The organism is Rhodopseudomonas sp. BR0M22, from assembly GCF_010907035.1.
Classification (GTDB): domain Bacteria; phylum Pseudomonadota; class Alphaproteobacteria; order Rhizobiales; family Xanthobacteraceae; genus Rhodopseudomonas.
The window spans coordinates 1-57,671 of sequence record NZ_QUMK01000014.1; the positions used below are offsets into that span (position 1 = coordinate 1).

Annotated in this window: 48 protein-coding genes, 1 tRNA gene and 1 riboswitch; of the genes, 27 read left to right on the forward strand and 22 right to left on the reverse strand. The window is 66.0% G+C overall.

The features are described from left to right. Both DY468_RS06320 and typA read right to left on the reverse strand, forming a co-directional pair. Positions 1-1,181, reverse strand: a 1,181-nt coding sequence (locus DY468_RS06320) for a flavin monoamine oxidase family protein (RefSeq protein WP_164603453.1), incomplete at its 3' end; no start/stop codon positions are given. A gap of 229 nt (positions 1,182-1,410) precedes the next feature. Beyond that, the gene (typA, locus tag DY468_RS06325; RefSeq protein ID WP_164603455.1) at positions 1,411-3,234 is read right to left on the reverse strand and encodes a translational GTPase TypA; all 1,824 of its coding nucleotides are present in this window, start codon (positions 3,232-3,234) and stop codon (positions 1,411-1,413) included. Positions 3,235-3,661: 427 nt separating this feature from the next. Continuing rightward, positions 3,662-3,858: riboswitch (cobalamin riboswitch) on the forward strand. A 109-nt stretch (positions 3,859-3,967) separates the two neighbouring features. Here typA and DY468_RS06330 point away from each other — a divergent pair. Further along, positions 3,968-6,244: a TonB-dependent receptor gene (locus DY468_RS06330; RefSeq protein ID WP_164603457.1), complete on the forward strand. Its 2,277-nt coding sequence runs from the start codon at positions 3,968-3,970 to the stop codon at positions 6,242-6,244. A gap of 4 nt (positions 6,245-6,248) precedes the next feature. Next, complete coding sequence (locus DY468_RS06335) at positions 6,249-7,694, forward strand: PepSY-associated transmembrane domain-containing protein (RefSeq protein WP_164603458.1); 1,446 nt, start codon at positions 6,249-6,251, stop codon at positions 7,692-7,694. Positions 7,695-7,703: 9 nt separating this feature from the next. On the opposite strand, the gene DY468_RS06340 is transcribed toward DY468_RS06335, so the two are convergent. Next, entirely contained in the window at positions 7,704-9,083 is a 1,380-nt protein-coding gene (locus DY468_RS06340) for a TAXI family TRAP transporter solute-binding subunit (protein ID WP_349644254.1), read from the reverse strand. Between the two features lie 151 nt (positions 9,084-9,234). Here DY468_RS06340 and DY468_RS06345 point away from each other — a divergent pair, with 151 nt between their 5' ends. After that, positions 9,235-9,576: a 4a-hydroxytetrahydrobiopterin dehydratase gene (locus DY468_RS06345; protein WP_283808755.1), complete on the forward strand. Its 342-nt coding sequence runs from the start codon at positions 9,235-9,237 to the stop codon at positions 9,574-9,576. An 82-nt stretch (positions 9,577-9,658) separates the two neighbouring features. Further along, positions 9,659-10,033, forward strand: coding sequence for a YkvA family protein (locus DY468_RS06350; RefSeq protein ID WP_164603464.1), 375 nt, complete (start codon positions 9,659-9,661; stop codon positions 10,031-10,033). 19 nt (positions 10,034-10,052) lie between these two features. Here the strand turns inward: DY468_RS06350 and DY468_RS06355 are convergent, their stop codons facing one another. Continuing rightward, entirely contained in the window at positions 10,053-10,673 is a 621-nt protein-coding gene (locus DY468_RS06355; protein ID WP_164603467.1) for a TetR/AcrR family transcriptional regulator, read from the reverse strand. 143 nt (positions 10,674-10,816) lie between these two features. Here DY468_RS06355 and DY468_RS06360 point away from each other — a divergent pair, with 143 nt between their 5' ends. Next, positions 10,817-12,952: a phytoene desaturase family protein gene (locus DY468_RS06360; protein ID WP_164603469.1), complete on the forward strand. Its 2,136-nt coding sequence runs from the start codon at positions 10,817-10,819 to the stop codon at positions 12,950-12,952. 269 nt (positions 12,953-13,221) lie between these two features. On the opposite strand, the gene DY468_RS06365 is transcribed toward DY468_RS06360, so the two are convergent. Continuing rightward, positions 13,222-14,196: an NADPH:quinone oxidoreductase family protein gene (locus tag DY468_RS06365; RefSeq protein ID WP_164603471.1), complete on the reverse strand. Its 975-nt coding sequence runs from the start codon at positions 14,194-14,196 to the stop codon at positions 13,222-13,224. Between the two features lie 231 nt (positions 14,197-14,427). Here DY468_RS06365 and DY468_RS06370 point away from each other — a divergent pair, with 231 nt between their 5' ends. From DY468_RS06370 to argG, 7 genes are all read left to right on the forward strand, one after another. Continuing rightward, on the forward strand, positions 14,428-15,264 hold the full coding sequence (locus tag DY468_RS06370) for an SDR family oxidoreductase (protein WP_164603473.1): 837 nt from the start codon (positions 14,428-14,430) through the stop codon (positions 15,262-15,264). A gap of 152 nt (positions 15,265-15,416) precedes the next feature. Next, complete coding sequence (locus tag DY468_RS06375) at positions 15,417-15,992, forward strand: invasion associated locus B family protein (RefSeq protein ID WP_164603475.1); 576 nt, start codon at positions 15,417-15,419, stop codon at positions 15,990-15,992. A 185-nt stretch (positions 15,993-16,177) separates the two neighbouring features. After that, complete coding sequence (gene rlmN, locus DY468_RS06380; RefSeq protein ID WP_164603477.1) at positions 16,178-17,377, forward strand: dual-specificity RNA methyltransferase RlmN; 1,200 nt, start codon at positions 16,178-16,180, stop codon at positions 17,375-17,377. Positions 17,378-17,380: 3 nt separating this feature from the next. Next, positions 17,381-17,974 (forward strand): HD domain-containing protein, encoded by a 594-nt coding sequence (locus DY468_RS06385; RefSeq protein ID WP_164603479.1) that lies wholly within the window; start codon positions 17,381-17,383, stop codon positions 17,972-17,974. Continuing rightward, on the forward strand, positions 17,974-18,474 hold the full coding sequence (locus DY468_RS06390) for a hypothetical protein (RefSeq protein ID WP_164603481.1): 501 nt from the start codon (positions 17,974-17,976) through the stop codon (positions 18,472-18,474). The genes DY468_RS06385 and DY468_RS06390 overlap by 1 nt, the downstream gene beginning before the upstream one ends. Further along, positions 18,471-19,250, forward strand: a complete 780-nt coding sequence (locus DY468_RS06395; RefSeq protein WP_164603483.1) for a phosphatase PAP2 family protein — start codon at positions 18,471-18,473, stop codon at positions 19,248-19,250. Before DY468_RS06390 ends, DY468_RS06395 begins: the two co-directional genes overlap by 4 nt. Positions 19,251-19,350: 100 nt before the next feature. After that, positions 19,351-20,688: an argininosuccinate synthase gene (gene argG / locus DY468_RS06400; protein ID WP_164603485.1), complete on the forward strand. Its 1,338-nt coding sequence runs from the start codon at positions 19,351-19,353 to the stop codon at positions 20,686-20,688. Positions 20,689-20,846: 158 nt separating this feature from the next. Here argG and DY468_RS06405 read toward each other — a convergent pair whose 3' ends face one another. Next, on the reverse strand, positions 20,847-23,084 hold the full coding sequence (locus tag DY468_RS06405; RefSeq protein WP_164603487.1) for a putative bifunctional diguanylate cyclase/phosphodiesterase: 2,238 nt from the start codon (positions 23,082-23,084) through the stop codon (positions 20,847-20,849). Between the two features lie 370 nt (positions 23,085-23,454). Here DY468_RS06405 and mepA point away from each other — a divergent pair, with 370 nt between their 5' ends. Next, complete coding sequence (gene mepA, locus DY468_RS06410; RefSeq protein ID WP_164603489.1) at positions 23,455-24,417, forward strand: penicillin-insensitive murein endopeptidase; 963 nt, start codon at positions 23,455-23,457, stop codon at positions 24,415-24,417. 26 nt (positions 24,418-24,443) lie between these two features. Here the strand turns inward: mepA and DY468_RS06415 are convergent, their stop codons facing one another. Then, on the reverse strand, positions 24,444-26,237 hold the full coding sequence (locus DY468_RS06415) for a potassium/proton antiporter (RefSeq protein ID WP_164603491.1): 1,794 nt from the start codon (positions 26,235-26,237) through the stop codon (positions 24,444-24,446). A gap of 194 nt (positions 26,238-26,431) precedes the next feature. Between DY468_RS06415 and map the strand changes: the two genes are divergently transcribed. Further along, positions 26,432-27,256 (forward strand): type I methionyl aminopeptidase, encoded by an 825-nt coding sequence (gene map / locus DY468_RS06420; RefSeq protein WP_164603493.1) that lies wholly within the window; start codon positions 26,432-26,434, stop codon positions 27,254-27,256. Between the two features lie 323 nt (positions 27,257-27,579). Here map and ku read toward each other — a convergent pair whose 3' ends face one another. Further along, entirely contained in the window at positions 27,580-28,578 is a 999-nt protein-coding gene (gene ku / locus DY468_RS06425) for a non-homologous end joining protein Ku (RefSeq protein ID WP_164603495.1), read from the reverse strand. A 108-nt stretch (positions 28,579-28,686) separates the two neighbouring features. Between ku and DY468_RS06430 the strand changes: the two genes are divergently transcribed. After that, on the forward strand, positions 28,687-28,929 hold the full coding sequence (locus DY468_RS06430) for a hypothetical protein (protein WP_114360167.1): 243 nt from the start codon (positions 28,687-28,689) through the stop codon (positions 28,927-28,929). A 105-nt stretch (positions 28,930-29,034) separates the two neighbouring features. Then, a complete protein-coding gene (gene radC / locus DY468_RS06435) occupies positions 29,035-29,754 on the forward strand; it encodes a RadC family protein (RefSeq protein WP_164603564.1) in 720 nt (239 codons plus the stop codon). Positions 29,755-29,836: 82 nt separating this feature from the next. Here radC and DY468_RS06440 read toward each other — a convergent pair whose 3' ends face one another. The 5 genes from DY468_RS06440 to DY468_RS06460 all read right to left on the reverse strand — a co-directional run bounded on the left by DY468_RS06440 (position 29,837) and on the right by DY468_RS06460 (position 37,137). Beyond that, positions 29,837-30,637, reverse strand: a complete 801-nt coding sequence (locus tag DY468_RS06440; RefSeq protein WP_164603496.1) for a crotonase/enoyl-CoA hydratase family protein — start codon at positions 30,635-30,637, stop codon at positions 29,837-29,839. A 145-nt stretch (positions 30,638-30,782) separates the two neighbouring features. Further along, a complete protein-coding gene (glgA, locus tag DY468_RS06445; RefSeq protein ID WP_164603497.1) occupies positions 30,783-32,234 on the reverse strand; it encodes a glycogen synthase GlgA in 1,452 nt (483 codons plus the stop codon). A gap of 2 nt (positions 32,235-32,236) precedes the next feature. Beyond that, positions 32,237-33,499, reverse strand: coding sequence for a glucose-1-phosphate adenylyltransferase (gene glgC / locus DY468_RS06450; protein WP_164603498.1), 1,263 nt, complete (start codon positions 33,497-33,499; stop codon positions 32,237-32,239). Positions 33,500-33,766: 267 nt separating this feature from the next. Continuing rightward, positions 33,767-36,079, reverse strand: coding sequence for an FdhF/YdeP family oxidoreductase (locus tag DY468_RS06455; protein ID WP_164603499.1), 2,313 nt, complete (start codon positions 36,077-36,079; stop codon positions 33,767-33,769). A 119-nt stretch (positions 36,080-36,198) separates the two neighbouring features. Then, positions 36,199-37,137: a 1-phosphofructokinase gene (locus tag DY468_RS06460; RefSeq protein WP_164603500.1), complete on the reverse strand. Its 939-nt coding sequence runs from the start codon at positions 37,135-37,137 to the stop codon at positions 36,199-36,201. 224 nt (positions 37,138-37,361) lie between these two features. On the opposite strand from DY468_RS06460, the gene DY468_RS06465 reads away from it, so the two are divergent. Beyond that, complete coding sequence (locus DY468_RS06465; protein ID WP_164603501.1) at positions 37,362-38,642, forward strand: alpha-glucosidase/alpha-galactosidase; 1,281 nt, start codon at positions 37,362-37,364, stop codon at positions 38,640-38,642. Between the two features lie 204 nt (positions 38,643-38,846). On the opposite strand, the gene DY468_RS06470 is transcribed toward DY468_RS06465, so the two are convergent. Further along, positions 38,847-39,671 carry a universal stress protein gene (locus DY468_RS06470; RefSeq protein ID WP_164603503.1) on the reverse strand — a complete coding sequence of 275 codons (825 nt, stop codon included), beginning with the start codon at positions 39,669-39,671 and terminating at the stop codon, positions 38,847-38,849. Positions 39,672-40,250: 579 nt separating this feature from the next. On the opposite strand from DY468_RS06470, the gene DY468_RS06475 reads away from it, so the two are divergent. The 3 genes from DY468_RS06475 (at position 40,251) to trxC (ending at position 42,104) form a co-directional block, all read left to right on the forward strand. Beyond that, on the forward strand, positions 40,251-40,472 hold the full coding sequence (locus DY468_RS06475) for a ChaB family protein (protein ID WP_164603504.1): 222 nt from the start codon (positions 40,251-40,253) through the stop codon (positions 40,470-40,472). A gap of 74 nt (positions 40,473-40,546) precedes the next feature. Continuing rightward, on the forward strand, positions 40,547-41,530 hold the full coding sequence (locus tag DY468_RS06480) for a zinc-dependent alcohol dehydrogenase family protein (protein WP_164603505.1): 984 nt from the start codon (positions 40,547-40,549) through the stop codon (positions 41,528-41,530). Positions 41,531-41,666: 136 nt separating this feature from the next. Continuing rightward, entirely contained in the window at positions 41,667-42,104 is a 438-nt protein-coding gene (trxC, locus tag DY468_RS06485; protein WP_164603506.1) for a thioredoxin TrxC, read from the forward strand. On the opposite strand, the gene DY468_RS06490 is transcribed toward trxC, so the two are convergent. Beyond that, positions 42,105-42,590: an Lrp/AsnC family transcriptional regulator gene (locus DY468_RS06490; RefSeq protein WP_164603507.1), complete on the reverse strand. Its 486-nt coding sequence runs from the start codon at positions 42,588-42,590 to the stop codon at positions 42,105-42,107. 108 nt (positions 42,591-42,698) lie between these two features. Here DY468_RS06490 and megL point away from each other — a divergent pair, with 108 nt between their 5' ends. Together megL and DY468_RS06500 are read left to right on the forward strand one after the other, a co-directional pair. Continuing rightward, the gene (gene megL, locus DY468_RS06495) at positions 42,699-43,904 is read left to right on the forward strand and encodes a methionine gamma-lyase (RefSeq protein ID WP_164603508.1); all 1,206 of its coding nucleotides are present in this window, start codon (positions 42,699-42,701) and stop codon (positions 43,902-43,904) included. 295 nt (positions 43,905-44,199) lie between these two features. Continuing rightward, positions 44,200-46,674 (forward strand): sensor domain-containing protein, encoded by a 2,475-nt coding sequence (locus tag DY468_RS06500; protein WP_246700906.1) that lies wholly within the window; start codon positions 44,200-44,202, stop codon positions 46,672-46,674. Positions 46,675-46,681: 7 nt separating this feature from the next. On the opposite strand, the gene DY468_RS06505 is transcribed toward DY468_RS06500, so the two are convergent. Further along, positions 46,682-46,756 (reverse strand) — tRNA-Glu (locus DY468_RS06505). Between the two features lie 282 nt (positions 46,757-47,038). Beyond that, a complete protein-coding gene (locus tag DY468_RS06510) occupies positions 47,039-47,374 on the reverse strand; it encodes a hypothetical protein (RefSeq protein WP_205512073.1) in 336 nt (111 codons plus the stop codon). 41 nt (positions 47,375-47,415) lie between these two features. Here DY468_RS06510 and DY468_RS06515 point away from each other — a divergent pair, with 41 nt between their 5' ends. Together DY468_RS06515 and rpoH are read left to right on the forward strand one after the other, a co-directional pair. After that, positions 47,416-48,420 carry an RluA family pseudouridine synthase gene (locus tag DY468_RS06515; protein WP_349644255.1) on the forward strand — a complete coding sequence of 335 codons (1,005 nt, stop codon included), beginning with the start codon at positions 47,416-47,418 and terminating at the stop codon, positions 48,418-48,420. 220 nt (positions 48,421-48,640) lie between these two features. Beyond that, positions 48,641-49,540, forward strand: a complete 900-nt coding sequence (gene rpoH / locus DY468_RS06520) for an RNA polymerase sigma factor RpoH (RefSeq protein WP_164603512.1) — start codon at positions 48,641-48,643, stop codon at positions 49,538-49,540. A gap of 102 nt (positions 49,541-49,642) precedes the next feature. On the opposite strand, the gene DY468_RS06525 is transcribed toward rpoH, so the two are convergent. Beyond that, on the reverse strand, positions 49,643-50,005 hold the full coding sequence (locus DY468_RS06525; protein WP_164603514.1) for a hypothetical protein: 363 nt from the start codon (positions 50,003-50,005) through the stop codon (positions 49,643-49,645). Between the two features lie 129 nt (positions 50,006-50,134). Next, entirely contained in the window at positions 50,135-51,028 is an 894-nt protein-coding gene (locus DY468_RS06530; RefSeq protein ID WP_164603516.1) for an MBL fold metallo-hydrolase, read from the reverse strand. Positions 51,029-51,121: 93 nt separating this feature from the next. On the opposite strand from DY468_RS06530, the gene DY468_RS06535 reads away from it, so the two are divergent. Next, positions 51,122-51,925 (forward strand): sulfite exporter TauE/SafE family protein, encoded by an 804-nt coding sequence (locus tag DY468_RS06535; RefSeq protein WP_164603518.1) that lies wholly within the window; start codon positions 51,122-51,124, stop codon positions 51,923-51,925. 65 nt (positions 51,926-51,990) lie between these two features. On the opposite strand, the gene bla is transcribed toward DY468_RS06535, so the two are convergent. Further along, a complete protein-coding gene (gene bla, locus DY468_RS06540) occupies positions 51,991-52,845 on the reverse strand; it encodes a class A beta-lactamase (protein WP_502706214.1) in 855 nt (284 codons plus the stop codon). Positions 52,846-53,154: 309 nt separating this feature from the next. Here bla and DY468_RS06545 point away from each other — a divergent pair, with 309 nt between their 5' ends. Next, the gene (locus tag DY468_RS06545; protein WP_164603522.1) at positions 53,155-54,030 is read left to right on the forward strand and encodes a hypothetical protein; all 876 of its coding nucleotides are present in this window, start codon (positions 53,155-53,157) and stop codon (positions 54,028-54,030) included. Positions 54,031-54,111: 81 nt separating this feature from the next. Here DY468_RS06545 and DY468_RS06550 read toward each other — a convergent pair whose 3' ends face one another. Continuing rightward, entirely contained in the window at positions 54,112-55,725 is a 1,614-nt protein-coding gene (locus tag DY468_RS06550; RefSeq protein WP_164603524.1) for a phosphoenolpyruvate carboxykinase, read from the reverse strand. Between the two features lie 191 nt (positions 55,726-55,916). After that, positions 55,917-56,651 carry a HugZ family pyridoxamine 5'-phosphate oxidase gene (locus tag DY468_RS06555; protein ID WP_164603526.1) on the reverse strand — a complete coding sequence of 245 codons (735 nt, stop codon included), beginning with the start codon at positions 56,649-56,651 and terminating at the stop codon, positions 55,917-55,919. 233 nt (positions 56,652-56,884) lie between these two features. Here DY468_RS06555 and DY468_RS06560 point away from each other — a divergent pair, with 233 nt between their 5' ends. Next, a complete protein-coding gene (locus tag DY468_RS06560; RefSeq protein WP_110787067.1) occupies positions 56,885-57,586 on the forward strand; it encodes a response regulator transcription factor in 702 nt (233 codons plus the stop codon). Positions 57,587-57,671 lie beyond the last annotated feature (85 nt).

The window sequence follows — 57,671 nt, forward strand, 5'->3', positions numbered from 1 at the left end:
GAGAAGAACTGCGGCGAGGTCGCCTCCCCGGCAAAGAACAGCCGACCATTGACCGGCGCGGCCAGCGCCGCGCGGGCGCCGGCATGGCCGGGCAGCGCATGCGAATAGGCTCCGCGCGCGAACGGATCGTGGGCCCAGCGCGATTCCGCCAGCGGCGACAGCTTGCGGCGGATGTCGTTGCCGAGCAGATCGGCGATTTCGTCGATCGCCTGTGCGGCGAACGCGCCCTCGCCGGCATCTTCCAGCTCGCGCGCGTAGCGGCCGCCGAAGAAGCCTTCGATACAATCATGGCCGAACGGGCGCAGGTGATACGTGCCCATCGCGCTCCGCATCGTGGCGGCGCGCAAGTTGCCGTCGGCCGGGAAGCCGTTCGGGTCGGACAGCTTCAGCATCACCTTGTCGTCGACGCCGAGCGGCAGGTTTCGCGCCGCATCAACCTTGGCCGGCAGCGCCGGCGCGAACCGGATCGCCTCGTCGGCGATCAGATTGGTCGGCACCGTGACGATCACCTGGCCGGCGCTGAGCGTGCCGAGCGAGGTGATGAGTTTGATCTGCCGCTCGGCGTGATCGATCAGCTCGACCGCGCAGTTCAGCACCACCGGGCAGGGCGCACCGTAAGCTGCGATCAAGCTGCCGTAGCCTTCGCGAACCCGCCAGTTGATGCCGGTGTCGCGATAGGATTCGAGATCCTGCACCGAGATGCGATCGAGCTCGGCGCCGTTGACGTAGGTCGACACCGCATCGATCATCGGATTCCAGCGGTTGCCCGGCTCGAGCAACGTCACGGCAGCGACGTCGGTTTTGTTCTTCGCCGCGCGCCAGACACGCTCGTAGAACGCGTCGAGTGCTCGACGGAAAGCGGTGCGGTCGCGCTTTGGAAACACATCGCCGAAGCTCGCCTCGCCCCACGGCGGGTGCGTCTTGTCGATGCCGATGCCGAGCTGATTGGCGATGCCGACGAAGGAGTTCTCGTCGGCCGAATGCAGCCAGCCGCAGCCGACGTCGAATGCAATCTCCGGCGTCACCATCCGGGTCCAGGCCCGGCCGCCGATCCGGCTGCGCGCTTCCAGCACGATCACCGACAGACCCGTCCCCTCCAGCGCCCGGGCCGCGCCAAGGCCGGCCGCGCCGGCGCCGATGATCGCGATGTCGACCGATGATGGAAGGCTGGATGACGGCATGCGCGATTCTACCATGGCGATGACGGCAGTTGGATGTCAGGGCCCCTGAAACGACGATGCCCGGCGCGAAGGCCGGGCATCGGGTATCGAAACGGCGTCAAGTTCCAGCGTTCGGATTGATCACCGACCTCTCAGCGTCATTGCGAGGAGCGAAGCGACGAAGCAATCCAGAGCTCGGTGCACGGGCCCCTGGATTGCTTCGCTTCGCTCGCAATGACGGAAAGGGAGATCAGGCGACCGCCTGCTTGCTCTTCTCGGCGCGCTTGCGCTCGTTGGGGTCGAGCAGGCGCTTGCGCAGCCGGATCGACTTCGGGGTGATCTCGACCAGCTCGTCGTCCTCGATGTAGGCCAGCGCCTTTTCCAGCGTCATCCGGATCGGCGGCGTCAGGCGCACCGCTTCGTCCTTCGAGGTGGTGCGGATGTTGGTGAGCTGCTTGCCCTTGAGCACGTTGATCTCGAGATCGTTGTCGCGGGTGTGCTCGCCGACGATCATGCCCTTGTAGACCTTCCAGCCCGGCTCGATCATCATCGGGCCGCGATCTTCGAGCTTGAACATCGCATAGGCGACCGCCTCGCCCTGATCGTTGGAGATCAGCACGCCGTTGCGGCGGCCCTGGATCTCGCCGCGATACGGCAGGTAGTCGTGGAACAGCCGGTTCATGATGGCCGTGCCCTTGGTGTCGGTCATCAGTTCGCCCTGGTAACCGATCAGGCCGCGGGTCGGCGCGTAGAACACCAGGCGCAGACGGTTGCCGCCCGAGGGCCGCATCTCGATCATCTCGGCCTTGCGCTCGCTCATCTTCTGCACGACGACGCCGGAGAATTCCTCGTCGACGTCGATCACGACTTCCTCGACCGGCTCGAGCAGCTGGCCGTTCTCGTCGCGGGTCAGCACGACGCGCGGACGCGACACGCTGAGTTCGAAACCTTCACGGCGCATGTTCTCGATCAGGATCGCGAGCTGCAATTCGCCGCGGCCCGACACTTCCATCGCGTCCTTGTCGGCGGATTCGACGACGCGCAGCGCGACGTTGCCCTCGGCCTCGCGGAGCAGGCGGTCGCGGATCAGGCGGCTCGTCACCTTGTCGCCTTCGGTGCCGGCGAGCGGCGAGTTGTTGACGATGAACGACATCGACACGGTCGGCGGATCGATCGCCTGGGCCTGGATCGGAGTATCGACCGCCGGATCGCAGAAGGTGTCGGCGACGGTCCCCTTGGTCAGGCCGGCGATCGCCACGATGTCACCGGCTTCGGCGATATCGAGCGGCACGCGCTCGAGGCCGCGGAAGGCGAGGATCTTGCTGATACGACCCTGCTCGACCAGCTTGCCGTCGCGCGACAGCACCTTGACGGCCTGGTTCGGCTTCACCGAGCCCGACGCGATGCGGCCGGTGATGATGCGGCCGAGATAGGGGTTGGCTTCGAGGATGGTGCCGAGCAGACGGAACGGGCCTTCTTCCACCACCGGGGCGTGAACGTGCTTGAGCACCAGCTCGAACAGCGGCTTCATGCCTTCGCTCGCATCGCCGTCCGGCTTGTCCGACATCCAGCCGTTCTTGCCGGAGCCGTACAGGATCGGGAAGTCGAGCTGCTCGTCGGTGGCGTCGAGCGCGGCGAACAGGTCGAACACCTCGTTGACCACTTCGGTGACGCGGGCGTCGGAGCGGTCGACCTTGTTGATCGCGACGATCGGCTTGAGGCCGAGCTTGAGCGCCTTGCCGACCACGAATTTGGTCTGCGGCATCGGGCCTTCGGCAGCGTCGACCAGCACGATCACGCCGTCGACCATCGACAGGATGCGCTCGACCTCGCCGCCGAAGTCGGCGTGGCCAGGCGTGTCGACGATGTTGATGTGGGTTTCGCCCCAGACCACCGAGGTGCACTTCGCCAGAATGGTGATGCCACGCTCGCGTTCGAGGTCGTTGGAGTCCATCGCCCGTTCGACCTGGCGCTGGTTGTCGCGATAGGTGCCGGACTGCTGCAGCAGCTTGTCGACAAGAGTGGTCTTGCCGTGGTCGACGTGGGCGATAATAGCGATATTACGGAGGTTCATGGCTCTCTGTCGGTCCTGCGGGCGTTGCCTGATCAGCGCGATCACAGGCACACCGCGCGAATCGCCGAAGGACGCACCGCAGCCAGCCTGTGTCTGAAACGCGCCGGGCAATCGCAATCTGCAATCGCAAAAAACAGGCCCGGCCAAACGGGACCGGGCGCCAGCACGCGTTGCGACGCAATATACGCAGAATTCGCGAAATAACAATGACAGTTGCGGGTGCACAGATGCCCGAATCTCGGGCGGGCTGGGCGAAGGCCGCGGCCCGGGCTCAGCCTTTGAACAGCAAATGACCTTGACGAGTATGTGTTATGTTATAACATAACAATCATCGTCGCGGGTGCGGATGGATGTGTCGTGCAGGTGTTGCCCCTTGGATTGGTTGGACCTTCTCGTCTCGATTCATTGACAGCGTTGCCGTCATTCCAATACCGTGACCGGCGACGGTTCCCGAAAGGGATCAATAGGGAACGCGGTGCGGGTCTTCGGGTCCTATTCCGCGGCTGCCCCCGCAACTGTAAGCGGCGAGCCATTCACCACGCGCCACTGGGGCTTTCGTCCTGGGAAGGCGGTGAACGGCGTCGACCCGCGAGCCAGGAGACCTGCCGTCAGTCGTGGTCACACGCGAACACATTGGGCGGGGTGTCCTGGTGCGTGTCGAACCGTAGCCCGCAAGAAGGCTGCGGCAGACCTGTTTCGCGGTGACGTGCCACGTTAGCCGCGAGCCAAGAAAATGACTCCCGCCGTTCTGCCTTTCGGGTGCAATCGTCGCCTGCTGTCCTCCGTCGCCCTCGTTCCGCTGCTCTGGCCGGTCGACGGCCTGGCGCAAACCGCCTCGGCCAATCCGCGCGGCCTCGACCCGATTGTGGTCGAGGGCCAGACCGTGCGCGCCGCCAAGCCGCGCGCGAGCGCCAATGCCGGATCGTCGCGCCAGCGCAGCGCCGCCGCGCGTCCCATGGCGACGCCCGCCCCCGCGCCCACTCAGCCGACGACGACCGCGGCGACTGCCCCTACCTTCAACCTCGGCACCCCGTCCTCGACCGGCAGCCGACTCGGCCTGACGCCGCTGCAGACACCGGCCAGCGTCGAGGTGATTCGCGCCGAGACCATCGCCGAGCGCGGCCAGCACAACGTCATCGACGCGGTGACGCAGAACGCCACCGGCTTCACCGCCAGCCCGGCGCCGGGCAATGGCGGCCTGTCCTTCGCCACCCGCGGCTTCACCGGCAACGGCACGGTGATGTCGCTGTACGACGGCACCCGGATGTATGTCGGCTCCGGCACCATGACGTTCCCGTTCGACACCTGGACGGCGCAGCGCATCGAAGTGCTGCGCGGCCCGGCCTCGGTGATGTACGGCGAAGGCGCGATCGGCGGCGCCATCAACGTGATCTCCAAGAAGCCGCTCGACGTGCAGCGCAACGAGGCCGAGATCTCGCTGGATACCAACCTGCTGCGGCGTCTCGCCGTCGACTCGGGCGGCCCGATCAATTCGAACGTGACCTATCGGCTGGCGGCGATCGGCAACATGTCCGACGGCTGGGTCGATCGCGATACGATGTCGAACGTCGCGGTCTCGGGCTCGGTGCGGGTGCAGGCGGCCGACAATCTCGCCTTCACGCTGAGCGAGGACTACGCCGACCGCAGCCCGTCGCGTTACTTCGGCACCCCGCTGGTGAACGGCCGGATCGACGAATCGCTGCGTTTCAAGAACTACAATGTCGGCGACTCCAGCATCCGCTATCGCGACAACTGGACTCAGTTCAAGACCGAGTGGGACGTCGCCGAAGGCGTTTCGGTCAAGAACGTCACCTACTATCTCAGCAGCCACCGGCACTGGAAGGACGTCGAGAGCTACGCCTTCAGTCCGACCACCGGCAACATCAACCGCAGCTCCTATATCGAGATCTTCCACGACCAGGAGCAGGTCGGCAACCGCTTCGACGCCACCTTCAAGGGCCATCTGTTCGGCCTGGCCAACCAGTTCGTCGCCGGCTTCGACGTCAACCGCATCGCCTTCACCCACACCAACAACTCGCCCTATTCCGGCAGTTCGTCGGTCAATCCCTACAATTTCGATCCGGGCAACTTCCTGTGGGTCAGCTCGACCCGGCCGAGCTTCCACACCAAGACGACGCAATACGGTCTGTTCGCCGAGAACCGCCTCAGCCTGACCGATCAGCTCTCGGTGATCGGCGGCGTCCGCTCCGATCATCCGACCGTCGAACGCACCGATTTCCTCACCCCGTCGAACAGTTTCGAGAAGACCTACTCGGCGCCGAGCTGGCGGGTCGGCGTGGTGTACAATCCGATTCAGGATCTGTCGTTGTACGGCCAGTATGCGACCGCGGTCGATCCGGTCACCAACCTGATCACCATGACGGGCGTGTACCGCGACTTCGCGCTGTCGACCGGCAAGCAGGTCGAGGTCGGCATCAAGCAGCAGCTCGCCGGCGGCCGCGCCGAGTGGACGCTGGCGGCGTATCAGATCGTCAAGAACAACCTGCTGGCGCGCGATCCGCAGAACCCCGCCAACACCAATCCGCTGCAGATCGGCCAGCAATCCTCGCGCGGCATCGAAGCCTCGGCCGGCCTCAAGGTCACCGAGACGATCCGGCTCGACGCCAACGTCGCGTGGCTGCGGGCCAAATACGACGACTTCACTCAAGTCGTCGGCGGCCAGGCGGTGAACTACGCCGGCAATGTCCCGGCCAACGTGCCGCAGGTGGTCAGCAACATCTGGGCGACCTGGGCGTTCGCGCCGGGCTGGTCGGCCAATGCCGGCATCCAGCTCGTCGGCGACACCTGGGCCGACAACGCCAACACCCTGGTGCGGCCGGCCTATAATGTGGTGAATGCCGGTTTGATGTGGAAGCCGGACAGCCGGCAGACCTTTGCGTTGCGGGTCTACAATCTGTTCGACACCGTCTACGCGACCTCCGGCGGCACGTCGCAGTGGATCCTCGGCATGCCGCGCACCGCGGAACTATCCTACAACGTGAAGTTCTAAGGCGATGCAAAGCGTCGTCAGGCGCGCGAAGCGGTGGCTGTATCTCGGCCACCGCTGGCTCGGCATCGCCGGGTGTCTGCTGTTCGCGATGTGGTTCATCTCCGGCGTGGTGATGATGTACGTCGCGTTTCCGCATTACGACAAAGAAGAGCGCTGGGCGGCGTTGCCCGACCTCGCCTGGCAGCACGTCGCGCTGTCGCCCGACCAGGCGATGCAGGCGGCCGGCGTGACGCACTATCCGCGCGAGCTGCGGCTGGTGATGCTCGATACCGAGCCGGTGTACCGGCTGCTGGACTGGCGAGGTCAGCGCACCACGGTGTCGGCGATCGATGGCCGCCAGATCGATCAGGTCGGCGCCGATCAGGCGCTGAGGATCGCGCGGCATCACCCGGCCGCCGCTGCGCCGCGGCTGATCGAGACAGTCGATCGCGACCAATGGAGCGTAACCGCGCGCTACGATTCGTTCAGGCCGCTGTACCTGATCGGGCTCGGCGATGCCGCCGGCACCGAACTCTATGTCGCCTCCCGCGGCGGCGAGATCGTGCTGGACACCTCGCGGCAGGAACGGATCTGGAATTGGTTCGGCGCGATCCCGCACTGGATCTACTTCACGGTGCTGCGCCAGGACGGCCCGCTGTGGCGGCAGGTGGTGCTGTGGGTCTCGGGCGTGCTGATGCTGGTCGCAGCGAGCGGCCTATGGATCGGACTGCTCCGCGCCGGGCTGCGGCGGCGCTACGCGTCGGGCCGGATCACGCCGTATCGCGGCTGGATGGCCTGGCACCACATCACCGGGCTGATCGGCGGCGTGGTGGTACTGACCTGGATGGCCTCGGGCTGGCTGTCGATGAATCCGGGCGAAGCCTTCGCCCGCCGCGGCGAGAGCCGCGACATGCTGCAGCGCTATGCCGGCCACGATGCTCCGACAGTCGCGGGCCGGCTGCCGGCGACCGCAAGGCCCGGCGTGGTCGAGGCTCGCTTCGTCTGGATCGGCGGCACGCCGCTGATGCTGCTGGGGCATCGCGATGGGCGACAGACAGTCGCCGATCCCGAAGACGGCACGCCCAGGCGGCTGCCGGAAGAGACGATCGTGACAGCGGCTGCGCAGTCGCTTCCAGGCGCCAACATGGTGCTGCAGGAGCTGCTCGATCACTACGACGCCTATTGGTATCAGCACCATCGCCAGCGCGTGCTGCCGGTGCTGCGGGTCGGGTTCGACGACCCGGCCTCGACGTGGTTTCACATCGATCCCGCCACCGGCGAACTTATCGGACGCAGCGACGCCAGCGCGCGCAGCTATCGCTGGCTGTTCAACGCGCCACACAGCTTCGACTTTCCCGTACTGCTGGCCTATCGGCCGGCATGGGACCTTGTGGTGATCGGGCTGTCGCTCGCCGGCCTCGTGATTTCGATCAGCGGCGTGGTGATCGGCTGGCGGCGGCTGGTGCGTTGAGCCTGAAGCTTATACCGCCTGCGGCCGGGCGCCACGCACCGGCGGCAGCGGTGAGACCTCGACCAGCAGAAGCTTGCGGTCGGCGACGGCGTTGTGGAACTGCTCCAGCGCGATGCTGAAGGCGGTCAGCGCCGCGCTGTCGATCGCCCCATTCTCGTAGGCATTGAGGGTATCACGCAGAATCGCATCGGCCTCGGTCTGCATCGCATCCAGCTCCTCGGCCGAATTGCAGCGACGTGCTGTCGCCAGCATGTCGAGCAGCCGCTCACGCTGCGACACCGTGTTGTTGCGCTCGTCCTTGCGCAGGAAGCTGGCGAACCAGGCGCCGGCCGAGCCCATCAGCGACAGTCCCATCAGCGAGAACCAGATCAGATCGCTGTAACGATCGAGGAAGGTCTTCTCTTCACCGTCCACATAGGCGGCCGCGCCCGGCTGCACCGGAATCACCGCATCCTTGTCGGTGTCGGGCGTCTCGATCTTGGCCGCCAGCGGCACTTCGCCCATCACGATCTGACGCGCGGTGAACAATTGCTCGGTCAGGGTGGCGATCGTGGTGTCGGACGCTCCCTCACGGGCGACGATGTAGTGCGAGAAACTGACGGTCTTGACCTCGCTGTCCGGGCGCGCCGGCGCGCCACCGAACACACCGGCCGGAATCGTCGCCGCCTCGTAGGAGGGGTGATTGGCCGCAAGCGCCTCGGAGGATTCGATCGACAAAAACACCGGCTCGCGGCCGGTGTGCGCCGTCGCCGTCACGGCTTCGCCGATGATCTTGCTGTTGAGCGGGCCGGCGGCCAGCAGTGCATCGACCTTGCCGGTGCGAACCGCCTCCGCCACATCGGTCACCAGCAGCGAAAGCACCTGCACCTTGGCCGGATCGACGCCGTATTGCTGCAGAATCACGTTGAGCAGCCCGGCATTGGCTTCGGTGCGGCCGATCACGCCGACACGCTTGCCGGCAAGATCGGTGATCCCGGCGATGCCGGCATTCTTGCCGGCCTTACGCTTGCCCTTCGGCGCCGCGCTGGCCGGCGCCCACAACACCGCGACGTTCTTGTGCAGCACAGCCACCGACTGGGCCACCTTCGGCACCGGCAAGTCCCCGCGGATGACCGCGAGGTCGACGGTACCGGACTTCAGTGCGAGCGCGCTGGCGGCCGGGCTGTCGGTGACCACCGGCCGCAGCCGGACGGTGTTGTGCTCGCGCGCGAACACCTGGGCGAGCGCCTGGATCAGCTTGTAGTCGTCGCCGGCCTGTGGCCCGACCGCGATCTTCAGCGTCACCGGGCGCATCGCGAAATAGTAGCCGGCACTGCCGACGCCGACGAGCGCCAGGACGGTGGCCAGCACGATCAGCAGCATCCTTCGCCATGGGGAGCGTGGAGACATGGTCTCCATCGAATTGGAACCGCCGGCCCACCGTGACCATCGCTGCGTGCTGCTCATCCGCGATCCGAATCCATCCCGACCAGCAGTTCCCCGCGGCGGATGCAGTTCCGCCACTTGAACTGCCTCGCTAGCGGAGCCGTTTGGCTGCATTATGGTCGAAGCGGCCGGCAAGCCACAGCGGGAGAGCGGCATGAAGCGATTATCGGCGACGGAACGTGACGCGGCACTGCGGGAACTTACCGGCTGGCGCGCGCTCGAGGGCCGCGAGGCAATCGGCCGCAGCTATCAGTTCAAGGATTTCAGCGAGGCGTTCGGCTTCATGACCCGCGTGGCACTCGCCGCCGAGAAGGCCGATCACCATCCGGAATGGCGCAACGTTTACCGCACCGTCGAGGTTGTGCTGACGACACACGACGCAGGGGGACTGACGCAACGCGACATCGATCTTGCCAAAGCGATGGACGCGTTCGCGGAGCCTCGCGACGGCAAATGACGCCTGGGCTTGCGAGAGCCGCCTGAGATCACCAAATCGGGAGTGACCAGCAAACCAATCCGCCGCGCGCGGGAGTGCTTCGATGACGACTGATCACAGCGTGGGGTTCGAACCTGCCGACAGGCTCGCGCGAGATCCTGAGCAGGTGCGCCGGCGGTTCTGGCGCAAGATCCGGAGCGTCGCGGTTCGGCTGCCGTTCGTCGAGGACATTCTGGCCGCCTATTACTGCGCGTTCGATCGTCAGACGCCGCGGCATGTTCAGATCGCGCTGCTCGGCGCGATCGCGTACTTCATCCTGCCGTTCGATTTCGTACCCGACATCCTCCCGGTGCTCGGCTTCACCGACGACGCCGCGATCCTCGCCACCGCGCTGCGGATGGTCGCCAGCAACATCACGCCGGCGCATCGCGAAGCTGCGCGCGCCGCGATGCAGCGCGAGTTGCAGGACGAGGCGTAACGACGCTTCGCCCTGCGCCTCACGCCGGCTCCATCATTCGTGCCAGCACCTGTGTGGCCAGCGCCGCGCGCTGCGCCATTGCGTCGGAGCCGATCGGCGGCGCGGCCAGCAGAGCCTGCAGCGGCGTCATACCGACCAGGACTGAGAAGAACACGCTGATCAGCATCGCGGTCTGGTCGCCGCTGATGATGCCGCGGCTCGCGGCCTGCTCAAAGAAGCGCGTGATCGCCTGAGTCACCGGAGCCCGGCCGGTGGCTTCCAGCTCGCGTGCGATCGATCCTCCGCCTCGCCCCGCCTCGGCAATCGCGAGCCGGTACATCGCGGTGCGCTCGGGGTGCAGCAGCTCGCCAAGGAAGACCCGTCCGAACTGCCCCAGCACCGCCAGGAATTGGGCTTTGTTTTGGGGCTCCGGCAGCGCGGGCGAGGGCTGCATTTTGGCGGCGCCGTAGCGCACCAGCGCGGTCAGGATCTCCTGCTTGCTGGCGAAGAACTCGTACAGGGTTCGTTTCGAGGTCCGGGCGCGGCGCACGATCTCGGCCGTGGTCGCGGCATCGAATCCCTTCTCGACGAACACCTCGAACGCCGCCTGGAGGATCGCCGCCCGGCGCGGGTCGGCGATATTTTGTTGTTGTTCGTCCATCGCTTAGGGGCCGATCCGAGAGAGGCGTAGATTCTGGTACCAATTGGTACCAGATGTGCTAGGGTTTGGTACCGAATGGTACCGCAGTCTGGGGCGACGTCAACGCCGCAACGGCTCGCCGGACCGGAGGCTCGGAGGCAGCCATGGTGACCTTCCTGACGGTGAAGCTGGTCCTGGTTCCGTTTGCGGTGTTTTGGGCGCTGCTGGCGCTCCATCAGCCCTCGTGGGCGATCTGGCTCGGTCTCGGACTGTCGCTCGCGGGCAATGTCTGGCGGGCGTATCGACGCGAACTGTTCGTGCTCGAAGCCGGCGGGCTGGTGCTGTTCGCGGCTCTCGCAGCGCTGCAGCTGGTCGCGCCGGGTATTGCCGCCGGAAACGCGCTGTGGCTGTCGTTCGCCGGGCTCGCAACGATCAGTGCCTTCAGCCTGGCAGCGCGACGGCCATGGACCTCGGATTATTCGCGCGCCGCCCATCCGGACAATGCCGAGACGCCGCAGTTCTTCGTCGTCAACGCCGCCATCACCGGCCTGTGGGCGGTGCTGTTCGCCGCGATTGCCGCCTGCCGCTATGCCGGCGCGCCAGCCGAGGTCATCACGGCGATCGTCACCATCGGAGCACTGATCTCGATCTTCGGACCGAAGGCGGCGATTCACCTGATCCTGAACCGGATGGCGGCGGCGCGCGAGAGCCACCGCTGGCCGGCGCCGGCCTTCACACGGTCGGAAACGCAGGACTGCGACGTGGTGATCATTGGCGCCGGCATTGGCGGCCTCACCGCCGCGGCGCTGCTCGCCGACGCCGGACTGCGCGTGAAAGTCTTCGAGCAGCACGTCGTCGCCGGCGGCTATTGCCATACTTACTTGCGCAAGGCGCATCATCAGGGCCGGCCGGTTCTGTACCGTTTCGACGCCGGACCGCACGACTTCTCCGGCGTGCAGCCGGGCGGGCCGTTCGCCACGCTGTTGCGGCGCCTCGGCGTCGCCGATCGCATCGTTTGGGAGCGGGTGACGCACAGCTTCCACACTGCAAGCGGCGCGATCGACGTGCCGCCGGACTGGCGCGACTACGTCCGGCTGCTTGGCGAGCGGTTTCCCGCCAGCGCCACCGGACTCACGGCGCTGTTCGACGAGATCAAGGCGATCTTCGACGACATGTTCGCAACCGCAGCCGGCCGCGGCGGCGTGCCCGGGATGCCGTCGAGCATCGATGAGCTGCTGGCATTTCCGCGCAATCACCCGCACGCTTATCGCTGGATGAACCGGCCGTTCGCCGACCTGGTCGCGGCGCATGTCCAGGACCCCGCGGCGGTGGCGTTCATCAACGGCCTCGCCGGCTATATCGGCGATGGCAGCGAGCCGCCGACCTGCGCCCGGATGGTGCCAATCTTCGGCTATTACTTCCATGGCGGCTACTATCCGCGCGGTGGCTCGAGCGTGGTCTCGGACGCGATGGTCGCGGCAATCGAAGATCGCGGCGGTGAGGTGCGGCTGAAAACTCCGGTGGCGCGGATTCTGGTAGAGAACGGCGCAGCCGCCGGCGTCGTACTGGGCAACGGGACGACGGTGCGAGCCAGCGCCGTGATCTCCAACGCAGACCTGAAGCACACGCTGCTCGATCTCATCCCGAGCGAGGCATTGCCACGGGACGCCCGTCGCTGGATCACCGAGGCGGCGCCGGCGAATTCCTGCTTCAGCGTACATCTCGGCCTCGACTGTGTGCCTGACATTCGCCCGTGCGTGCATGTGCATACGCCGATGCAGGTTGGACTGGCGATGATGTCGAAGCTCGATCCAGCGGCGGCGCCGGCCGGGCACTCGATCCTGTCGCTGATTCATCTGGTGCCGCATGCGGAGGCGAAGAGCTGGTTCCCGCCCGAACCCGAACGCGATTGGAAGTCCTGGCGTCATTCGGAGGCTTATCTGCGCCGCAAGCAGGAGCTCGGCGACCGCATGATCGCAGCGGCCGAAACCGTGATCCCGAACCTGTCGCAGCACATCGTGTATCGCACCGACGCGAGCCCAGTGACTTACGCCCGCTACGATTGGGCCAGCTTCGGGTCGATCTACGGCATGTCGCGCGCCGGCCAGCTCAAAGGCTCGAAGTCGCCGCTGCGCAATCTGGTGATCGCCGGCGGCGGCAATATCGGTGCCGGGATCGAGGCGGTGGTGATATCAGGTGCCGAAGCCGCAGAAGCCCTGCTGCCGGGACTGCTGGCGAGCGAGGTGATCGGTAGCAGCAAGCCTACCGTGGCGGCGATGCCGGAGCTGACACCTGCGTAGGTCGACAGGTGGGTCCGCGTAGCCCGCCCCGACCAGAGGCTTCATCGACTGATCGAAGCGGACTTGGCCTTTCCAAGCGCACTCAAGTCCTCATCCTGAGGAGCCCGGCGAAGCCGGGCGTCTCGAAGGATGAGGAGCCGCAGGGCTTGCGGCGCATGGTTCGAGACGGCGCTTCGCGCCTCCTCACCATGAGGTTCTGTCAGCTGCGACCCGAGAGACAGCGCGGTCCTGATTCCATCAAAAACAGAACCACTCCGGCCTGCTGTTACTTACGGATGCAGGATCACCTTGCCCATCGCCTGACGGCCGGCGAGGACCTTCAGGGCGTCGGCGGTCTGCGCCAGCGGGAAGGTGCGGTCGACGTGCGACGAGATCTTGCCCTCGGCCGCCCACTTGACCAGCTTCTCGAGATTGGCGCGGTTCTTCTCCGGATTGATCCGCGTCCACGCGCCCCAGAACACGCCGCGGATGTCGCAGCCTTTCAGCAGCGCGAGGTTGAGCGGCATCTTCGGAATGTCGCCGGCCGCAAAGCCGATCACCAGGAAGCGGCCTTCCCAGGCGATCGATCGCAGCGCGGCCTCGGCGTAACTCCCGCCGACCGGGTCGAACACGATGTCGACGCCCTTGCCGCCGGTGAGTTTCTTCAGCCCCTCTTTCAGATCTTCCTTCGCGTAGTTCAGTGTCAGCTCGGCGCCGTGCTGCTTGGCGAATTCGAGCTTCTCGTCCGAGGAGGCGCAGGCGATGACCTTGAGGCCCATCAGCTTGCCGAGCTCGCACGCCGCAAGGCCGGTGCCGCCGGCAGCGCCGAGCACCGCGAGTGTCTCGCCCGGCTTCGGGCTGGCGCGGTCTTCCAGCGCATGCAGGGCGGTGCCGTAGATGATGAAGATGCCGGCGGCGCGGTCGTAATCGAGATTGTCGGGGATCTTGACGATCGAGGCGGCCGGCAGCGCGATCTTTTCGCGCGCGCCATTGTGGCCGCAGGACGCGGCGACGCGGTCGCCGGGCTTCAGGTCGGTGACGCCCTCACCGACGCTCTCGATCACGCCCGCGACTTCCGCACCCGGAGAGAACGGGAACGGCGGCTTGATCTGGTACTTGCCCTGGATCATCAGGATGTCGAAGAAGTTCAGCGCCGCCGCCTTGATGGCGATCACCGCTTCGCCCGGGCCGGGGACCGGATCAGGAACCTCGGCATAGTCGAGATCGTCGGGACCGCAATATTGCTGGCAGAGAATGGCCTTCATGTATCCACCCAGGTACGAGGTTTGTGATTGCCTGCCGTTCTGCCGGATTTGCACGCGCGGGACAATCGGATTCGGGCCGGGCGTTCTGCCGCGTCGTCATTGCCGGGCTTGACCCTGCAATCCATCCGTTCTCGAAAGGTGATGGATGCCCGGATCAAGTCCGGGCATGACGCAGCATGCGGAACTAATTCCGCACCAATTCCGCTTCGCGGTTAATCAAGGAGGCGCGCGATGTTCGAAGCCGGTCTGCTGGCGGGGAAACGAATCTTGATTACCGGGGGCGGCTCCGGACTCGGCGCCGCGATGGCGGCGCGATTTGCCGCACTCGGAGCGTCGCTGGTGCTATGCGGGCGGCGCGCCGAGGTATTGCAGCAGACCGCGGAGCGATTGCGCTCGCACGGCGGCGAAGTCGACACGATCGTTTGCGACGTGCGCGATGCGCAAGCCGTCGAGGCGATGCTCGACGAGATCTGGAACAGAGCGCCGCTCGATGTGCTGGTCAACAACGCGGCCGCGACCTTCATCGCGCAGACCGATCGGCTCTCCGCCCGCGCAGCCGATGCGATCCTGGCGCCGACGCTGCACGGCGCGATGTACTGCACGCTCGGCGCGGGGCGTCGCTGGATCGATGACGGACGCGCGGGTGTGGTGCTCAGTATCCTGTCCACCTCGACGATCACCGGGCGCGCCTTCACGGTGCCGTCGGCGATGGCGAAGTCCGCCGTGCTGGCGATGACCAAGAGCCTTGCGGTCGAATGGGGCCCGAAGCGCATTCGCCTGGTCGCGATCGCGCCCGGCGCATTTCCGACGGCGGGCGCGACCGCACAGTTGCAGCCGGACGGGCGAGCCGCCGATCCGGCCGCGCGTGTGCCGCTCGGCCGGGTCGGTCATCACGACGAGCTGACCAACCTCGCCAGCTTCCTGATTTCGGATCAGGCCGGCTACATCACCGGCGAGATGGTGGTGCAGGATGGCGGCGCGCATCTGCGCGCGTCCGGCGCCGAAGATCTGTTGCAGTGGAGTGATCAGCAGTGGAGCGCTCATCGCGCGGCGCGCGCCAAATCCTGATTGTACACCATATACATACGACCCGTTGGAGGATGATGATCAGCGCTTTGGCGCCTTCACAGAATCGGCCATCCCGGCTATTCCGGGCAGCGTGAACAGGCGAGCCTCGCGAGCCATGTTGCAGTCACAATAATGAGGGACCAGACTTGCCCATGATCTTGAGGCGAATGCTGATTGCCGCTCTGGCGGGTCCGTTGATGGTTGCTGCGACCGACGCGGCGCACGCGCGAGATGCGCGGAGCAAATCGGGTGCGACGCCGGCATCGGCTTCGAGCGGTGCCGAACCGACCCTGATCGGCCAGTTCGGCAGTTGGGGCGCCTACACCGCCTCGCCGGGCGGCAAGAAAGTGTGCTTTGCGCTGGCCAAGCCGTCGTCGTCCAAGACCACACCGCCGAACCGGCCGCGTGATCCTGCTTATGCGTTCATCTCGACCCGGCCGGCCGAAAAGGTCGTCAATGAGGTGTCGGTGATGGTCGGCTATCCGCTGAAGCCGGGCTCGGAATCGGCCATCGAGGTCGCCGGCAGCTCGTTCGCCATGTACACGCAGGGCGACGGCATCTGGATCAAGAATGCCGCCGAGGAGGACCGCCTGGTCGAGGCGATGCGCAAAGGCGCCGAGATCACCGTGAAGGGTGTGTCCGCCAAGGGAACCGCCAGCACCGACGTGTTCTCGCTGAAGGGCCTGTCTCAGGCGCTCGACAAGGTGGCGCAGGCCTGCGGCGGCTGAGCCGCTGCCCCCGCGGCCGTCGCTATTGAGGACGGCCGTCCCGTTCGGTAAAGCATTCCGCCAGACACGACCCCGCCGGCCGGCGACAACCGGGTGGCGGGTTCCTATATGCACGGCGACCTGCGACTTTCGCCCGCCCTGCATGCCCGGCGCTGAACGGCCGGCCGACAACCTGACGTGATGCGATGACGCCTTCTGCAGCCTCGGCCCTGGTCGAGAAGACACCGCTGGAAACCTATGTGCCGCCGGCCAAGCCGTCGCTGATCGGCCTGTCGCGGGCGCAATTGTGCGACCGGCTCGGCGAGATCGGCGTGGCGCCGCCCCAGCGCAAGATGCGGGCGCAGCAGCTGTGGCACTGGTTGTATGTCCGGGGCGCTCGCGATTTCTCCGAAATGACCAACGTTTCCAAGGAGATGCGGGCGACGCTGGCGGAGCATCTCACTGTCGACCGGCCCGAAGTGGTGGCCGAACAGATTTCCGCCGACGGCACCCGCAAATGGCTGCTGCGGCTGCCGAGCGGCGGCGACGGCCAGAAGGCCCACGAGGTCGAGTGCGTCTACATCCCGGAAACCGATCGCGGCACGCTGTGCGTCTCCAGCCAGGTCGGCTGCACCCTCAACTGTTCGTTCTGCCATACCGGCACGCAGCGGCTGGTGCGGAACCTGACCGCCGGCGAGATCGTCGGCCAGGTGATGGTGGCGCGCGACCGGCTCGGTGACTGGATCGACCGCGAGACTCCGAACGGCAACCGCCTGATCACCAACATCGTGATGATGGGGATGGGCGAGCCGCTGTACAATTTCGACGCGGTGCGCGACGCGCTGCTGATCGTCTCCGACAACGAGGGCATCGGCATCTCGCGGCGACGGATCACGCTGTCGACCTCCGGCGTGGTGCCGAACATCAAGCGTACCGGGGACGAGATCGGCGTGATGCTGGCGATCTCGCTGCACGCGGTGCGCGACGAACTCCGCGACGAGCTGGTGCCGCTGAACCGCAAATATCCGCTGAAGGAATTGCTGCAGGCCTGCCGCGACTATCCGGGCGCGTCGAATGCGCGCCGCATCACCTTCGAATATGTGATGCTGAAGGGCGTCAACGACTCGCTCGACGATGCGCGGCGTCTGGTGCAGCTGCTCAAGGGCATTCCGGCCAAGATCAATCTGATCCCGTTCAACCCCTGGCCGGGCTCGAAATACGAGTGCTCGGACTGGGACCAGATCGAGAAGTTCTCCGAGTACATCTTCAACGCCGGCTACTCGTCGCCGGTCCGCACCCCGCGCGGCCGCGACATTCTGGCCGCCTGCGGCCAGCTCAAATCCGAGACCGAAAAACTCTCGGTGCGCGAACGCAACGCGCTGCGCGCGATGGCGATGACGGACTGATCCATGCTGCCCGCCGACGAGATCAAGGGCGTGCTGGCCTTCCTGCGCGAAGCCGAACGCCTCAAGAGCGTGATCCGCAGCGGCTACACGTCCACCGGCCGCCCCGAGAGCACCGCCGAACACACCTGGCGTCTGTGCCTGATGGCGATGCTGCTGGCCGACGGGCTCGGCGATATCGATGTGGCGCGCCTGTTGAAGATCTGCATCGTCCACGATCTCGGCGAAGCCCTGCACGGCGACGTTCCTGCGGTCGCACAAGTGGAGGGCGACGACAGAGCCGCACGGGAGCGCGCCGATATCGAAACTCTGACGCAGCCGCTCGACGACAGGCGCCGCGCTGAGATTCTGGCTCTGTGGCACGATTACGAGACCGGAGCCTCGCCGGAAGGGCGGCTCGCCAAAGGGCTCGATAAGCTCGAAACCATCCTGCAGCACACGCAGGGTCTCAACCCGGCCGAGTTCGACTACGCGTTCAATCTCGACTACGGCACCAGGCAGACCGCGGTGCACCCCCTGCTCCGAACCATCCGCGCCGAACTCGACACCGACACCAGGGCGCGGATGGCGGCGCAGCAATCTTCCGGAGCGACCCGCTGATGGCGTTGATCGGCCGCCTGTTCGTGATCGCGATCGGCTTTCTGTTCGCCTCGATCGCCGCCGGTATGGTGGTGGTCGGGATGCTGCTGTTTCCGGAGCTCAGCCAGATCGCCGACGGGCCGATCGACCCCGACGCCCTCAACATCATCATGGGCTTCGGCTTCATCTTCGTGTCCGGCTTCGCGCTGCTGCCGGCGCTGGTGGTGGTACTGATCACCGAGGCGTTCTCGATCCGCAGCGCGCTGGCCTATGCGATCGGCGGCGCGCTGGTCGGGGTCGCGTGCTATCTCGGCCTGGTGCCGTTCGATCCGGCGACCCTGCATTTCGACGGCATCATCCGCCGCCACCTCGAAATCATGACCGGGGCCGGCATCGTCGGCGGCATGGTGTATTGGCTGGTCGCCGGCCGCAACGCCGGCGCTTGGCGCGATCCGCCCCGCCGGCGCGCGCCATTGCCGCCTTCCCAACCCGCACCGCCTCCGGTAAATCGCGCGCCATGAATCGTAACGGACTTCTCATCGCGCTGGCGCTGTTCGCCGTCATTGGGCTGACTTTCGGGCTGTTTCCGGAGCTCGATCTCTGGCTCGCGGGGCTGTTCTACGACCCTGTCGCCAAGACCTTCCCGCTGCGCGCGATGCCGGACCTCGAATTCGCCCGCGACTTTGCGATGTGGATCGCCTGGGCGATCGCGGCACCGTCGATCTTCGCGCTGGTCTACAAGATGATCCGCCCGGACCGGCCGCTGGTGATGCCGGGCCGCACGGTCGCGTTTCTGCTGATCAGCATCACGCTGTCGGCCGGCGTCCTCACCAACATGACCTTCAAGAGCCATTGGGGCCGGCCGCGGCCGGCCGCGGTGACCGAATTCAACGGCCCGTGGCAGTTCAAGGCGTGGTGGGACAATTCCGGCGCCTGCCCGAAGAACTGCTCGTTCTTCTCCGGCGAGGGCGCCACCGCCTATTGGACCTTCGCGCCCGCGGCCCTGACCCCGCCGGCGGTGCGCCCTTACGCCTATGCGGCGGCCTTCACCTTCGGCACCGTCACCAGCGGGCTGCGGATGGCGTTCGGCGGGCACTTCTTCACGGACGTCGCGATCGCCGGCCTCGTCACCTTCCTGGTGATCTGGCTGCTTTACGCACTGATCTACCGCTGGGCCTGGAGCCGGACCTCGGACGAGGCAATCGACGCGGCGCTGACCCGCGCGTTCTGGCCGCTGTACCGGCTGCGGCTGAAGAAATGGCGCGGCCAGGACATCGGCCCGGCGCCGGCCGCCTGAGCCGCATCCGCACCTCCGCCGCGATTAAACGCGTGCCGCTGGCCGCGAAGTTTGGTATGCGCGCAGCAACCGCAACTGCTTCAACCGATTGGGACTTCCAATGACTACGATCTTGAAAAGCCTGCCCAAGGGCGAAAACGTCGGCATCGCTTTCTCAGGGGGTCTCGATACCAGCGCGGCGCTGCTGTGGATGAAGCAGAAGGGCGCCAAGGTGTTCGCCTATACGGCGAACCTCGGCCAGCCCGACGAGGCGGACTACGACGCGATCCCGCGCAAGGCGATGGAATTCGGCGCCGAGAAGGCCCGGCTGGTCGATTGCCGCACCCAGCTAGTGCACGAAGGCATCGCGGCGATCCAGGCCGGCGCCTTCCACGTCTCGACCGGCGGCATCGCGTATTTCAACACCACCCCGCTCGGACGCGCCGTCACCGGCACCATGCTGGTGTCGGCGATGAAGGAAGACGGCGTCAACATCTGGGGCGACGGCTCGACCTACAAGGGCAACGACATCGAGCGGTTCTACCGCTACGGCCTGCTGACCAACCCTGCGTTGCGGATCTACAAGCCCTGGCTCGACCAGCAGTTCATCGACGAACTCGGCGGCCGCGCCGAGATGTCGGCGTTCATGACCTCGCACGGCTTCGCCTACAAGATGAGCGCCGAGAAGGCGTATTCGACCGACAGCAACCTGCTCGGCGCCACCCACGAGGCCAAGGATCTCGAACACCTCGACAGCGGCATCAAGATCGTCAACCCGATCATGGGCGTTCCGTTCTGGCGCGACGATTGCGCGGTCAAGGCCGAGGCGGTCACGGTGCGGTTCGAGGAAGGCCAGCCGGTCGCGCTCAATGGCCAGACCTTCACGGATCCGGTCGCGATGTTCTACGAAGCCAATGCCATCGGCGGCCGCCATGGCCTCGGCATGAGCGATCAGATCGAAAACCGCATCATCGAAGCCAAGAGCCGTGGCATCTATGAAGCGCCCGGCATGGCGCTGCTGCACATCGCCTATGAGCGGCTGGTCACCGGCATTCACAACGAAGACACCATCGAGCAGTACCGCATCAACGGCATGAAGCTCGGCCGGCTGTTGTATCAGGGCCGCTGGTTCGACTCGCAGGCGCTGATGCTGCGCGAGACCGCGCAGCGCTGGGTCGCCCGCGCCGTCACCGGCGAAGTGACGCTGGAGCTGCGCCGCGGCAACGACTACTCGATCATGAACACCCAGAGCCCGAACCTGACCTATGCGCCGGAGCGGCTGAGCATGGAGAAGGTCGAGGACGCGCCGTTCACGCCGGCGGACCGCATCGGCCAGCTCACCATGCGCAACCTCGACATCACCGACACCCGCGCCAAGCTCGGCCTCTACGCCAAGACCGGCCTGCTGTCGTCCGGCGAAGGCACCCCGATCCCGCAGCTGGAAAACGACAAGGGCTGATAGTAGCTCAGCGTCATTCCGGCGAGGACGCGATCCTGACCGCCGCGGGCCCGGGAAGCGACCGCGTTCGCGGCTGGGTGGAGAACGCCGACGTGTTCCGGGTGATGGCGGATGCGCTGGGGCTCGGCGCCCAGTCCAAATAGTCCGCGGCGCGACGCTTACGCTACCCGCGCCGACCCCATCGCGAACTGCGCGCCGGCGGGCGCGCCGCTCTGCTGCAGTTCGAGCAGCCCGGTGATTTCCGCGTTCGGACGCGCCTGACTGAACAGGAATCCCTGCGCTTCCTGACAGCCTTCGGCGCGCAGCCAGCTCAGCTCCCCCTCGCTCTCGACGCCCTCGGCCGTAATGGTGACGCCGAGACCGGTGCCGAGGCTGATGATCGAACGCACGATCGCCTGAGACTCACGGTTGTCGCACAGCCCGCGGACGAACGACTGATCGATCTTGATCTTGTCGAACGGGAAGCTGCGCAAGTAGCTGAGCGACGAGTAGCCGGTGCCGAAATCGTCCATCGAGATCCGCACCCCGAGCGCGCGGAGCGCATGCAGCGTCGCCAACACCTGGCTGCTCTTATCGAGCAGCAGCGTCTCGGTGATTTCCAGCTCGAGCCGCCGCGGCGGCAGGCCGGATTGCTTCAGCGCGTCCATCACGACCGAGAGCAGATTGCCGACACGGAATTGCAGCGGCGATAAATTCACGGCGACGCGGACGTCGTCGGGCCAGTGCGCGGCGTCCATACAGGCCGACCGCAGGACCTGCGCGCCGATGGCGTTGATCAGGCCGGTGTCCTCGGCGACCGGAATGAACTCCGCCGGCGAGATCATGCCGCGCTCCGGATGCGGCCAACGCACGAGAGCTTCGCTGCCGGTGATGCGGCCGTCGGTGAGGCGGACCAGCGGCTGATAATACGGGCGCAGCACTTCATGCTGCAGCGCTGCGCGCAGATCGGTCTCGATCTTGCGGCGAGCCTGAGCCCGTGCGTCCATCCCCACTTCGAAGAAGCTGAAGGTGCCGCGGGTGTCCTTCTTGGCGCGCGACAACGCCATGTCGGCGTTCATCAGCAGCTTTTCGGAATCGTCGCCGTCGCCGGGCGCCACCGCGATGCCGATACTGGCGCCGACGACGACCGAGTGGCCCTGCAGCAGATAGGGTTCGGCGATCGCATGCAGCAGCCGCTTGGCGAGCAGCACGATGTCCTCGGGCCGCTTGATACCCGTCTGAACCACCGCGAATTCGTCGGAGTTGAGCCGCGCCAGCGGATCTTCCTCGCGGAGCGTCGAGCGCAGTCGGCGGGCAACGCCCCGCAACAGCTTGTCGCCGATCGCGTGGCCGAGCGTGTCGTTGACCGCCTTGAAATTGTCGATGCCGACGAACAGAACCGCGATCTTCTCGCCGGTGCGGCGGGTCTGGATCAACAGCTCGTCCAGCCGCTTGCGCAGCGAATTGCGGTTCGGCAGCCCGGTGAGCCCGTCGTGATGCGCCATGAAGGCGAGCCGCATTTCGGCGCGCTTGCGCTCGGTGATATCCATCAGCGCCAGCAGTACCGCCGGCTCGCCATTGTAGGTGAGCTGACGCGAGTAGATCGCCAGGTCGATCAGCGAGCCGTCGGCCTTGACGTGCTTCCAGGTCTTGGCGGTGCGCTCCTCGCGCGTGTGGTCGCCGGCCCAGGGCAGCTCGGTCTCGAACGCCTGCAGCCGGCGGATGTTCAGCGACGCGAACTCGGTGGGCGAGTAGCCATAGTGCTCCACCGCCGCGTCGTTGACCGCAAGAATGCGCTCGTCGTTCAGTTCACAGACGATCATCGGCACCGGATTGCTGTCGAACATCAACCGGAACGATGCTTCGCGCTGCTTCAGCTCGGTGATGTCGACGCGCAGACCGATGATGCCGCCGTCGGAGGTGGTACGTTCTTCGATCTGGATGCAGCGGCCGTCGGCCAGCACCTGCTCGTGGCTCGGCCCCGGATTGAACATCCGCTGCAGGCGTTCGTCGATCCATTCCTCTTCGCGGCCGACTGCTTCCGGGTAGTCGCCCCGCGCGATGCCGATTCGCATCGTGTCTTGAATGCGCGCACCGGGCTCGAACTGATCGGCGCTGGCCTTGTAGATTTCGGCGTAGCGCTTGTTCCACAGAATGTAGCGCCCATCCGCATCCAGAAAAACGATACCCTGCGGAAGAATATCGATCGCTTCACGCAGCCGGGCGTGCGACCGCCGAGCTTCTTCGAGTGCGGCTTCGACCGCACGCTCGCCGTCGACCAGCTCGACCGGCTTCGATGACCGCCGCAGTCTCGACATCAGTTTTGGCGCAGACGCATGGTACCGAAGCGCCTTGGCGCCTTCGGCGGCCGGACGGATTCGAGCCGTCTTCTTTTTCTTCAGCCGGACTTGCGGCATGCACCACGCCCCACCACCACGCAAATGACGCCCTAGTTGTGCAATAAGTGTCTGAAAAAATTGTATAACGGCAGGGATGTCGCAGCCCCACCGGATCTCGGACCCATGCAACATGCCCGCCGGACAGGCAGTTCAAGAGCGGCACTACGGTGCGGTGCGACCGCCAATCGATCCGATCGGGAGATTTTCGGCCGGTTTCCCCGTTTCGTGCCCAAGCGGTGTGCGGGCCGACCAGGGGCGCCCCAAATTGCGCCAGAATCGGAGAGGGTTAGCAGAGCCTTAAGTGCAGGCCGAAGCAGCCCGGCTCAGCACGCGCGGCAGGGTCGACACAGTAAGCACGGGCGACCGCCGCATGCGGTATAGTGGTCCTATGCGCCGTGCGATTCTCGATGCTCCGAAACTGCTCGCCACATTGCTGGTGACGATCCCCCTGTGGGTCGCGATCGCAGAAGCCCAGGACAAGGGTACGCTTCATCCGAAGCCGCTGCCGCCGCTGGCAAATCCGAGCGACCCGAATCTTGCGGCGCGCGAATTGTTCGCCCGCAAATTGCGACCGGCCGCGATGCCGCCGCAGCCGGTCGGCTTCTACGCCAAGGGCTGCCTGGCGGGCGGCGAGGCGCTGCCGATCAATGGCCCGACCTGGCAGGTGATGAGACTGTCGCGGAACCGCAATTGGGCGCTACCCGAGACCGTCAGACTGCTTGAGCGCGTCGCCGAGAGGGCCCATGAGCAGGCCGGTTGGCCGGGCATCCTGGTCGGCGACATGTCGCAGCCGCGCGGCGGCCCGATGCTGACCGGGCACGCCAGCCATCAGGTCGGACTCGACGCCGACATCTGGCTGACCCCGATGCCGAACCGGCAGCTATCCCGCAACGAGCGCGAGGAGATGTCGGCGGTGATGATGGTGCGCCGCGACCGGCTCGACATCGAGCCGTCGGCCTGGACGCCGACGCATTGGAAGGTGATCCGCGCTGCGGCGCTGGAGCCGCGGGTGGAGCGGATCTTCGTCAACGCGGCGATCAAGAAGGCGTTGTGCCGCGAAGCGAGGGGCGACCGCAGCTGGCTGCACAAGGTGCGGCCGATGTACGGTCACGATTATCACTTCCACATCCGGCTGAGCTGTCCGCCCGGCGTGGAGGGCTGCGTGACGCAGCCGGAGCCGCCGGCCGGCGAAGGCTGCAGCGCCTCCGACTTCGCCTATTGGTTCAGCGACGCGGTGCTGCACCCGAAGCCGCCGACCAAGCCGCCGAAACCGCGGCACCAGCTCACCCTGTCGGAACTGCCGGCCGAGTGCGGCGCGGTGCTGGCCGCGCCGGACAAGAAGCAGGACTGAATCTTGGTCGCGCGAGGTCGCTCCCGCTAGACTCCGGCCAGCAACGACCAGACTTCGGACAGCTTGGTCTTGATTTTGGCGAGCCTGCTCGGCGGCGGCGCCTCGTCGTCATCTTCGGGCAATCGCAGGCCGACCACATTGACCCGGCCGCCGCCGAGGCTGCGCGCCACCAGTACGATCGAATCCAGCGGCAGTGTTGCGCCGACGACCGGGGCCTGATCGAGATGGATGTCGAAGTAATCGGCCAGCGTCAGCGCCTCCTGGCCGGGCGTCACACTGATCCCGTAGGCGGCTGCGAGATCGCCGAGCGACGTTTCGCCCGGCACGATGAAGTCGCCGAGCAGATGTGGGTCCGGCGCGGCCGAAGGCGGCATGTCGACGAAGAACCGGTCGAGTGCCGCGGCCTTCTCCGGCGGCGCCAGCAGATAGATGTAGTCGCCGGGAGTGATCGGCTCGGCTTCTTCCGGAGTGAGAATCCGTTCGTCGCGAATCACCAGCGTCGGTTTCGACCAGGAGGGAATCAGTCCGCGCTTCAGATACAGGCTCTTCGGCCGCACCGCGTAACCGACGAGCTGTTGTTCGAGCTGGCCGGGCAGATCCAGCTCGATGCGCCGCGGCCCGCGATCGGTCCGCGGCAGCGCGACATGCAGCTTGCGGGCCGCCGGCGCCAGGGTCCAGCCCTGCAGCATCAGCGAAATCAGCACCACCACAAAAGCAACGTCGAAATACAAGTAAGCCTTCGACAGACCGACCAGCATCGGGATCGACGCCAGAAAGATCGCGACCGCGCCGCGCAGGCCGACCCAGGCGATGAACAGCCGCTCCCGCCAATTGAAGCGGAACGGTGCCAGACAGACGAACACGGCGACCGGCCGCGCCACCAGCATCAAGGCCAGCGCGATCACCACCGCCGGCCCGATGCTGCCCATCAGCCGCTGCGGCGAGACCAGGAGGCCGAGCAGCACGAACATCACGATCTGCGCCAACCAGGTGGCGGCATCGAGAAACGCCACGACCGAGTTGTGGGCCCGTGTCGGCTGATTGCCGATGATCATGCCGGCCAGATACACCGCGAGAAATCCCGAGGCGTGCGAGATCTGCGCGGCGCCGAATACCACCAGCGCAGCGGTGGTGACAAACGGCGCATGCAGACCCTGCGGCAGCGCGACGCGATTGAGCGCCATCACCACGACGCGGCCGCCGACCACGCCGATCACCGCGCCGAGCGCCGCCTCGCGGACGAACTCGATCAGCACGTGCAGGATCGAGCTTTCGCCGCGGGTGATCAGCTCGACCAGCATCAGGGTCAGGAACACGGCGAACGGATCGTTGGTGCCGGATTCGACTTCCAGCGTGGCGCCAACGCGCGGGCGCAGCCGCAGACCCTGGGCGTGCACCAGCAGAAATACCGCCGCCGCGTCGGTCGAGGCAACGACGGCACCGGCCAGCAGCGCCTCGACCCAGCCCAGATCGAGCATGTATTTGGCCACCGGCGCGGTGAGAAGCGCCGTCAGCAAGACGCCGAACGTGGCCAGCCCCATCGACGGCGCCAGCACCGCCTTGATGCTGGAGAAGCGGGTTTTCAGGCCGCCGTCGAACAGGATCAGCGCCAGCGCCACCGAGCCGACGAGGTAAGTGCTGCCCAGATCGTTGAAATTGAGCCCACCCGGGCCGGAATCGCCGGCCAGAATGCCGATCACCAGGAACACCAGCAGCAGCGGCGCGCCGAACCGCAGCGCCAACAGGCTCGACAGGATTCCCGCCATCACCAGGACCGAGCCGAGCAGAATGGCGATGCTGACCGAGTCGAGGGACTCCATTGCCTCTCTGCGATTTGGTGAGGGTGTGCGTGTTCATCCTTAACGTTGCCGGATTGCGTCGCCAAGAGAACATTGCCGCATCGCCCGGCCATGTCCGGGGGGCGACGCAGACGGCCGGCCCCCGCGCTTGCTGCGACGGGCCGCGATCACTAGATTGGCGTCAAATCACCCGCTTCCTCAAAAGACTGGTCCGCATGAGCTACGTCGACGCCACCGAAACCGCCCAGCGCAAGACCGGGCAGATCAAGCTGCACGGCCCCGCCGGTTTCGCCGGCATGCGCAAGGCCGGCCAATTGGTGGCACGTTGCCTCGACGAGCTGGTCGACATCGTCAAGCCAGGGGTTCCTACCTCCAAGATCGACGACTTCGTGCGCGAGTTCGCCTTCAGCCATGGCGCCTATCCGGCGACGCTGATGTACCGCGGCTATCGCTACTCGACCTGCACCTCGCTCAACCATGTCGTCTGCCACGGCATGCCGGGCGACCGGCCGCTGAAGGAAGGCGACATCGTCAATGTCGACGTCACCATGATCCTCGACGGCTGGTACGGCGATTCCAGCCGGATGTATCCGGTCGGGCCGATCGCCCGCAAAGCCGAGCGGCTGATCGACGTCACCTACGAGTCGCTGCTGCGCGGCATCGCGGCGGTGAAGCCGGGCGCCACCACCGGCGACATCGGCCACGCCATCCAGAGCTTCGTCGAACCGCAGCAGATGAGCGTGGTGCGCGACTTCTGCGGCCACGGCCTCGGCCGCCTGTTCCACGACGAGCCGAACATCATCCATGTCGGCAGCCCGGGGCAGGGCGCTGTGCTGAAGCCCGGCATGTTCTTCACCATCGAGCCGATGATCAATCTCGGCAAACCCTATGTGAAGATCCTGTCCGACGGCTGGACCGCAGTGACCCGCGACCGCTCGCTGTCGGCGCAGTTTGAACACTCGATCGGCGTCACCGAAGACGGCTGCGAGATCTTCACGGCTTCGCCCAAGGGCCTCGACAAGCCGCCGTTCCAGAGCTGACCGGGTCCATCGCGCAGCCGCCGCAGCATCGGCAAACGCCGCCTCAGCGCGGTGCCGACGCTGAAGAGTCAATTCAGTGCTCGCGTCGCCCTCACCCCACCCCTCTCCCGCAGGCGGGAGAGGGAGCTGGCTGCCTGCGGGGTTAAGTAATACATTTCGAGCGGACGCAGAGTGGCGGCCACCGCCTGTTCCAAACCAAGCTCTCTTCCTAACTACGGCTCTCTCGCTGAGCCACAGCCCCTCCCGATGCACAGCGCGCTCCCTCTCCCGCGTGCGGGAGAGGGCTGGGGTGAGGGCAACGCGGACATTGATGTTGTGATGAACTAACCGGCCTTCCGGGCTTTAGGCCCCGCCAGGCTCCGCGCCGGCTTCCTTGCCTTCGCCGGTTCTTCCTTCGCCTTGGCGGCGCCGTTCCCCGCAATCGGCAGCAGCATTTCCTTTTGGCCAGGCGCGGTCTTGCGCGTCTTGGCACGGGCGGGCTTGGCGGGGGCCAACTTCTTGGCGGCCCCGGATGAGGCCGACTTCTTCGCCGCCGGCGCTGACTTCCCGGAATCGCCGAGGCTCCTGCGCAGCGCGTCCATCAGGTCGACGACGTTGTCGCCGCGGGGCCTTGCCTGCGGCTTGACCGGCTGTCCGGCCATCTTGCTGTTGATCAGTTCGGTGAGGGCGCTTTCGTAGTGATCTTCGAACAGATCGGGCTGGAAGTGGCCGGACTTCTGCTCGACGATATGTTTGGCGAGATCGAGCATATCCTTGGTGATCTTGACGTCCTGGATGTCGTCGAAATAATCGCCGGCATCGCGCACCTCGTAGGGATAGCGCAGCAGCATCCCGACCAGGCCTTTGTCGCGCGCTTCAAGCGCGATGACGTGCTCGCGATTGGTCAGTACCACCCGCGCCAGCGCCACCTTGTCCATGCTGCGGATGGTTTCGCGGATCACCGCATAGGCATCGTGGCCGACCTTGCCGTCCGGCACCAGGTAATACGGGCGGACCAGATACAGATCGTCGATCTCCGCGCGCGGTACGAACTGATCGATTTCGATGGTGCGGGTCGACTCCAGCGCGATGTTGTCCAGCTCGTCCTTGGTGACCTCGATGTAGCTGTCGGTATCGACCTTGTACCCCTTCATGATCTCGTCGGCCGGCACCTCGTCGCCGGTCTCGGCATCGACCTTCAGGTATTTGATCCGATGCCCGGTGGTCCGGTTGATCTGGTTGAAGCTGATCTTTTCGGAATCCGACGTGGCCGGGTAGAGCGCTACCGGGCAGGTCACCAAAGACAACCTCAGAAAGCCCTTCCAGTTGGCGCGCGGGGCCATGACGCATACTCCACTGCTACTCGAACCGGACTCAAAGCCGGAAGGACTCGGATTCGTTCCCCGGACCGACTATCTTGCGTGCCGAGGAGCGTCAGCGGAGCCGCCGCCATGGTCGATCGTCCCCGGGAATTGCCGCGCGATCTTGCAACGCGGATGGCGCGGCGCAGCACGCCGGCCGACGGCTTCCTGCGCGAGACCTTCGTGCTGCCTCGGCCCGCCGCCCGCGCCAAGGCGAAGGCGTTTCTCGAGGCCTGGCCCAAGGCTGCCTACATGAGCAGCGTCGAGAGCTGGCGGGAACTGCCGGGCGACACCATCGAATTCACGATGCGCCGGCTGCCCAGCGCCGATTAGCGTCCCGGAACTCTGTTGGCCGCCCGCAGCAAGCCGCGGATTCGGGTTGCAAAAGCCACGCAGCACGGCAAGGTTGTGCGAAACGAGATGTGCGCGGCCATGGACATGCCGACAGACAACGCCGAGCGACTGCAGACGCCGGGATTTGCCGAAGCCCCGCATTATCATGGCCATCGCGAACGGCTGCGGGAGCGGTTTCGCGAGGCCGGCGCCGATGCGCTGTCCGATTACGAATTGCTCGAGCTGGTGCTGTTCCGGGCGCTGCCGCGCCGGGACGTCAAGCCGCTGGCCAAGGCGCTGATCGCCAGGTTCGGCTCGTTCGCCGAGGCGGTGCAGGCGCCGGCCGAGCGGCTGCGGGAAGTCGGCGGGCTCGGCGATGCCGCCGTGATCGAGATGAAGCTGGTCGCGGCTGCGGCGGCGCGGGTCACCAAGGGGCAGGTGAAGCAGCGCACCGTGCTGTCGTCGTGGTCGGCGGTGATCGACTATTGCCGCACCACCATGGCGTTCGCCGACAAGGAGCAGTTCCGGATTCTGTTTCTCGACAAGCGCAACCAGCTGATCGCCGACGAGCTGCAGCAGGTCGGCACGGTGGACCACACACCGGTGTACCCGCGCGAGATCGTCAAACGCGGGCTGGAACTGTCGGCCACCGCGGTGATCATGGTGCACAATCACCCCTCCGGCGATCCGACGCCGTCGCAGGCCGATATCCAGATGACCAAGTCGATCATGGCGATCGCCGAGCCGCTCGGCATCGCGGTGCACGACCATATCATCGTCGGCAAGAACGGCCACGCCAGCCTCAAAGGGCTGAGGCTGATTTGAGGCAATCCACGACGCCTCCGCCGTCATTGCGAAGAGCCGAAGCCGACGACGCAATGACGGAGGAGGGCCGCGGCGGTCTCAACTACTCGCCGGCCTGCTTGAACGCGCCGTGGCGGCCTTCGCCTTGCGCGAAGCGGGTGGCGCCGGACAGAGTTTCGCCGGACTGGATCACTTTCAGTCCGCCGCGCATCTCGTTCATGATCGCGTCTTCTTCCGGCAGGTCCCATTGCTGGAAGGCGGACAACCTGTCGGCGCGGAGGCAGGTCTGCGGGAACTCGGAGATCTGCTTGGCGAGCTCGATCGCGCGCGGCAGCGCCTCACCGCGCGGCACCAGACGGTTGGCGAGCCCGATGCGGTGGGCTTCGTCGGCCGCCACCGGACGGCCGGTGAGAATCAGATCCATCGCCTGCGAGTGACCGATCAGCCGCGGCAGCCGGATGGTGCCGAGGTCGATCAGCGGCACACCGAAACGTCGGCAGAACACCCCGAAGGTGGCGTCTTCGGCGACCACGCGCATATCGGCCCACAACGCCAGCTCGAGGCCACCAGCGACCGCAAAACCTTCGACCGCGGCGATCACCGGCTTACCCAGCCGCAGCCGGCTCGGCCCCATCGGCGCCAGAGTATTGTGACCGGCGATTTCGCGCTTCTTTTCGGCATCCCCCGCCGCCACCGCCTTCAGATCGGCCCCGGCGCAGAACGTGCCGCCTGCACCGGTGAACACCGCCACCGAGGCGGCCTCGTCGGCATCGAAGGCCAGGAAAGCGTCGTACAGCTTCTTGGCGGTGGCGCCATCGACGGCGTTGCGGCGCTCGGGGCGATTAATCGTCACGATAGTCACCGGACCATCGCGTTCGATCAGCACGGTATCCTGGCCGGGCATGGGTTTCTCCCTTGTTGTCGTTCGCGTCCCTTGGCGGGATCGTCGTGACAGTATCGCTGTCACGAGCCGCGATGGCGATCAAGACCATCGCGGCAGCAGGCTCAGATGCGCGAGATGCTGGCTCAGCTTGCGGGGCGGCGGGGGCTCAGCGCTCCGCCACCAGATCGCGATACAGCTTCGCGTAGTGCTGGGCGGGGTTCTTCCACGACACATCGGTGGTCATGCCGTTGATCTGCAGATTGCGCCAGGCCGCATGGTCGGCAAACAGCGCATGGGTCTTGGCCAGCGCCTTGATGAGCGCCTGCGCGGTCACCGGCGTGAACTGCACCCCGGTCGCGACCCCGGTCGCCGTCGCCATCTCATTGGCATCCACCACCGTATCCGCCAGCCCGCCGACGCGTGCCACCACCGGCACCGCGCCATAGCGCAGCGCGCAGAGCTGAGTCAGCCCGCAAGGCTCGAAGCGCGACGGCACCAGCAGCGCGTCGGCGCCGGCCTGCACCTGGTGAGCCAGCGCCTCGTCGTAGCCGATCACCACACCGACCTGGCCCGGATATTTGCGCGCCGCATCGCTGAACGCAGCCTCGAGCGGCGCGTCGCCGGCACCGAGCAGCGCGAGCTGATCGCCGCTCCCGACCAGCGCGGGCAGCGCTTCGAGCAGCAGATCGAGCCCCTTCTGCCAGGACAGCCTGCTGATCACGCCGTACAGCACGCCACCGGTGTCGTGGCTGAGGCCGAACCGTGCCTGTACCGCCTGCTTGTTGCGGGCGCGGGCACCGATGCTCTCGATGTCGTAGGTCGCAGCAATCAGCGCGTCGTTCGCCGGATTCCAGACGTCGGTATCAATGCCGTTGAGGATGCCGGACAATTTCGTCCCGCGCAGCCGCAACAGACCATCCAGCCCCATTCCGGCCTCGGGTCCCTGGATCTCCATCGCGTAGCTCGGCGAGACCGTTGTGATGCGGTCCGAGAGCTGCAATCCGGCCTTGAGATAACCGATCGTGCCGTAATACTCGACGCCATCCATGGCGAAGGCGCGCTGCGGCAGCCCGAGCTTGCCGAGCAGGTCCGCCGGAAACTGGCCCTGATAGGCGAGGTTATGGATGGTGAAGATCGTCTTCGGTACAGGCCGGCCGCTGTATTTCAGATAGGCAGGCACCAGACCGGCCTGCCAATCATGGGCATGCAGCACGTCCGGCGCATAGGTCGGCAGCAGCCCCTGGCCGATCGCCGCACCGACCTTCGCCAGCGCGGCGAAGCGCATCGCGTTGTCGGGCCAATCCTTGCCGTCGACGCCGACATAGGGATTGCCGGGGCGGGCATAGAGATGCGGCGCGTCGAGCACCAGCAGATCGAGGTCGTCGCAGCGCGCCGACAAAACACGGGCGGTGCCGCCGAACAGATCGTCGAAGCCGTAGACGGGCTGCGGAGCCTCGATCCCGCCGAGCACCGCCGGATAGCCCGGAATCAGCGTGGTGACTGCGACATCGTTGGCCTGCAACGCCGCCGGCAGGGCACCGGCGACATCGGCGAGCCCGCCGGTCTTGATCAGCGGAAAGATTTCCGACGCGATCGACAGCGCCGTGATGGATTTCATGGCTATTGCTCGAGTTTCTCGATCATCGCCCGGGTGATCAGGCAGATGCCGTTGTCGGTGCGCCTGAACCGCTTGGCGTCGAGTTCAGGGTCTTCGCCGACAACCAGACCGGGCGGCAGTTTGACTTCGGCGTCGACCACGACATTCGTCAGCCGGCACGACCGCGCGATATCCGCATAGGGCAGCACAACGGTGTTCTCGACGTGCGAATAGGAATGCACCCGGACGCCGGTGAACAGCAGCGAATGCCGCAGCGACGCACCCGAGATGATGCAGCCGCCGGACACCAGCGACGATACCGCTTCACCGCGGCGGCCTTCCTTGTCGTGGACGAATTTCGCCGGCGGCGTGATCTCCCCATAGGTCCAGATCGGCCATTCCCGATCGTACAGATCGAGCTGCGGCACGATATCGGTCAGATCGATGTTCGCCGCCCAATAGGCATCGACCGTTCCGACGTCTCGCCAATAGCTGGTCGCCTCGGAATTCGAGCGCCGGCACGACTTGTTGAAGTGATGCGCCACCGCTTTGCCGTGCTTGACCAGATAAGGAATGATGTCCTTGCCGAAATCGTGCGACGAATTCGGGTCGGCGTCGTCGCGGCGCAGCTCGTCGAGCAGAAACTTGGTCTCGAACACATAGATGCCCATGCTGACCAGCGCCTTGTCGGGCTTGCCGGGCATTGCCGGCGGATCGGCGGGCTTTTCCAGGAACGAGATGATGCGGTCGGTTTCATCGACATGCATCACGCCGAATGCGGTCGCCTCCTGGCGCTCGACTTCGAGGCAGCCGACAGTGACGTCGGCGCCCTGCTCGACGTGCTGCTGCAGCATCTTCTCGTAGTCCATCTTGTAGACGTGGTCGCCGGCCAGCAGCACGATGAACTTCGGATCGTAGCTTTCGATGATGTCGATGTTCTGGAACACCGCATCGGCAGTGCCCCGATACCACATCTCCTCGGAGACGCGCTGGCTCGCCGGCAGGATGTCGAAGCTCTCGTTGCGCTCGGGGCGGAAGAAGTTCCAGCCGCGCTGCAGATGCCGAATCAGGCTGTGCGCCTTGTATTGCGTGGCCACTGCGATTCGGCGAATGCCGGAGTTCAGCGCATTCGACAGCGCGAAATCGATGATGCGTGACTTGCCGCCGAAATACACCGCAGGCTTGGCGCGCCAGTCGGTCAGCTCCATCAGCCGGCTGCCACGTCCCCCTGCCAGCACGTAAGCCATTGCGTGGCGGGCGAGCGGAGCGGTGACACCTTGACTCATGCGGCCTCTCATTCCAGCGGCCGGTAACCGGCCATTCCCACTTTGCAATCGCGTCTCACGCGGTTCGACGGCGATGTCGCAGCGCCGCATAGTGGCTGACGCGTGCAGGCCTTGCAATGCCAGCCAACCGTGTGTCGATGCAACACGCATCGTGCGGTCGGAACCGGTAATCAGGCCGCGGCGTCACGCCGTGGCCGAGCGTGCATACTGTCGCGGATTAATCGAGCGGCGTGAACTGGCGATGACGTGGATCAAGCCTGCGCGCGGTCAGGTTCGGATCCGCACCGGCACCGATTTCGCAGCCGGCGTCTTCGATTGACCGTCGTGATGCCAGAGCGGCATCAGCGGATTCATCTCCGGATAATAGGCGCCGAGACAGCCATCCGGCAGCCTGAACGGCGTCACGCGCAGCGGACCGACTTCGCGATGAACCCCATCGCCGGCATCGCCTTCGAGCCAGACGTCCTGGCCCTCCGTCAGGCCGGCGCGCGCAATCTCGTCCGGGTTAATCAGCAGCACGTCGCGGCGGCCTTCGATGCCGCGCAGCCGGTCGCTCATGCCGTAGATCGTGGTGTTGAACTGGTCGTTCGATCGCATCGTGATCAACCGGTAGCGTCCGGGGGCGTCCGCGAAGCCGATCGAATTCAAGCGCTCAGGCGTGGTGAACTCCGCCTTGCCGCTCTCGGTCTTCCAGATCCGCCCGCGCGCAGCGTTGCCCTTGTAGAATCCGCCCGGGGTGAACATCCGCGCATTGAAGTCATGGAACATCTCCGGATAGGTCTCGGCGATCAGGTCACGCACCAGACCGTAGTCGCCGACCCAGTCGTCCCATCTCACCTTCGGATTGTCGGGCAGCGTGGCCTTGGCGATCCCGGCGATGATCGCCAGCTCCGACTTCAGATGCTCGCTGGCCGGCTGGCGCAGCCCGACCGAGCCTTGAATGCAGCTGAACGTATCTTCCATCGTCACCGCCTGCGGGCCGCTGGCCTGGATGTCCTGCTCGGTGCGCCCCAGGCAAGGCAGCAGATAGGCCGCCTTGCCGTTGACCAGATGGCTGCGATTGAGCTTGGTGGCGATCTGCACGGTGAGCTGCATCCGCGTCCAGGCGTCTTCCATGGCGTCACGCTCGGGAATTGCCCGAATGAAATTGCCGCCGAGCCCGATGAAGGCTTTGACGCTGCCCTCGATGAGGCCGTGGCAGGCTTCCACGGTATTCATGCCCTTGTCACGCGGCGGGTCGAATCCGAACTGCTCGGCCATCTTGTCGAGCGGGACCAGCTCGGGCTTTTCGGAAATGCCCACGGTGCGCTGGCCCTGCACGTTGGAATGGCCGCGCACCGGCGAGATGCCGGTGCCGTCCCGGCCGATATTGCCCTTCAGCAGCAGCAGATTGACGAACATCGCCACGTTGAGGAAGCCGTGGGCGTGCTGGGTCAGGCCCATGCCGTAGATGCCGATGACGCGCTCGGCCTTCACATAGACCTCGGCGGCGCCCTCGATCGCCGCACGGGTCAGGCCGGACTCGGCTTCGATCTCGTCCCACGGCGTCGCGCGAACCTTGGCTTCGAACGCATCGAATCCATGCGTATGCGCCTTGATGAAATCGGCGTCGATCACGCGCCGGCCGTCGCGCCTGGCCTCGTCGTCGCGCGCGAAGACGTGCTTGCACAGGCCGGTCAGGACGGCGATGTCGCCGCCGACCTTGACCTGATGATACTGGCTGCTGATCCGGGTCTCGCGCCCGGTGAGCATCTCGGCCGGATTTTGCGGATTGACGAAGCTCTCGAGCCCTTTCTCGCGGACGGGATTGAAGGTGACGATCTCGACGCCGCGCTTGGCGGCCTCCTGCAGCGGATGCAGGAAGCGGGGGCTGTTCGATCCGGTGTTCTGGCCGAAGAACAACATCGCGTCGCATTTCGACAGGTCGTCGAACACGACGGTGCCGACGCCGACCCCGAGCAGCTTCTTCAGCGCCACCGAGGTGGTTTCGTGACACATGTTGGAGCTGTCGGGCAGATTGTTGTGGCCGTACAGCCGCGCGAACAGCGCGTACAGATATGAGGTCTCCAGGCTGGCGCGGCCCGACGCATAGAAGATCACCGATTTCGGATCGAGCGATCGCAGATGCTTGCCGATCGCCTGAAACGCTTCGTCCCACGAACACGGCACATAATGATCGGTCGCGGCGTCGTAGCGCATCGGATGGGTGAGCCGGCCCTGCATCTCGAGATCGTAGTCGGACCAGCCCCGCAGCTCGGTGACGCTGTGCTCGGCGAAGAACTCCGGCGTGCAGCGCGCACTGGTCAGCTCCCACAGCGTCGCCTTGGCGCCGTTCTCGCAGAACTCAAATGTGTGGTGGTCGGCAGGCTTGGCCCAGGAGCACGACACGCACATGAAGCCTTTCGGCTTGTTCTGGCGCATCAGGGTTTCGATCGCGGCCGGCGAGCTCCACTCCTTGCCGAAGATTCGGCTGATCCCCTGCAGCGAGCCCCAGCCGCCGGCGGGACCGTCATATGTGACCGTGCCATCGGCGCCGTCGGGAATTTCGGTGTCGTTCAGTCGGGATTCGTCTTGTGACATGCGAACTCCTGGCAAGGCGCCGCCAGCCAATGCGGCACGTCAACCAGGGGTTCCGCGAACAGTTCCTGCACGGCGCGGCAAAACCGCGCGATCAGGCAAGGCGCCGACGCAGGATTGGCTCAGATCGGCTCGATGATCACCTGCGCGTAAAGCCGCTCGACCTCGGCGGGCCCGCATAGTTGCGTGCCGTGGACCGTCAGGGTCGCCGTGGCTGCCGCGAGGCCGAGGCGGAAGGCGTCCGCGATCGAGCCGCCCTGTGCGACGTGGTGGGCGATTGCGCCGAGGAAGCTGTCGCCGGCGCCGATGGTCGACACCGCCGTCACCGGCAGCGCCGGCGACCGCAGCGCCTCGTCCTTGGTGACCAGCAGCGCGCCGAGATGGCCGAGCGACAGCGCCACGATCTCGACCTGGCCGGCCGCAATATGCGCGCGCGCGGCGTCGACCCATTCCTTCTCGCAGCCGAGCGGCCGGCCGGCGAGTTCCTGCATCTCGCGCAGGTTCGGCTTGATCAGGGTGACGCCCTGCGCCAGCGCCGCGGTCAGCGGCTTGCCGGAGGTATCGAGGAAGAACTTGGCGCCGAGCTGCTTGGCCACCGCGGCAGCCTGCGCGTAGAAATCGACCGGCACGCCCGGCGGCAGGCTGCCGCTGCCGACCACGATCTTCGGTGCCGGCGAGGTTGCCGCCAAGGCATCGAGCATACCGCGCCATTCGTGCTCGGCGAGCGGCAGGCCAGGCAGCACGAAGCGGTATTGTTCGCCGGTCGCGTTCTCGCTGACCGAGAAGTCCTCGCGCGTCTCCGCCACCGCTTCGACGATCCGGCTCGGGACGTTCTCTTCGTCGAGCAGCAGCTTCAAGAGCTTGCCGGTGAAGCCGCCGGCTGGAAACACCGCCTCGACGTCGCCGCCGAACCGCTTCACCACCCGCGCCACGTTGATGCCACCGCCGCCGGGATCACGCTTCTGCGCCGCGCAACGCAGCTTGCGGCTCGGCACCAGACGCTCGACCGACGTCGACAGGTCGACCGCAGGATTGGGCGTGAGGGTGACGATGTCGACCATCGTGGGGCGGGCTCCGAATTGAGGGGTTCTGAAAGTGCCGAATGGCGGGCGGGGAGGCGCAGTGTGGCGTGGCCATGTGCCGACGCCGTTGATCGGGGTCAAGATCGCGACCGCACCGTTGCGGTTCACTCATCGAGCGCCGTAGCCTGCAGCCACGCTGCAACGCCCGCGCAGATGTGCCCGTCAAATGCCGGCAATCGGCCTGCTGATGGAGACGAGCCGAGATGGCCAACACCACCAAGATCGTGTTCCTCGGCGCTTCCAGTGCGTCGTTCGGTCTCAGCATGTTTCGTGACCTGTTCGCGTCGCCGGTGCTGGCCGGTTCGACGCTGACGCTGGTCGGACGCAATCCGGAAACGCTCGGCCGAATGACCGAGCTGGCGAAGCTGATGAACGCGAGGTCGGGCGCCGGACTGATCATCGAACAGACCACCGACCGCCGCGCCGCACTCGACGGCGCCGGCTTCGTCATCAACGCCACCGCAATCGACCGCAACCGGCTGTGGAAGCAGGACTTCGAGGTGCCGAAGAAGCACGGCATCCGCCACACCCTCGGCGAGAACGGCGGCCCGGGCGGATTGTTCTTCACGCTGCGCACGCTGCCCTTGGTGTTCGACTTCATCCGCGACATCGAGGAGCTGTGCCCGAACGCGTTGTTCCTCAACTACTCCAATCCCGAGAGCCGGATCATTCTGGCGCTCGGCCGCTACACCAAGGTGCGCCACATCGGGCTGTGCCACGGCATCTTCATGGGCCGCGACGCGGTCGCCTACATCATGCAGATGCCGCGCGACGAGATCGAAGTGTGGGGCGCCGGGCTCAATCACTTCCAGTGCTTGACCGCGATCCGCCACCGCGACACCGGGGAAGATCTGTATCCGCGGTTTCGCGCCGCCGAGCAGAGCTTCGATCCGGATGCCTGGCGGTTCACGCGGCGGCTGTATCGCGCGTTCGGCTACTGGCTGACCTGCAGCGACGATCACCTCGGCGAGTATCTGCCGTATGGCTGGGAAGCCGGCGAGAAGGGCTACGATTTCGACCAGGACGAACGCTGGCGCGGCGAATTTCTGACCCAACTGAACGGGGTGCTCGGCGGCACCATGCCGATTCCGCAATGGTGGACCGAGCCCTCGGGCGAGCGCGGCGCCGCGGTGATCGCCGCGATGCTGCACAACCAGAAGCGCTTCATCGAATCCGGCATCGTGCTCAATCGCGGCGTGATCCCCAACCTGCCCGCCGAGCTGGCGGTTGAAGTCCCGGTAACAGTGGACGCCGCCGGCGTGCATCCGGTGTCGCTCGGGCCGCTGCCCGACCCGATCGCCAAGCTGATGCTGATGCAGGCCAGCGTGCAGCAGCTCGCCGTCGAGGCCGCCGTCCACGCCTCGAAAGAACTGGCCCTGCAGGCGCTGCTGATCGACCCGGTGGTCAACTCGGCGGTCGCGGCCGAGAAGATCCTGGACGAGCTGTGGGAGATCAACCGGCCGTATATTCGGCAATGCGTGTAGGATTACTTCGCCACGCACTTCCCTGATTGCGAGCGAAGCGTAGCCTTTCAGCGGTCATTCCGGGGCGCTTGCGTGAGCAAGCGAACCCGGAATCCCGACGTCGTGGAAACCGCCGAGTGCGCAACAATCTCGGGATTCCGGGTTCGCGCTGCGCGCGCCCCGGAATGACGGTGAGGAGTTCGGCCAGAGTGCCGAACGACCGCCTCAGTGCGACATCAGCACCGGCACGGTCATCGACGTCAGCATCTCGCGGGTGACGCCGCCGAGCACGAATTCGCGCAGGCGGGAGTGGCCGTAGCCGCCCATCACCAGCAGATCGGCAGACGAATCGGCGACGTGCGACAGGATGGTGGCGGCGACGCCGATGTCCGGGGCCGTGATGGTCTTGATGTCGACCTTGACGTCGTAGCGCGCCAAGTGATTGGCCATCTCGATGCCGCGCAGCTCATTGGGATCGCGCACCTTGTGGTCGCGCACGATCAGCAGCTCGACCTGGCCGGCGCGGCGCAGGAACGGCTTGGCGTCGTTGATGGCGCGCGTGGCGGCGCGGCTGCCGTCCCAACAGCAGATCACCCGATCGAGTTTCGGCGCGGCCTTCTGGATGTAGGGCACGATCAGCAGCGGCCGGCCGGAATCGAACAGCACCTGCTCGATCAGGATGTCGTTGTCGCCGTTCTCGGCGTCGGACTGCATGATCACCGACAGGTCGAACCGTCGCGCCATCTTGGGGAAGCGTCCCGAGGTGCCATAGGCGGTCTCCAGCAGATGATGCTCGGCCGAGACGCCCTCGCGTTTGCAGGCGGCTTCGAACTGCACGACCGCGGCGCGCGCCGCTTCCTCGCTCGCCGCCAGCATCTTGCTCAGCACGTCGGACGGGAAGTCCGGCATGGTGAAGCTCGGCAACGAATCATAGGCGAAGCAGCAACCGGCCACATGGGCGTTGAACATTTCGGCGACGCCGATCGCGATATCCACGATCTGCTGGCGCTCCTTGCTACGTTCGAGATTGACGATGAGATCCTTGATCATGTCGCGCTCCCCGGCTGCGTCTTGTTGGATTTGACTCGAATGGATCGAGAATGAGAGGCCGTGACGGGCGCCAGCGGCCAATCTTCGAACTTCTAGCACCGCCTTTATTCTAGACCGATGAAGATCGGGCAATGCTGATCTTCCGCAAGGTCGATCATCGCTCGTTGCGCGCCGATCACCGGCGCGGAGCGGGGGTGGCCGGGCCGGCGCCGATCTGGAGCATGTTGTCGCTGCCGCGCAGCCGCAGACCTTCAACCCTCCAAGCGACGGTGAAGGCTGCGACATCGTCTGCCCGCCGGACATCGGCAGCAGCGCGTTTTCGTAGCGGAGATCGCGCCGACATCCGACGCTCCTCCATCAGCGCGCGCGGCACCGCGGACGAACGGCCGTCGAGGCCGCGCACGGTCCCGGAACGGCGACCGGTCCGCCATCCGACTGCGCGCGATGGTGTTCGGTGCGACGCGAGCCCGCCGCAATGGGATGCGAGCGTTGCGCAGGTCGCGGCTTCGGCGCGTGACATAACGGGCCATCGGCCGCCGCGGTCTCGGCGAACCGGCGGCACCAGCAGGGAGGGCACGCGTGCCTTACGCTTCCACCGACGATCTACCGCCGGGCCTGCAAGTGCGGCTGCCGCTGCATGCGCAGGAGATCTACATTGCCGCATTCAACAACGCCTTCGCCGAATACCAGGACCGTGGCGCGGAGGAGCAAGAGGCCACCGCGCATCGCGTCGCCTGGGCGGCGGTGAAGAAACTGTATCGCAAGCAAGGCGAAAACTGGGTGGCGCGCGAGCGGAGCTGATCCGCTCCGCTTTGATCGATCCGCGCGGCGCAATATAACCGAACGCATCCGATCTCCGACCCTGGAGGCCCGCGATGGATGCGATGGTGCTGACGGCGCCGGGTGCAGCGCTGCAATGGCAGTCACGCGACACGCCAAAGCCGGGTGACGGCGAGGTGCTGGTGACGGTGAGCGCCTGCGGCGTGTGCCGCACCGACCTGCACGTTCTCGACGGCGAATTACCGAACATTCGCTACCCGATTATTCCCGGCCACGAGATCGTCGGCCGCGTCGCTGCGGTCGGCGCCGGCGTCACCACCCACCGGATCGGCGACCGCGTCGGCATTCCCTGGCTGGGTCACACCTGCGGGGTGTGCCGCTATTGCCGAAGCGGCATGGAGAACCTGTGCGATTCGCCGCTGTTCACCGGCTACACCCGCGACGGCGGCTTTGCGACCCACGCCATCGCCGACGCGCGCTACGCATTTCCGCTCGGCGAGGTCGGCGATGACGTCGCGATCGCGCCGCTGCTGTGCGCCGGGCTGATCGGCTGGCGCTCGCTGGTGATCGCAGGCGATGCGGAGCGGCTCGGCATCTACGGCTTCGGCGCCGCAGGCCACATCGTGGCGCAGGTCGCGCGCTGGCAGGGCCGGCAGGTTTACGCCTTCACCCGCGGCGGCGATGGCGCCGCTCAGGACTTCGCCCGCAGCCTCGGCGCCGTGTGGGCCGGCGCCTCGGAGGAGCTGCCGCCGCAGCCGCTCGATGCTGCGATCATCTACGCGCCGGTCGGCAGCCTGGTGCCGGCGGCGCTGAAGGCAGTGCGCAAAGGCGGCCGCGTGGTGTGCGCCGGCATCCATATGAGCGACATCCCGAGCTTTCCGTATGACTTGCTGTGGGAGGAGCGCCAGCTGGTTTCCGTCGCCAATTTGACCCGGCAGGACGGTGTCGACTTCCTCGACGTCGCGGCGCGCGCCGGCATCAAGACCGAGACCCACGCCTTCCCGCTGCGCGAGGCTGGCGCCGTGCTCGGCAAGCTCCGCGCCGGCGAACTGCTCGGCGCCGCCGTGCTGGTGCCGTAGCAAAGTCTCGCCCCCGTCATTGCGTGCGCAGCGCAGCAATCCAGAGGCCGCGCAGCGTGACCTGGATTGCTTCGTCGCTTTGCTCCTCGCAATGACGCAGACGACCACTACATCTGTCGGCGAGGAGGATCCGACCATGTCCGATCATCTGGTGGTGTGCACGCATTGCGGCGGCGTCAACCGGCTGCCGGAGCAACGTCCGGCGCAGGACGGCAAATGCGGCAAGTGCGGCAATAAGCTGTTCGAAGGCCATCCCGCCGACGTCGGCGGCGATCTGTTCGACAAACAGGTATCGCGTAGCAGCGTGCCGGTGCTGGTCGATGTCTGGGCGCCGTGGTGCGGGCCGTGCCGGGCGATGGCGCCGGCCTATGAGCAGGCGGCGCGCGAGCTGGAGCCGCAAGTTCGGCTGATCAAGCTGAACTCCGACAACGAACAGCAGATCGCCGCCCGGCTCGGCATCCAGGGCATCCCGACCATGATCCTGTTCGACAACGGCCGCGAGCGCGCCCGCACCTCCGGCGCGATGCCGGCGGGCGAGATCGTGCGCTGGGTGCGGCAGCACCTGCCGGCGTGATCATGCCGCCGGCAGTGGCAGCGGTCCGCTGAGCTTGTAGCTGCGCATCGCGAACGAGGTGCGGATGTCCCGCACCGTCGGCAGCGCCAGTAAGCCGCGCAGCACGGTCGCCTCGTAGCTGGCGATATCCGGCACCACCACTTCGAGCAGGAAGTCGCTGTCGCCCGACACCAGATGGCAGGCGACCACTTCCTTCATGGTCTGCACCGCGGCGATGAAGCTCTCGGCATTGTCGCGGGAATGCCGCTCGACCCGAATGAAGGCGAACGCCGTCACCGCCAGGCCGACTGCGGTGCGATCGACCAGCGCCCGGTAGCTCGCCAGCACGCCGGCCTGCTCCAGCAGCTTGACCCGCCGCGAGCACGGCGACGGCGACAGCCCGACCTTTTCGGCCAGCACGATATTGGGAATCCGGGCATCGGCCTGTAGCTCGGCGAGGATCTTCAGGTCGGTCGCGTCCAAGGCAATTTTGGCAGAATTCTGCATATGTTGCGCAGCAAAATGATGAAGATTGCTAATTGCTACGCCTGAAGTGGCATGATTGGCAAGTTCGACGGCAGGTTTCGGGCCATACTGCGCGCAAAGGAGCCCGCCATGACCGAACCCACGCGCCCGCCCGGCTTTGCCACCACCGCGATCCACCACGGCTACGATCCGCTGGCGCATCACGGCGCCCTGAACCCGCCGCTGTTCCTGACCTCGACTTACGCCTTCGCCAGCGCCGCCGAGGGCGCGGCGCGGTTTGCCGGCGAGGCCGAGGGTTTTGTCTACAGCCGCGTCGGCAATCCGACCGTGGCGGTGCTGGAGAGCCGGCTGGCGGCGCTGGAGGGCGGTGAGGCCGCGCTCGCCACCTCGTCGGGGGTCGGCGCCCTGACGGCACTGATCTGGACACTGCTGAAGACCGGCGACCACATCGTCGCCGACCAGATGCTGTACGGCTGCACCTTCGGGCTGTTCGAACATCATCTGCCGCGGTTCGGCATTCAGGTGACCTTCGCGGACCTCACCGACCCGGCCAACCTGCAGGCGGCGCTCGCCGCCAATACCAGGCTGGTGTTCACCGAAACCCCGACCAATCCGAACATGCGGCTGGTCGATATCGCGGCGTGCGCGGACGTGTGCCGCCGCGCCGGTATCCGCCTCGTCGTCGACAACACGTACTGCACGCCTTACCTGCAACGCCCGCTCGATCTCGGCGCCGATCTCGTCACCCATTCGGCCACCAAGTATCTCGGCGGCCACGGCGATCTCCTCGCCGGCGCGGTGGTGGGGCCGAAGGCGATCATCGATCAGCTCCGCTTCACCGGCATCAAGGAACTGAACGGCGCCTGTATCTCGGCGTTTGACGCCTTCCTGATCCTGCGTGGCCTGAAGACGCTGAACCTTCGGATGGACCGCCACAGCGCCACGGCCGCAAAGCTCGCGCACGATCTCGAGGCGCATCCCGCGGTCGCCGCGGTGTACTACCCCGGCCTCGACAGCCATCCGCAGCGCAAGCTCGCACAGCAGCAGATGCGCGCCATGGGCGGCATGATCGCGCTCGAACTCAAAGGCGGACTGGAAGCCGGCCGCAACTTCATGGACCGGGTGAAGCTCGCGACCCGCGCGGTCAGTCTCGGCGACGCCGAAACGCTGATCCAGCACCCGGCCAGCATGACCCACGCGACCTACGATCCGGCCGAACGCGCGCGGCACGGATTCACCGACGGACTGATCCGGCTCTCGGTGGGGCTGGAGGACTATGAGGACTTACGTGAGGATTTGTTGGGAGCGCTGTCAGTTACGCGAAAGCCGACATGATCGGCGGAGACACGACTCGACCAATCCCAAACTGAGTGTGCAATTTTGATCTACACGCCCGGCCTTCGCCCGGTTCCCGCCTAGGTTCACGCAATTTACACCACGATGGTGAGCGCGCTGATCGAATCGACACTTGCCGCTCTGCGACCCAGCCGCATCATGTTACGACTGTATCATAGTGTGCATGGGTCTTCGGTGGGGAGAGATGACCGTTCGGGGGGCGTCATTGCGGCAGCGCTACCCACGAGAACCGCGGGGGTGGCATCAGGAGTGGTCGCTGCGTCGGGCGATGCGAATGGCTCGTGTCGCGTACTGGGAATCGTACAGCGCCGCCGCAACCGACTTCTGGATGTCGCCCGATTTCGCCGCCCTCTACGAGTTCGAGACGCCGAATGCGCCGGCTCCGCTGGCGGCGCCCCGCGACCGCGATCGGACCGATGACCGCGATGACTTGCAGGCGCATTACGCCGCATGCTGGGCGGAGGGGCGGCCCTTCGCGGTGGAGACGAAACTTCTCAAGTCCGACGGCAGTCAGTTCGATTGCGTCGTGCACGGCGAACCGGAGTTTGACGCAGACGGTCAGGTCCAGCGGGTGTTCGGCATTGTCCGCGACGTCACGCCGGAAACCTCTGCTCTTCGGCAACTTGCCGAGAGCGAACAGCGGCTGGCGGATTTCGTCGGCACCGCGTCGGATTGGTGCTGGGAGAGCGGCCCCGACCATCGGCTGCTGCCGCATCCGGATTCAATCGACGGCAATGCGGCCCTGCAGACCGTCGCGTCCGGCGGGAAGGCGCGTTGGGAGCTGTCCTGCGCGCCCGAAGACGAAGGCGCCATGGCGCTGCACAGGGCCGACATGGAAGCCCATCGCGCCTTCCGCGACTTCGTCTACACCTCGATCGGGGATGATGGCTCGCGGATCAGTATCAGCACCAGCGGCAAGCCTATCTTTGCCGATAACGGAACCTTCCTGGGCTATCGCGGCACGGCGAGTGACATCACCCAGCTCGAGGTCGCCCGCACCTTGCTCGACCAGCGCACGCGCGCGCTGGAAGAAGCCCATCGGCTCGGCAAGATCGGAACCTGGCATCACCGGCTGGACACCGGCCGAACTGTCTGGTCGCCCGACCTTTATCAGCTTCTCGGCTTGGAGCCGGACGCCTTCGAACCGACCTACGAAAACACGACGTCCTATTTTCTGGGCGACGATGCTCAACGTCTTCTGAAGCTGCAGGACCGGGTCCTGCGCACCAGCAAGACCGAAGCCACCGACATCCAAGTCCTGCACACCGACGGCGCGCCGCGCGATCTGGCGATCATCTGCAAGGCCGAGATCGCGAACGGACAGATCGTCGGCCTGGTCGGGACCGCCCAAGACGTCACCGAGCGCAAGGAGGCCGAGCGCCGGCTCGAGCGGCTCGCCTATACCGACCCTCTGACGGGACTCGCCAATCGGGCGCTGTTCAAGCGCAGGCTCGCCGAGCTTTTCGAGGCGCCCCTCTCGGAACACGGACACACCGCGCTGTATCTGATCGACCTTGATCGCTTCAAGGAGGTCAACGATTCGCTGGGGCACTCCACCGGCGACAGCCTGCTGATCCATGTCGCCGGCGTGTTGCGGCGGGAGCTGGACCCGCAGGCCTTCATCGCCCGGATCGGCGGCGACGAATTTGCGGTGCTGACACACAGTCCGAATCCATCTGGCGAAGCGCCGATCGCCCTGGCTGACCGCTTGATCGCAAGACTATCAGTCCCGGTCGAACTCACCGAAGGCGAGGCCTGCATTGGCGCCACCATCGGCATCGCGCTGTTACCAGAACATGGAGCGACGGCCGAGAAGGCGTCGCGCAATGCCGACCTGGCGCTCTATATGGCCAAGGAGGCCGGACGCGGCCGGGCTCAGCTGTTCGAGCCGATGTACGCCGAGGCGGTCGACCAGAAGCTCGACCTCGGCCGGCGCCTGCGCCACGCCGTCGACAGCGGCGGCCTCGAGACGCACTACCAGCCACAGATCGATCTCAAGACCGGCCGCGTGATCGGTTTCGAGGCGCTGCTGCGGTGGAGCCACCCCGAACGCGGGCCGATTTCGCCATCGGAGTTCATTCCGATCGCGGAAAGCACCGGCCTGATCGTCGATCTCGGCCATTGGGTGCTGCGCGACGCCTGCAGGCAGATGCGCGACTGGCTGGACGCCGGACTGCCGGCCAGGTCCATCTCGGTGAATGTCTCACCGGCGCAGATCTGGAACGGCGATTTCGAGAAAGTCGTCGCCACGGTGCTGGCCGACACCGGTCTGCCGCCGGAGCTGCTGTGCCTGGAGCTGACCGAGAATCTGTTCGTCGATCATACCAAGCAGAAGGTCAGCACGACGCTCGCGGCGCTGTCGAAGCTCGGCATCCAGCTCGCGCTCGACGATTTCGGCTCCGGCTATTCGTCGCTCGGCTATCTGACGCGCCTGCCGTTCAACCGCCTGAAGATCGACCGCAGCTTCGTCGACGGCATCGCCACCGCGCCAGAGAAGCGCAAACTGCTCGGCGGCATCATCGCGCTGTCGCACGGCCTCGGCATGAGCGTGGTCGCTGAAGGCGCCGAGTTGCAGGCCGAAGTCGACCTGCTCGCCGCATTCGACTGCGACTTCGTCCAGGGCTACGCGTTCTCACGGCCGGTCGCGGCGGATCAGGCGGCGGTGGTGGCGGCGGGGATCGAGCGGGAAGCCGAACGCGGCCGTGAGCGCTGGAACGCGCGTCACGAGGGCAGGTGCTCGGATATTTGAACGAGACTGGCGCTCCCTAGGGGAATCGAACCCCTGTTTCAGCCTTGAGAGGGCCGCGTCCTAACCGCTAGACGAAGGGAGCGTGAGGGCCGCACCAATAGCCGCGAAACCGCGCCGCCGCAAGATCGGGGGCGGTCTTTTCCGAAATCCGTCATGCCCGGGCTCGACCCGGGCATCCATCCTTAAAGAATGGTCGCGCCTGTGGCCGTGGATGGCCGGGCCTTCACCGCGCCGAAGCGGTTTCGTCCGCGCAGGCGGGTCGAGCCCGGCCATGACGACGGTAGGTGGGGCAGGGCATCGATCTACAGGCAAGGCGCTCGTCTTCAAGACGGCCGACGGGGCCGAACGAACGACGCCCCGTCGCCTACGGTTCAGTCGCGAAGGTCAGGCGGCCGGTCGGTTTCAGCGTCTTGGCGTCGAAGGTGCGCAGTTCGGTGGCGCCGCCGATGTCGAGGGTGACGACCACATAGTCGCCGGCGGAGGCGGTCGAGACCACGCGGGCGCCCTTCGGCAGCCGCAGGGTGTGCTCGGTGGCGGCCGGCGCGCTTCCCTCGGCGCGGAAAAGCCTATAGCCGATGGCGATCAACACCGCGGCCACCGCCAGCGTCGTGGTCAGGCCCGCGATCAGCATCATCCGCCGAACCCGCGCAAACAGTGCGGCCTGCTCTGGGGTGGGTTCGGGCGTGGCGGTGTCGGTCATGCGAATCTCTGCTGAAGGCGGCTATTTTGGAAGGTACAATCGTGGCCGAAACGCCGGAAAATCCCGTGAATGTGGTGGTGGCCGGCGACGAGGGCTCGCCGCGGCTCGACCGCGTGCTGGCGGCGCGCTGCCCCGAGCTGTCGCGGTCGCGGCTGAAGGCGCTGATCCTCGACGGCCGGGTGACGATCGCCGGCAACCCGGTCCGCGACCCCGCTTATCACGCCTCCCCGGGCGAGACGATCACAATCGACGTGCCGCCGCCGGTGCCGGCCGAGCCGGCCGGCGAGGCGATCGCGCTCGATATCGTCCATGAGGACGACGACATCATCGTGCTCGACAAGCCGCGCGGGCTGGTGGTCCACCCGGCGGCCGGCCACGAGACCGGAACCCTGGTCAACGCCCTGATCGCGCATTGCGGTGCGTCGCTGTCCGGGATCGGCGGGGTGCGGCGGCCGGGGATCGTGCACCGGCTGGACAAAGATACCACCGGCCTGATGGTCGCGGCCAAGAACGACAAGGCGCATCAGTCCTTGAGCGCGCAATTCGCCGACCACGGTCGCACCGGGGAACTGCGCCGCGGCTACCTCGCCTTCGTCTGGGGGGTGCCGGGCCGCAAATACGGCACCATCGACGCCCCGATCGACCGCCACCCGCATGCGCGGGAGAAGATGGCGGTGCGCCAGGGCGGCCGCGAGGCGATCACCCATTGGGAGGTGCTGGAAAGCTTTGCCGGCAAGGACGGCAAGCCGGTCGCGGCGCTGATCGCCTGCCAGCTCGAGACCGGGCGGACGCATCAGATCAGGGTCCATCTGGCGCATCTCGGCCATCCGCTGATGGGCGACGATGTCTATGGGCCGCACTTCAAGACCAAGGCGAACCAGCTCGCCCCGGCGGCGCGAGCCGCGCTGGCTGAGCTCGGGCGGCAGGCGCTGCACGCGTATTTGTTGACGCTGGAGCACCCGTCGAGCGGCGAGGTACTGACCTGGGAATCACCCCTGCCGGCCGATCTGGCCCGTCTTCAGGCCGCCTTGATCGCGACGGAATGACGCGGCGAAGTCAGAAAACATAAATCATTGCAGCGCGTTGTTGCGGCGTAACAACGACGTGACAAGACCGTAACTAAACTTGCGCGACTAACCTATTGTATATTGCAGGTGCGTTGGATGAGCCAACGCGGAACATCGCAGGCCGGTCGGCTTTGACACAGCGGTCTGCCTGCCTGGCCGCCCGCTATCGGGGGCCTGAAACCCAATTGGAGGGCGCTGAATGGCCCGTGCTGCTACGCTCCCGATTCTCAACGGAGAATCCGGCCTTGCTCGTTACCTTGCGGAAATCCGCAAGTTTCCGATGCTCGAGCCCGAGCAAGAGTACATGCTCGCCAAGCGCTGGCGCGAACACGGTGATCGCGACGCGGCGCATCAACTCGTCACCAGCCACCTTCGCCTCGTCGCCAAGATCGCGATGGGCTATCGCGGCTATGGCCTGCCGATCTCCGAAGTCGTCTCCGAAGGCAACGTCGGCCTGATGCAGGCGGTGAAGCGGTTCGAGCCCGAGAAGGGCTTCCGCCTCGCCACCTACGCGATGTGGTGGATCAAGGCGTCGATTCAAGAGTACATCCTGCGTTCGTGGTCACTCGTGAAGATGGGTACCACCGCGAACCAGAAGAAGCTGTTCTTCAACCTGCGCAAGGCGAAGAGCAAGATCTCGGCGCTGGACGAGGGCGATCTGCATCCCGACCAGGTCAAGCTGATCGCGAGCCGCCTCGGCGTCACCGAGCAGGACGTGGTCGACATGAACCGCCGCCTCGGCGGCGACGCCTCGCTCAACGCGCCGATCCGTGACGACGGCGAGCCGGGCGAATGGCAGGACTGGCTGGTCGATCAGTCGCCGAGCCAGGAAGCCGTGATGGCCGAGCACGAAGAGCTCGACCAGCGCCGGGCCGCGCTGAATGGCGCGATCCAGGTGCTCAACCCGCGCGAACGGCGGATCTTCGAGGCCCGCCGCCTCGCCGACGAGCCGATGACGCTGGAAGACCTCGCCGCCGAGTTCGGCGTGTCGCGCGAGCGCGTGCGCCAGATCGAGGTGCGGGCGTTCGAGAAGGTGCAGAGCGCCGTCAAGGGCACGATCGCCCGGCAGGAACAGGCGACTCTGGAAGCCGTGCACTAATCACGGCGCGCCGCGCTATCAACGACAAAACCCCGCCGGGTCCGGCGGGGTTTTTTGTTGCTCGATGATGCGCGGGCGTCATCGGCGGGGCTGCGCTTCGTCTCAGCTCCGCGTGGCGGTGCCCTTGAGCAGGCTGACCTGATTGGTGACCGGATCGGTCACCGCGGTGCGGATCGAGGCGCTGCCGTTGTTGCCGAGCGTGAACTTGGTGTCGCCGACGCGGAACGAGTTGTCCTTGATCAGAACGTTCTGGTACTTGAGCGTGCCTTCGCTCTGATACTTCACCTGGGCGCGAAAGCCCTGGACGTTCGACACCGTGATGGCGAACTTCTTGGTGTTCGAATAGGTCCCGCTCCAGGTGCCCTTGTAGGCCTCGGGATCGACGTTCTTATACGGCGTTCGCGACGGATTGAGCAGACCCGCCTGACTGTAGCCGGTCGCGATCGCGCTCAGGATGTCGCCCATCGTGCTCTCCGTGCCATGGGACATTCGACGCCCGGACTCCACACCGCTTCGGGTTAACGCAGCGTTAAGAATTGGCGGCAGCAGCGCGGGCGCATTGCCGCAGCGCCGGCGATCGGCACCGACCGGGCCTCAGTTCACGGCGTTTTCTGCGCCGGCGCGCGGGCGCACCGGCAGCAGCAGATAGTGCACGCCGTTCTGCTCCGCCTTCGGAAAGCGGCCGGCGCGGATGTTGACCTGGATCGACGGCAGCAGCAGCGTCGGCGCCTTCAGGGTCGCGTCCCGCTTGGTCCGCATCGCGACGAACTCGTCCTCGGTGACGCCGCCGCGCAGATGCACGTTGCCGTCGCGCTGCGCCTGAACGGTGGTCTCCCAGACATAGGTGTCGCGGCCCGGCGCCTTGTAGTCGTGGCACATGAACAGCCGGGTCTGCGGCGGCAGCGCCAACAGCTTCTGGATCGAGCGATAGAGCTGGTGGGCGTCGCCGCCCGGGAAGTCGGCCCGCGCCGTGCCGTAGTCAGGCATGAACAGCGTGTCACCGACGAACACCGCATCGGCGATACGATAGGCGATATCGGCCGGCGTATGCCCCGGCGTGTGCATCACGTCGACCTCGAGGCCGCCGATCGTGAACCGCTCGCCGTCCGTGAACAGATGATCGAAATCGCTGCCGTCGGTGCGCAGATCGTCGGCGTTGAACAGCGGGCGGAAGATCTTCTGCACGTCCTTGATGTGCTCGCCGATCCCGATCTTGGCGCCGGTCTTCGCCTTGATGTAGGGCGCCCCGGAGAGGTGGTCGGCATGAGCGTGGGTCTCGAGCACCCAGTCGATCGTCAGCCCGGCATCGCGGGCGGCGGCCAGGATGGTCTCGACCGAGCGGATATCGACCGACCCGTCGCGGTGGTCGAAGTCCAGCACCGGATCGATCACCGCGGCACGGCCGCTCGCAGGATCGGACACCAGATAGCTGACCGTGTTGGTCGGCTCGTCGAAGAAGGCACGGATGGCCGGTGAGGGGCTGGTCACGAGCGATTGTCCTGATCCGGTAGAATGACTATTGCGCGCGAGTCACATTTATTAGCATATTCTATATGCGCAAGCGCTCATTCATAGAATTTCATGCTGCCGAATATCGTCACCTCTGACATCGTCACGGTCGCCTGCGGCGGCCTGGTCGGCTTCATCCTGGCGCTGATCGGCGGCGGCGGCTCGGTGCTGGCGGTGCCGCTGCTGGTCTACGTAGTCGGGGTGCGCTCGCCGCACATGGCGATCGGCACCTCGTCGATCGCGGTGGCGATCAGCGCGCTCGCCAACATGCTGTCGCATTGGGCCGCCGGCAATGTGCGCTGGGCCTGCGCGATCGTGTTTTCGGCGGCGGGAATCGGCGGCGCGTTCGCGGGCGCCACCATCGCCAAGCAGATCGACGGCCAGAAGCTGCTGATCCTGTTCGGGCTGCTGATGATCGTGATCGGCACGCTGATGTCGCGCAAGCGCAGCGGCGGCGGCGATCCGTTGGTGAGGCTGACGCTGGCCAACGCCAAGGCGATGCTGCCGCGGCTGATCGGCACCGGGTTCGGCGTCGGACTGCTCGCCGGGTTCTTCGGCATCGGCGGCGGCTTCCTGATCGTGCCGGGCCTGATCCTCGCCACCGGAATGCCGCTGACCTCGGCGATCGGCACCTCGCTGGTCGCCGTGGTGGCGTTCGGAGCCTCGACGGCGACCAGCTACGCGCTGTCCGGACTGATCGACTGGCGGCTCGCCGGCACCTTCATCGGCGGCGGCCTGCTCGGCGGCCTGATCGGCATCGGCACCGGCAAGCTGATCGGCGGCCACGACAAGGTGCTGCGCAGCGTGTTTTCCGTCGTGGTGATCGCGGTCGGCCTGTACGTCTGCTATCGCGGCGCGATGTACTTCCTGGGATAGCGCGGGGCGGACGAGGCCGTCCAAGAACACCGCGTCCTCATGTCGAGGAGCCCGGCAGAGCTGTTCTATTTGGCGAACGCCCGCACGACTTCGGCGCCGACATCGGCGATGATTTTGTTCTGCTGATCGCGCGCTACCGTTGCGCCGGTGAGATACACGGTGACGATCAGCGGCGCGCGCTGCGGCGGCCATATCACCGCAACGTCATTAGCGGTGCCGCGATCGCCGGTGCCGGTCTTGTCGCCGACGGTCCAGCCCGTCGGCACGCCGGCGCGCAAGCGCGTGCCGCCCGTGGTGTTGGCTTTCAGCCAAGTGATCAGTTGCGCGCGCGACGCGGGCGACAACGCATCGCCGAGCGTGAGCGCGCGCAGATCCTGCGCCATCGCCCGCGGCGACGTAGTGTCGCGCGGATCGCCCGGCAGGGCTTCGTTGAGTTCGGTTTCGATGCGGTCGAGCCGCGTGGTGTCGTCGCCGAGCGAGCGGGCAAACGTGGTGAGACCGGCCGGACCGCCGAAGCTCGCCAGCAACAGATTGCCGGCTGTGTTGTCGCTCAACGTGATCGCGGCCTCGCACAGCTCGGCGATCGTCATGCCGCCCTCGACGTGTTTCTCGGTCGCCGGCGAATAGGTGACGAGGTCGGATTTCGCGTAGCTGACCCGGCGGTCGAGGCTTTCCTGCTTGCGGTCGACCCGCGCCAGCACCAGACCGGCTGCCAGCACCTTGAAGGTGCTGCACATCGGAAACCGCTCGTCGAGACGATGACCGATCGTGCGACCGCTTGCGGTGTCGAGCACACCGACGCCCAGCCGGCCGCCGCTTTCGGCTTCGAGCCGCGCGCATGGTTCGGACAATGCCTCGGCTGCCAGCGCGGCAGAGCCGCTGAACAAGCCCAATCCGGCGGCGCCCGCCGCCGCCTTCATCAATTCACGCCGATCGATCATGTATCACCTGCTAAGCGACATTGGCTGCCGTCTATCGAGAGCAAACAAGGCGGTGTTGCGGCCGCCTGGCTATCCATCGCGACAATCGGGCGCACGCCGTCGGCCGGTCTGCGACAGTGCGCCTCAGGCCACCGCCGAGTGTCTGCAACAGCACTGTCATGCAGCCCCGGTAATTCGCAGCCGATGTCTCGTCATCGACCGCCCGATGCCGATCGAACGTCGCGCCCGATCGGGGCCGCGCCGGCGCGATCGCATCGTCCCCGTTCCAATCCCGCGAAGGGCCAACTCATGCGCAACACTCTGCTGACTTCGATTACTTCCGCGCTACTCGCCGTGGCGATGTCTGCCGGCGTCGCCGCTGCCGCCGACGGCACGATCGACAACAGCGCGTTGTCGAACTCCGAATTCCGCGATCACGCCCGCACCTTCGGCCTGGTCTACACGCTGCCGCAGAACGTCAACGACGTGCTCGACAACACCATCCGCGGCCCGCTGAAGGAAAAGCTGCTCAACGCCAAGCTCGACACCGAAGCCCAGATGTTCAACATCCCGCACGTCACCGTGGTGCACGTCCACAACGCCGATCCGGCGACACCGGAGAAGATGCTGGCGGCGATGCCGAAACTGCCGCCGGTGCTCACCGTCAAACTGAAGACGTTCTACACCACCGAAGCCGCCAAGGGCGCCGGCCGGCCGTGGTGGTTCGACCTCGGCCTGGTCAAGGAAGGCAAGAGCTTCGACGACATGATGGCGTTCAACACCACCGCCACCGCGGCGCTGACGCCGCTGCGCGACGGCCCGCTGCCGCGCTGCACCGGCCCGGTCTATGCGGCGATGGGCGACGCCGCCAAGGATCTGGTCCGCACCGTCGGCGTCAGCGGTGTCAACGTCGTCAAGGACGGCAAGGAGCTGCGCTCGCACAACCCGCACACCACGCTGGTCTACAGCATGGCCAAGTTCACGCCGGAACTGCAGGCGCAGATGAATCAGGCCGCCAAGGAGTTCAACCAGATCCTCCCGGACGGCATCGACGCCACCTTCAAGACCGTGTCGATCGTCGAGCTCGGCTTCGCCGGCAACGTGCTGCGCGAAGTCTATCGGATCAGCCTCGAAGACGGCGCGGTGACGACCGTCGCCACCGGCAAGACCGCGTCGCTGAAGTAATCGCCGCCTCCGCGCGCAGCCAATGAGAAAGGGGCGGCCTCGCGAGGCCGCCCCTTGTATTTCGATCGATCGTCGGCGCGCTTATTCGGCGGCCATCTTGACGTCCGGCGCGGCGGCGCGGACTTCGGCGTCGACCTGCGCTTCGAACTTGGCGAAGTTCTTCTGGAACATGCCGACCAGCTTGCGCGCGGTGGTGTCGAACGCCGCCTTGTCGGCCCAGGTCTTCACCGGATCGAGGATCTCGCTCGGCACGCCGTGCAGCGAGGTCGGGACCGCGAAGCCGAAATACGGATCGGTGCGGAATTCGACGTTACGCAGGCTGCCGTCGAGCGCCGCGGTCAGCAGCGCGCGGGTGACCTTGATCGGCATGCGATGGCCGGTGCCGTAGATGCCGCCGGTCCAGCCGGTGTTGACCAGCCAGCAGTCGACATTGTGCTTGGCGATCAGCTCGCGCAGCATGTTGCCGTACACCGACGGATCGCGCGGCAGGAACGGCGAGCCGAAGCAGGTCGAGAATTCCGGGGTCGGCTCGGTGACGCCGCGCTCGGTGCCGGCGACCTTGGCGGTGTAGCCCGACAGGAAGTGATACATCGCCTGCGCCGGGGTCAGCTTGGCGATCGGCGGCATCACGCCGAAGGCGTCGGCGGCGAGCATCACCACGTTCTTCGGCTGGCCGGCGCGGCCGGTCAGCGAGGCGTTCGGGATCGACTCGAGCGGATAGGCCGAGCGGGTGTTCTCGGTCTTGGAGCCGTCGTCGAAGTCCGGCTTGCGATCGATGTCGCCGAGCACGACGTTCTCGAGCACGGCGCCGAAGCGGGTCGAGGCGGCGTAGATTTCCGGCTCGTTCTCGGCCGACAGCTTGATGCACTTGGCGTAGCAGCCGCCTTCGAAGTTGAAGACGCCGTCCTTGCCCCAGCCGTGCTCGTCGTCGCCGATCAGCGTGCGGTTCGGATCGGCCGACAGCGTGGTCTTGCCGGTGCCGGACAGGCCGAAGAAGATCGCGGTGTCGCCGTTCGGGCCGACGTTGGCCGAGCAGTGCATCGGCAGCACGCCCTTCTCGGGCAGGTAGTAGTTCAGCGTGGTGAACACGCTCTTCTTCATTTCACCGGCGTACTGAGTGCCGCCGATCAGCACGATCTTCCGGGCGAAGTCGATCGCGACGACGTTTTCGGAGCGGCAGCCATGGCGCTTCGGATCAGCGCGGAAGCTCGGCAAATCGATCAGCGTCAGCTCGGGAACGAAGTTCTCCAGCTCGGCGCGCTCGGGACGGCGCAGCAGCGTGCGGATGAACAGCGAGTGCCAGGCGAGCTCAGTGTAAACGCGGGTCTTGATGCGGAAGGTCGGATCGGCGCCGCCGTACAGGTCCTGCGCGAACAGGCTCATGCCTTCGGCGTGCTTGAGAAAGTCCTGATACAGCGTCTCGAACTGCTCGGCCGTGATCGACTGATTACCACCCCACCACATGGTGTTTTCGGTGGTGGCGTCGCGGACCGTGAACTTGTCCTTCGGGCTGCGGCCGGTGAATACGCCGGTGTCCGCGACCAGCGCGCCGTCCGACGACAGCACCGCTTCGCCGTTCTTCAGCGCGTGCTCGTAGAGCTGAGGTGCACCGAAGTTCCAGTACACGCCTGTGAGATTTTTGAGGCCGAATTTGTCGGCGCCGTAGGCACCGTTATGCACGCCCGTCTCTTGCACGAATAGATCCTCCTGAGGAATCCGCGTTGTCTCGATCGCGCGATTGCCGCCAACGCGCATCACCGGCCGCGGTAAACAACATTATATACCTGCCGGCTCTGGTGGGGCGACTGAATAGTGGCGAACGAGGGCTTTGCCAACCCGGCCGGCATTATTTCGTTTACCGCCATGCGACATTGCGCTGGCTCAAGTCATTCCGTTTTGCGGGCAATGTCAGCCATGCGTTTCAGCATGTCCCGCAATGCAACAGGGGTTTCCACGCGTTCTGGAAATTCGAGCCTCAGCGTCGAACGTTCGCATTGCAGATCGAGACCTTCGGGGTCGATCCCGGTGCAGCGCCAGTCGGCTTCGGCAGCGCCGAGTAGCTGCGTCGCATAGAGATTCATCGTAGCGGGATGATCGGCGTTGATGTGCGCGACCGCGGACGCCTCGGCCTCCAGCAGCGCGTCGGCGGCGCGCAAGTCGGTCAAGTAACGATCGGGCGCGAGGTCGAGAATTCGTCCAAACCCGGCCACCAGATGCAGTCCCGATGTCTCGATCTTGAACAGCGAGAAATCGGTGAAGTCGATGTAGCCCTCGGCGGCCGGATGCGCCGCGAGGTAGCGCCGCCGCCACAGCGGGAGCTGCTCCGGGGACGCCGGAACGGCGGTGCCGAGCAGCATGATCCGCGCCCCCTCCAGGGGATCGCCCGCGGCGCGCTCGTCGAGCATCAGCGAGACCCGTGGATCGGCCAGGACGTTGCGGGTGTGGATCGCCAGCCGCGAAATCAGCAGCAGCGGCGAGCCGTCGGGGTGGCTCGCCAGATTGACCAGCGAGCAATACGGCGCCCCACCGTCCTCCATCAGGGTCGCCAGCGCCCCTTCCCGGCGCCGGCGAAGCAGTGACTTGGCGAGCTTGGGGGCGCTGAAATCAGGGGTCGGCTGCATCGAAGACCTGTCGATTGGGGTTCAGTTCCTGCCAAGGATTGGCATCCCGGGCCCTTTGCAGCCCGAAAAAGCGGCATATATCAGGGCCGGCTTGGCCCGATCGCGCTAATTCGGAACCGGCCACATTTCAGCCCAGCTTGCATTGCTCGTTGACTGTGCTTTCTGGGCCACCTCACAGCGCGGATCGCCGAATCGTTTCGCTGTCTCGCCACGCCGTTTCGGAAAGAAGCTTCATGCCTACAATCGCTTTGGTCGACGACGACCGCAACATTCTGACTTCGGTCTCGATCGCGCTGGAAGCCGAAGGCTACCGGATCATGACCTACACCGACGGCGCCTCGGCGCTCGACGGCTTCCGGACCACGCCGCCCGACCTCGCCATCCTCGACATCAAGATGCCGCGGATGGACGGCATGGAGACGCTGCGCCGGCTGCGCCAGAAATCCGACCTGCCGGTGATCTTCCTCACCTCCAAGGACGAGGAGATCGACGAGCTGTTCGGCCTGAAGATGGGCGCCGACGATTTCATCCGCAAACCGTTCTCGCAGCGGCTGCTGGTGGAGCGCGTCAAAGCGGTACTGCGGCGTTCGGCGCCGAAGGACCCCGCCGCCGCCCCGAAGGAAAACGACGCCAAGGCGCTCGACCGCGGTCCGCTGCGGATGGACCCGGAGCGCCATACCTGCACCTGGAAGAACGAGCCGGTGACCCTCACCGTCACCGAATTCCTGATCCTGCAGGCGCTGGCGACCCGGCCCGGCGTGGTGAAGAGCCGCAACGCGCTGATGGACGCCGCCTACGACGATCAGGTCTATGTCGACGACCGCACCATCGACAGCCACATCAAACGGCTGCGCAAGAAGTTCAAGGCGGTCGACGACGAGTTCGAAATGATCGAGACGCTGTACGGCGTCGGCTATCGGTTCAAGGAAGTCTGATCCGGTCGGCTCGCCACCGGCGCTGCGGCTGACGATATGGCCGCATTGCGCTACACTCCGCGACGCGCGCCATGCGCGTGTCGGC

Excerpts from the sequence above, each read along its gene's own strand:
- map (WP_164603493.1), top strand. The coding sequence starts at position 26,432 with ATGAGCTACGTCGACGCCACCGAAACCGCCCAGCGCAAGACCGGGCAG.
- DY468_RS06385 (WP_164603479.1), top strand. The coding sequence starts at position 17,381 with ATGCTGCCCGCCGACGAGATCAAGGGCGTGCTGGCCTTCCTGCGCGAA.
- DY468_RS06360 (WP_164603469.1), top strand. The coding sequence starts at position 10,817 with ATGGTGACCTTCCTGACGGTGAAGCTGGTCCTGGTTCCGTTTGCGGTG.
- mepA (WP_164603489.1), top strand. The coding sequence starts at position 23,455 with ATGCGCCGTGCGATTCTCGATGCTCCGAAACTGCTCGCCACATTGCTG.
- DY468_RS06500 (WP_246700906.1), top strand. The coding sequence starts at position 44,200 with ATGGCTCGTGTCGCGTACTGGGAATCGTACAGCGCCGCCGCAACCGAC.
- DY468_RS06510 (WP_205512073.1), bottom strand. The coding sequence starts at position 47,374 with ATGACCGACACCGCCACGCCCGAACCCACCCCAGAGCAGGCCGCACTG.
- DY468_RS06335 (WP_164603458.1), top strand. The coding sequence starts at position 6,249 with ATGCAAAGCGTCGTCAGGCGCGCGAAGCGGTGGCTGTATCTCGGCCAC.
- bla (WP_502706214.1), bottom strand. The coding sequence starts at position 52,845 with ATGAAGGCGGCGGCGGGCGCCGCCGGATTGGGCTTGTTCAGCGGCTCT.
- DY468_RS06350 (WP_164603464.1), top strand. The coding sequence starts at position 9,659 with ATGACGACTGATCACAGCGTGGGGTTCGAACCTGCCGACAGGCTCGCG.
- rlmN (WP_164603477.1), top strand. The coding sequence starts at position 16,178 with ATGACGCCTTCTGCAGCCTCGGCCCTGGTCGAGAAGACACCGCTGGAA.
- DY468_RS06525 (WP_164603514.1), bottom strand. The coding sequence starts at position 50,005 with ATGGGCGACATCCTGAGCGCGATCGCGACCGGCTACAGTCAGGCGGGT.
- DY468_RS06395 (WP_164603483.1), top strand. The coding sequence starts at position 18,471 with ATGAATCGTAACGGACTTCTCATCGCGCTGGCGCTGTTCGCCGTCATT.
- ku (WP_164603495.1), bottom strand. The coding sequence starts at position 28,578 with ATGGCCCCGCGCGCCAACTGGAAGGGCTTTCTGAGGTTGTCTTTGGTG.
- DY468_RS06405 (WP_164603487.1), bottom strand. The coding sequence starts at position 23,084 with ATGCCGCAAGTCCGGCTGAAGAAAAAGAAGACGGCTCGAATCCGTCCG.
- DY468_RS06460 (WP_164603500.1), bottom strand. The coding sequence starts at position 37,137 with ATGGTCGACATCGTCACCCTCACGCCCAATCCTGCGGTCGACCTGTCG.
- DY468_RS06560 (WP_110787067.1), top strand. The coding sequence starts at position 56,885 with ATGCCTACAATCGCTTTGGTCGACGACGACCGCAACATTCTGACTTCG.
- glgA (WP_164603497.1), bottom strand. The coding sequence starts at position 32,234 with ATGAAATCCATCACGGCGCTGTCGATCGCGTCGGAAATCTTTCCGCTG.
- DY468_RS06330 (WP_164603457.1), top strand. The coding sequence starts at position 3,968 with ATGACTCCCGCCGTTCTGCCTTTCGGGTGCAATCGTCGCCTGCTGTCC.
- megL (WP_164603508.1), top strand. The coding sequence starts at position 42,699 with ATGACCGAACCCACGCGCCCGCCCGGCTTTGCCACCACCGCGATCCAC.
- DY468_RS06555 (WP_164603526.1), bottom strand. The coding sequence starts at position 56,651 with ATGCAGCCGACCCCTGATTTCAGCGCCCCCAAGCTCGCCAAGTCACTG.
- typA (WP_164603455.1), bottom strand. The coding sequence starts at position 3,234 with ATGAACCTCCGTAATATCGCTATTATCGCCCACGTCGACCACGGCAAG.
- argG (WP_164603485.1), top strand. The coding sequence starts at position 19,351 with ATGACTACGATCTTGAAAAGCCTGCCCAAGGGCGAAAACGTCGGCATC.
- DY468_RS06430 (WP_114360167.1), top strand. The coding sequence starts at position 28,687 with ATGGTCGATCGTCCCCGGGAATTGCCGCGCGATCTTGCAACGCGGATG.
- DY468_RS06390 (WP_164603481.1), top strand. The coding sequence starts at position 17,974 with ATGGCGTTGATCGGCCGCCTGTTCGTGATCGCGATCGGCTTTCTGTTC.
- DY468_RS06355 (WP_164603467.1), bottom strand. The coding sequence starts at position 10,673 with ATGGACGAACAACAACAAAATATCGCCGACCCGCGCCGGGCGGCGATC.
- DY468_RS06490 (WP_164603507.1), bottom strand. The coding sequence starts at position 42,590 with ATGCAGAATTCTGCCAAAATTGCCTTGGACGCGACCGACCTGAAGATC.
- DY468_RS06470 (WP_164603503.1), bottom strand. The coding sequence starts at position 39,671 with ATGATCAAGGATCTCATCGTCAATCTCGAACGTAGCAAGGAGCGCCAG.
- radC (WP_164603564.1), top strand. The coding sequence starts at position 29,035 with ATGCCGACAGACAACGCCGAGCGACTGCAGACGCCGGGATTTGCCGAA.
- glgC (WP_164603498.1), bottom strand. The coding sequence starts at position 33,499 with ATGAGTCAAGGTGTCACCGCTCCGCTCGCCCGCCACGCAATGGCTTAC.
- DY468_RS06375 (WP_164603475.1), top strand. The coding sequence starts at position 15,417 with ATGATCTTGAGGCGAATGCTGATTGCCGCTCTGGCGGGTCCGTTGATG.
- trxC (WP_164603506.1), top strand. The coding sequence starts at position 41,667 with ATGTCCGATCATCTGGTGGTGTGCACGCATTGCGGCGGCGTCAACCGG.
- DY468_RS06465 (WP_164603501.1), top strand. The coding sequence starts at position 37,362 with ATGGCCAACACCACCAAGATCGTGTTCCTCGGCGCTTCCAGTGCGTCG.
- DY468_RS06535 (WP_164603518.1), top strand. The coding sequence starts at position 51,122 with ATGCTGCCGAATATCGTCACCTCTGACATCGTCACGGTCGCCTGCGGC.
- DY468_RS06370 (WP_164603473.1), top strand. The coding sequence starts at position 14,428 with ATGTTCGAAGCCGGTCTGCTGGCGGGGAAACGAATCTTGATTACCGGG.
- DY468_RS06415 (WP_164603491.1), bottom strand. The coding sequence starts at position 26,237 with ATGGAGTCCCTCGACTCGGTCAGCATCGCCATTCTGCTCGGCTCGGTC.
- DY468_RS06545 (WP_164603522.1), top strand. The coding sequence starts at position 53,155 with ATGCGCAACACTCTGCTGACTTCGATTACTTCCGCGCTACTCGCCGTG.
- DY468_RS06365 (WP_164603471.1), bottom strand. The coding sequence starts at position 14,196 with ATGAAGGCCATTCTCTGCCAGCAATATTGCGGTCCCGACGATCTCGAC.
- DY468_RS06455 (WP_164603499.1), bottom strand. The coding sequence starts at position 36,079 with ATGTCACAAGACGAATCCCGACTGAACGACACCGAAATTCCCGACGGC.
- DY468_RS06345 (WP_283808755.1), top strand. The coding sequence starts at position 9,235 with ATGGTCGAAGCGGCCGGCAAGCCACAGCGGGAGAGCGGCATGAAGCGA.
- DY468_RS06440 (WP_164603496.1), bottom strand. The coding sequence starts at position 30,637 with ATGCCCGGCCAGGATACCGTGCTGATCGAACGCGATGGTCCGGTGACT.
- DY468_RS06340 (WP_349644254.1), bottom strand. The coding sequence starts at position 9,083 with ATGTCTCCACGCTCCCCATGGCGAAGGATGCTGCTGATCGTGCTGGCC.
- DY468_RS06480 (WP_164603505.1), top strand. The coding sequence starts at position 40,547 with ATGGATGCGATGGTGCTGACGGCGCCGGGTGCAGCGCTGCAATGGCAG.
- rpoH (WP_164603512.1), top strand. The coding sequence starts at position 48,641 with ATGGCCCGTGCTGCTACGCTCCCGATTCTCAACGGAGAATCCGGCCTT.